Source organism: Pseudomonas sp. SDT291_1_S447 (genome assembly GCF_054070155.1).
This window is the reverse complement of sequence record NZ_JBSVXS010000026.1, coordinates 1-56,908: the sequence shown is the minus strand read 5'-3', so window position 1 is coordinate 56,908 and position 56,908 is coordinate 1. Positions and strand designations below refer to the sequence as shown.

Sequence of the window (56,908 nt, the reverse complement as noted above, 5' to 3'; positions counted from 1 at the left end):
AGTGCACATCGATGAAGGCCCGGACCGTCAAGTGACTCAATGGTTGGAAGAACGGCGGATCGACATCGGCTTCGTAGCACTGCCCGAAGAGCGTTTCGACACGTTTGCCTTGCTCGAAGATCAGATGGTTGCCCTGCTCCCTATCAGCCATCCGCTGGCAGCACGGTCGGCGTTGAGCCTCAAGGACTTGTGCGACACCCCGTTCGTGCTGACCGAGGCCGGTTCAGCGGAACTGGTGTCGCGGTTGTTCACGGCCGCGCGTTTGCAACCGAACATTCGCTATCGCTGCTCGCAACTGCTCAGCACCCTCGACACGGTCAGCCGTGGCGATGCCATCACGATTGTTGCCGAAGGTTCATTGCCGGAGGAAGCAACGCCGCGCTACGTGAAGAGGCCGCTGTTGCCCGCCGTGCAGCGCCAGGTTGGACTTGCCGTCCTCGATCAGCGTCAGGCGTCACCCGCTACGCTGGCCTTTATCGAGCTGGCAACGCGGATGCAGCACTGATGAGCGGCGCGAGCGCCTTCTGCCATCTATCATCCCCTCTGGCTGATGTGTTTTTCAGCGGCGCGCCGTTATCCGGCCTGCATTCGAGAGCCCCACTCCATCGCGACAGGATGCGCCCATGCCGTTGACCGTCAGACCCCGCCGCAAGCGCAGCACCCGCATCGTTTTTACACTGCTCAGCGGTTTGCTTCCGGTGCTGCTGGGTAGCGCGATTCTTTATATGCAAGCCGAACGCACGCTGGAGCAAGGTTCAAGACAGACTGCCGAAGAGGCGTTGCGCCAATTCGAGTTGATGCTCGACAACACCGCCCAGGCCGCCCATCAATTGCTGCCACTGGCCGGCCAGACGTGTGAGAACGTCAAACTCGCGTTACGCGAGCAAGTCACTCGCCGCCCGTTCGTGCGCTCGACCAATCTGGTGTGGGACGACAACCTCTATTGCAGCTCGTTGTTTGGCGACTATAAAGAAGCCGTCAACGCAGGCGACTACAACCAGGGCAAGTTGTGGCTGATGAATGGCAACCCGGTGACACCCAACACCGCTCTGCTGGTCTATCGGCTCAGCGAAGGTCGCGGCGGTGCCCTGACAACACTGGACGGTTACCATCTAAGCAACATGTTGCGCCTGATCGGTCGGCACATGCTGCTGGTGTTGCAAGTGGGCGAAAACTGGCTGTCGGCCGACGGCAAAGTGCACAGTGGCGCCCTGCCCGCGTTGCCGATAGCGCAAAACAGCTTGGACTCCTCCCGTTATGCGTTCAGCGTTTCTGCGGGTTTCCCCGAGGGCGAAACCTGGCGCTACATGGCCGATGAGTATCCGCCGCTGTTCAGTCTGTTGATCTTTTTTGGCGTGGTATCGGGGGCCATCGGCCATGTCTTGCAGAAGCGCTCTGCGTCTCCGAGCCACGAGATGCTTCGGGCGCTCGAGGCAGGCGAGTTCATTCCTTACTTTCAGCCCGTGGTGCACGGCGACAGCAAGGCATGGTCGGGGGCCGAAGTGTTGATGCGCTGGGCTCATCCCAAAGAAGGCCTGGTGCGCCCGGATCTGTTTATTCCGTTCGCCGAGCATTCGGGGTTGATCGTGCCGATGACTCGCGCACTGATGCAACAAACCGCAGCGCTGTTAGGCCCATTGTCACCGACGTTCACCCCGCCGTTTCATATCGACATCAATATCACCGCGAGCCACTGCAAAGACCTGGAGTTGGTGGACGACTGCCGAACGTTCCTCGCCGCGTTCGCGCCCGACAGCATCAGCCTGGTACTGGAGTTGACCGAACGCGAATTGATCGAGCCGACCGACATCACCCGGCAATTGTTCGAGCAACTGCACGCGCTGGGCGTGAAGATCGCGATTGACGACTTCGGCACCGGCCACTCGAGCCTCGGTTACTTGCGCAAATTCAATGTGGACTTCCTCAAGATCGATCAGAGTTTCGTCGCCATGATCGGCATCGATGCGCTGTCCCGACACATTCTCGACACCATTATCGAACTGTCGGCCAAGCTTGATTTGGGTATTGTGGCCGAAGGTGTCGAAACTCAGGCGCAGGCCGATTATCTGACCGCACATCACGTCAACTTTCTGCAAGGCTACCTGTTCGGCAAACCGATGCCGGCGGCGGACTTCATCAGCGCATTAACTCACCATTAACTAAGCCGGATTAAGACGAGCGTACCGACCAGACGCACCAAATTGATACAAAAGACCGCTGTTGTTACATGAAGACAACATCAGGATTTACTCTTGGCGCATTAACTACTACAATTTTTTCAACCTGAGCAAGATTGGCAGGTGAGCCATTTATCACCGAGTCGCTTCAAGGCTCTTGGCTTACAGCTTTGTTTGCGGTTGGTATCAGCCAAATACACTATTGGAGTAAAGATATTGTCCAGACTCGCTGAATTTCGTGCAGCTGAAAAGGCCCTTCAGGAACAGCTCAAGCAGCTGGAATCGCTGAAGAACGATGCCGGGCTCAAGAAAGAAATCGAATTCGAAGAAAAGCTCCAGGGGCTGATGAAACACTACGGCAAAGGCCTGAAAGACATCATCGCCATTCTCGATCCGAACCCGGCAAAATCCGGTCTGCAGACCTCTGCAGCACCTAAAACCCGCCGCGCTCGCGTGGTCAAGGTTTATCACAACCCGCACACCGGTGAACTGATCGAAACCAAGGGCGGCAACCATCGCGGCCTGAAAGCCTGGAAGGAACAATACGGTGCAGCTACCGTTGATTCCTGGTTGCGCGGTTAATCCGACGCCAACAAAAAAGCCCTGCATGATGCAGGGCTTTTTTATTGACAATATCTAACAAATGAAATGAATTTCATCTAACAATTTTGACTTTTCTGTAACGTGGCTGAGTCAGATAGCTAAACATTTTGCTGCGCAATGTTGCGATCGCAGCCCTGCGTTAAACTTTGTGCTTAATCCCTTCGGGTATCTAATCAAGCCATGAAGAGTACAGCGACTTAAAGTTTCAAGCTGTTTCTCACCGCCACTATCTCGTCTGCGCTCGCCTTATAAACCTCTGCCTGTCCGGCGTAGGAAAGAACATAAGCCTTGTCCGCCTCGACCGCCGCGACCAAGGTTTGCGACAACACATGCCGACCGTTTTCGGTGATCGTGCAAGTGGTTTCCAGTGCTGACAAAGTACCCAGCGTGGCCGGATGCACTTTGTTGCAGACACTTTGGTAGCCACCCTGGAAGAAGTCCTTCTGTATCGACTTGCGCATCTCCAGCAGCACGCCTTGCAGGTTGACCTGATGCCCCTTCTCAACCTGAGTCATGGTCAATTCCATCACCATCACCTGATTGCCATCGGCGTCGTTCTTGACCCCACGCTGGCGGAAAACCTGCGCAGTCGCCTCAGGCAGCGCCTCGACTTGCCAACCGGCAGGCCAGGTGATGCTCGGCTCGTCCGCTGACGCGCAGACAGCCACAAGCGACAATAAAGAAAAAACAAACACGGATTTGAACAGTCGGATCATTGCCGGACGCACTCGCAGATTGAGCGGTAAAGTCTGAGGCTCGCCCGCACGCAGGGCAAGTCTGCCCTTTCATTTGGCGATGCCGGCAGGCATGCGTATCATTGCGTCCATTCACTCGCCCATAGTTATTGGAGGGCCCATGAGCCTGCACGAACTCAACACTTTCCCCGGCGTCACCGCCACGCCAGACAGCGCAACCCGTAATTTTGTCTTCAACCACACCATGTTGCGTGTCAAAGACATCAGCAAATCCCTGGACTTCTACACCCGCGTGCTGGGTTTCTCGCTGGTTGAGAAGCGTGACTTCGCCGAGGCCGAGTTCAGCCTGTACTTCTTGGCATTGGTCGACAAGGCACAGATTCCTGCTGACGCCGCTGCGCGCACCGAGTGGATGAAGTCGATTCCAGGCATTCTGGAATTGACTCACAACCACGGCACCGAGAACGACGCCGATTTCGCCTATCACAACGGCAATACCGATCCGCGTGGTTTTGGCCACATCTGCATTTCGGTTCCGGATATCGTGGCAGCGTGCGCACGCTTTGAAGAGCTGGGTTGCGACTTTCAGAAGCGCCTGACCGATGGTCGTATGAAAAGCCTAGCCTTCATCAAGGACCCGGATGGTTACTGGGTCGAGATTATTCAGCCTGCGCCGCTGTAAAAGCAAAAGCCCCTCACCCTAGCCCTCTCCCAGAGGGAGAGGGGACTGATTGGGGGATATTCAAGAATTCCGCCGACGTGAAAGATCTTTACCGAATCCATAATCGACTCGGTCATTCAGGTCGATGGACAGCGCCAGACACCTCGGTCGGCTCCCTCTCCCTCGGGAGAGGGCTGGGGTGAGGGGCGGCATTGCACACGCAATAAAAAAACCCGTGATCGCTCACGGGTTTTTTCATTTCTGGCCTGACAGTTATGCCGGAGCCGAAGTGCGGATCAAGTGATCAAATGCACTCAACGAAGCCTTCGCGCCCTCGCCCACCGCGATCACGATCTGCTTGTAGGGCACAGTCGTCACATCACCGGCAGCGAAGATCCCCGGGATCGACGTCTCACCACGGTTATCGACAATGATCTCGCCACGCGGCGACAGTTCGATGGTGCCCTTCAGCCAGTCGGTGTTCGGCAGCAACCCGATCTGCACGAAAATCCCTTCCAGCTCGACAGTGCGCAACTCATCAGTATTGCGATCCTTGTAACGCAGGCCGTTGACCTTCTCGCCATTACCGGTGACTTCAGTGGTTTGCGCACTGGTGATCACGGTGACGTTCGGCAGGCTGTGCAGCTTGCGTTGCAATACGGCGTCGGCACGCAATTGTACGTCGAACTCCAGCAGCGTTACGTGCGACACGATCCCGGCCAGGTCGATGGCTGCTTCAACGCCGGAGTTACCGCCGCCAATCACCGCCACACGCTTGCCCTTGAACAGCGGACCGTCGCAGTGCGGGCAGTACGCCACGCCTTTGTTGCGGTATTCCTGCTCGCCCGGCACGTTCATTTCACGCCAGCGCGCACCGGTCGCCAGAATCACGCTTTTGGCTTTAAGGGTGGCGCCGCTGGCAAAGTGAACTTCGTGCAACTCGCCGTTCTTGCCCGGGATCAGCTTGTCGGCGCGTTGCAGGTTCATGATGTCGACGTCGTACTGCTTGACGTGTTCTTCCAGCGCCGTGGCCAGTTTCGGCCCTTCGGTTTCCTGCACGGAAATGAAGTTCTCGATCGCCATGGTGTCGAGCACCTGACCGCCGAACCGCTCTGCGGCGACGCCAGTGCGAATACCTTTACGTGCAGCGTAAATTGCGGCCGAAGCACCCGCCGGGCCACCGCCGACGACCAACACATCAAAGGCTTCTTTGGCGCTGATCTTCTCGGCCTGACGCTCGATCGCGCCGGTATCGAGTTTGGCGAGAATTTCTTCCAGGCCCATGCGGCCCTGACCGAAGTTTTCACCGTTCAAGTAGATGCTCGGCACGGCCATGATCTTGCGATCGTTGACTTCGTCCTGGAACAGCGCGCCGTCGATAGCGACGTGGCGGATGTTCGGGTTGAGTACGGCCATCAGGTTCAGCGCCTGGACCACGTCCGGGCAGTTCTGGCAGGACAGCGAGAAGTACGTCTCGAAGCTGAACTGGCCTTTGAGCGAACGGATCTGCTCGATCACTTCAACACTGGCTTTCGATGGGTGGCCGCCGACTTGCAGCAAGGCCAGCACCAGCGAGGTGAATTCGTGCCCCATCGGGATGCCGGCGAAACGCAGACTGATGTCAGCGCCCGGACGGTTGATCGAGAACGATGGCTTGCGCGCATCGTCACCGCTGTCGATCAAGGTAATTTGGCTCGAAAGACTGGCAACGTCTTTCAGCAGTTCCAGCATTTCACGGGATTTCGCACCGTCGTCGAGGGAAGCAACGATCTCGATCGGCTGGGTGACCCGTTCCAGGTACGATTTCAACTGGGCTTTAAGATTGGCGTCCAACATACGGGCGATTTCCTTTATTTGAGGCGAAAAAAAGCCCGAGCGAATCTCGCCCGGGCATTTTTATGGGGCGGTGCAGCTAACTTAAGTAGGTGCGGAAATCCGCCCCGAGTTGCGTGTCACAGACTTAGATCTTGCCGACCAGGTCCAGGGACGGCGCCAGAGTGGCCTCGCCTTCTTTCCACTTGGCTGGGCAAACTTCGCCAGGGTGAGCAGCAACGTACTGAGCAGCCTTGATCTTGCGCAGCAGCTCGGAAGCGTCACGGCCAACGCCGCCATCGTTCAGTTCAACGATTTTGATCTGGCCTTCAGGGTTGATCACGAAGGTGCCACGGTCAGCCAGGCCAACTTCTTCGATCAGCACGTCGAAGTTGCGGGAGATGGCGTGGGTCGGGTCGCCGATCATGGTGTATTCGATTTTGCCGATGGCTGGCGAAGTGTTGTGCCAGGCAGCGTGAGCAAAGTGGGTGTCGGTGGAAACGCTGTAGATCTCTACGCCGAGTTTCTGGAAGGCAGCGTAGTTGTCAGCCAGGTCTTCCAGCTCGGTTGGGCAAACGAAGGTGAAGTCGGCTGGGTAGAAGAACACGACCGACCACTTGCCTTTCAGGTCAGCGTCCGAGACTTGAACGAAGTCGCCGTTTTTGAACGCGGTAGCTTTGAACGGTTTTACTTGGCTGTTGATGATAGGCATTGATGACTCTCCGTCAGGGGTTATGAAGTTGATGGGTGAATCCTACCCACTCACTCGACGGATGGCTCATTGGCAAACCTGATGCTGCTGATTTGTTTTCGCTATTAGCTGACTGTATTAATAGAAGAAAACGATATCTACGACGAAGCCGGGTTATCCGTAATCCGAGCCATCCCTTGGAATGGGCTGGCTTCAACATAGCGCATGGCGGACTTCATATCCTTCCAGCCGACGTAACTCATCAGGGATTTCAGATCCCAGCCGCTTTGGTGTGCCCACGTAGCGAAGCCACGGCGCAGGGAGTGGCTGGTGTAGTTTTCGGCGGCAATGCCGGCACGCTGCAATGCCTGACGCAGCAGAGGAATGATGCTGTTGGCATGCAACCCCTCCTCGCTCAGGTTGCCCCAACGGTCGATGCTGCGAAAAACCGGGCCACGCACCAGCGCCGCTTCGGTGATCCAGTCGATGTAGGCCTGCACCGGGCACAGCTTGAGCAGCGCCGGGGCTTGATAGGTCTGCCCGAGGTTTTCCCGATCGCCCTTGCTGCGTGACAGATACAGGGTGATGCCCTTGCCGGCATGCGCCTGCACATGCTCGATCTGCAAGCGACACAGCTCATCGCTGCGGAAGCCGCGCCAGAATCCCAGCAGGATCAATGCGCGATCGCGGTAAGCCTTGAGCAATAACGGGCGATCCTGCTGCTCCTTTGCGGTTTGCACTTCCTGCTCGAGCCAGTCGATGACGCGCTGCAAATCCTGCAACTGCAATGGTTCGGCCTGTTTCTCTTGCGCTGGATGCAATGCGCGAATCCCTTTGAAGACCTTGCGCACCACTGGCGCCTTGGTCGGATCAGCAAACCCTTGGCTGTTGTGCCATTGCGCCAGCGCCGACAGACGCAGTTTCAACGTATTGATCGACAGTTCTTCGGCGTGCGCCACCAGATACCGCGCGACGCTGTCGGCCGTCGCCGGCAAGAACCCGCCCCACTTCACTTCGAAATGCTCGATGGCCGCGCGATAGCTGCGGCGAGTGTTGTCACGGGTGGCGGCTTGCAGATAGCGATCCAGATCGCTCATGGGCTGTTTTCTCGCTGGCGTACTGAGACAGGGATGCAGAAGCGCATTTTGCCGCCTGACACTGGGTAATACCAGTATATCCCGTGTCTTTATTATCAAAGGTTTACCTTTATTTTCTGAATGGTACACTGCGTACTTTAGTGGCATGTACCACAGTACGTAACCGTAGGAGTTCACATGGCCCGTGGCGGCATTACCAAAGCCCTGGTGCAGATCGCGCGCACAGCAATCCTCGCCCGTGGCGAACACCCGAGCATCGATGCAGTACGCATTGAAATGGGCAACACCGGCTCGAAAACCACGATCCATCGTTATCTGAAAGAGCTGGATGACGGCGCTCAGCCCATTGAAGCCTCGGCTGAGCCCATCGATGACGAGCTGACCGCCCTCGTCTCGCGCCTCGCCCAGCGCCTCAAAGAACAGGCGCAAGAGCCTATCGAGCAGGCCCGTGAGCAGTTCGAGGAACAGCGCGAAGCACTGGAGTCGGAGCTGAACCAGACTCGTCAGGCACTGGAAAAGCTCGAACACGAGCACGACATTCAAGGCGCCGCACTGGAGCGTGAGTCCGAAGCGCTTGGTAACACACGGTCGATGCTGCAAACCGAGCAAACCCGCAATGCCGGGCTCAATCAGGCATTGGCCGATTTTGAATTGCGCTTGCAGGACAAGGACGAGCAGATCCGCTCGCTGGAAGAAAAACACCTGCATGCCCGTGACGCGCTGGAGCACTACCGCAACGCCGCCAAGGAGCAGCGCGAGCAGGAACAGAGCCGTCACGAAGCACAGGTGCAGCAGATTCAGGCCGAGTTGCGTCAGGCGCAGCAAAGTGCACTGGTCCGCCAGGACGAGATCACGCAACTGCACCGCGACAACGAACGCCTGCTCACGGAAAACCGTGGCACTCAACGCGAACTGAGTTTGTTGCAGGATCAGCTCAAGCAGAGCAATCAGCGTCAGGATCAACTGCTCGAACAAGCGACCCGCGTCGACAGCGAGCGCACCCTCCTCCAGGAACGCCTGCGCGTTGCGACACTGGAAAGCCAGACGCTCAAACAGAACGTCGAGGAGCAGACGCTGCTCAACCAGTCACTGGAAAAGGAATTGAACAAGGCTCAAGCAAGCCTGGAAGAAAGCCAGCGTCTGGCAGCTACCATTGCGGCAGCGCCAGACTCAGCCAAACCGAAAGACGCTTAAGCGCCGACCGGCGTACGCATGGTGACAAACTCTTCGGCGGCCGTCGGGTGCACCCCGATCGTGTCGTCGAAGTCGCGCTTGGTCGCGCCAGCCTTCAACGCAATCGCCAACCCCTGAACGATCTCGCCTGCGTCCGGGCCGACCATGTGGCAGCCGAGGACTTTGTCGGTCTTGCCGTCAACCACCAGTTTCATCAGGGTTTTTTCCTGGCACTCGGTCAGGGTCAGCTTCATCGGCCGGAAACGGCTTTCGAAGATCACTACATCGTGGCCAGCTTCGCGCGCTTCTTCTTCGGTCAAACCGACCGTGCCAATGTTCGGCAGGCTGAACACCGCCGTCGGGATCATCTTGTAATCCACCGGACGGTATTGCTCTGGCTTGAACAGACGCCGCGCCACCGCCATGCCTTCAGCCAATGCCACCGGCGTCAGTTGCACGCGACCGATGACGTCGCCCAGCGCCAGAATTGACGGCTCGCTGGTCTGGTACTGCTCGTCAACTTTGATGAAACCTTTGTCGGTGAGCTGCACATCGGTGTTTTCCAGCCCCAGATTGTCCAGCATCGGACGCCGACCCGTGGCGTAGAAAATGCAATCCGCCTCCAGCTCACGACCATCTTTAAGCGTGGCTTTCAAGCTGCCGTCAGCCTGTTTGTCGATACGCGCAATGTCGGCGTTGAACTGCAGATCCAGACCGCGCTTGGTCAGCTCTTCCTGCAAGTGCTTACGCACCGAACCATCGAAACCACGCAGGAACAGATCACCGCGATACAGCAGCGTGGTGTTCGCGCCGAGACCGTGGAAAATCCCGGCAAACTCGACCGCGATGTAACCGCCGCCAACCACCAGCACACGCTTTGGCAGCTCCTTGAGGAAGAACGCTTCATTGGAACCGATCGCGTGCTCGCGCCCCGGAATCTCCGGAATCTGCGGCCAGCCACCGGTAGCAATCAGAATGTTCTTCGCGGTAAAGCGCTCGCCATTCACCTCAACCTCATGCGGGCCAACGATCTTCGCGTGCGCCTCGTGCAAGGTCACACCACTGTTGACCAGCAGATTGCGGTAAATGCCGTTGAGGCGATTGATCTCGCGATCCTTGTTGGCGATCAGCGTCGCCCAATCGAAATTCGCTTCGCCCAGGCTCCAGCCAAAACCAGAGGCCTGCTCGAAGTCTTCGGCGAAATGCGCGCCGTACACCAGCAACTTTTTCGGCACACAGCCAACGTTGACGCAGGTCCCACCCAGATAACGACTCTCCGCCACCGCCACTTTCGCGCCGAACCCGGCCGCAAAACGCGCAGCACGCACACCGCCGGAACCGGCACCAATCACATAAAGGTCAAAATCGTAGGCCATTTCTATCTCCTCGGCAGGGGATCAGCATACCTGCAGACGGTTATTGAGCAAGTCTCTACAGCATGTAGATCAGCAACACCGTGGAGTTTTACCTTCAGCTTTTGATCAATGACATTCTGCCGATTCAACTTATGGCAACCGCAACGTACACCAAGCAATCAGAATCGCCATAAGCGCCAGACTGAAGGCGACCCAAGAAACCAATTCGATTCCGCCTTCAAATGCACTTCCCGCCTGCTGCATTAATTGTTGCGCCTGATTACCCGCCAAACCGGCCGCCACATGATGAGCGCCCGACAGCGTTTCACTTGCCAGCGTCGCCTGAATATCACTCAAAAACGCTGGAAGCTGCAGGCCAGTACGATAGTAGGCCGTGACCAGGCCGCCGAGCAGAGTCGTCCCCAACACCACGCCCACTTCATAGGCCGTTTCACTGATGGCGGAAGCTGCACCTGCCTTTGCCGGAGGCGCGGCCGACAAAATCACGTCATTGGACACCGTCGCAATAGCGCCCACTCCGACATTCAACAATGCAAACGCCGCTACCAACACCGCGAGACTGCTGCCGATGCTCGCCACCAGCAAAAACGCCGCACCAGCGAAGGCCATCAGGACCGGTATCAGCACATGCACAGGCATACGCTGCGCGACCGGCACCACCGCCATTCCAACCACGATCGCCATAATTTGCCCCGGCACCAAAGCCAGACTCGCGCTCAGAGGCGACATCTGCAGGACAATCTGCAGATACTGTGTCGTAAAGAAAACGAAACCGATGAGGAATGCAAGGCTCATCAGATTGATCAAAACAGACCCGCTGAAGGTGCCACTGCGAAACAGGGTCATATCTATCAGGGGCACAGGAAGACGCAACTGTCGCCTTACGAACATCCAGCCCGCCATTGCACCGACCAAAAAGGTGGTCAGCACTGTCCCATCGACCCCGTCACTGGCGCCATGCTTGATGCTGTAAACGATGCCTCCCAGTGCGACCATCGACTGGAGGATGCTGATAGGGTCCAGCGGACCCGACACTTCACGCTCTGACTCAGGGAGTAACAGCGGCCCCAACACCAACAATGGAATCAGGACGGGCACCGCCAACAGAAAAATCGCGCCCCAATCAAAGAACTGCAGCAACACCCCACCCACCAAAGGCCCCAGTGCCGAGCCGACGGTCAATGTCGTTGCCCAGATCGCTACTGCCAGTCTGCGCTCTTCTCGATCCTCAAATACCGAACGTATCAATGCCAGCGTGGAAGGCATCAGCATCGCGCCGAAAATCCCCATACAAGCCCGCCCGATAATCAGTTGCATGGCCGTTTCGGAATACGCGGTCAACACCGAGACCAGCGCAAACCCGAGCGACCCGACAAGCAGTAACTTACGGTGCCCCACCCGATCACCCAGGCTACCCATCGACACCAGCAGTCCGGCGAGCACCAACGAGTAGGCGTCGATCATCCACAGCTGTTGACTGGCACTCGGGCGCAAAGCTTCGGCGATTTTGGGTAATGCGAAACCCAGTACGGTGTTATCAACGGTTACCAGTAGCACTGGCAACATCAACACGCCGAGGCCGAACCAGCGCGTAGATTTTGCCTTGGTATTTGTAACCTGATGAGTAAGCGGCACCGGCAAATTCCTTATGCTGCAATCTTGATTCCGCTGACGTGTTCAGACAGTCGCGAAAGTTTTACCTGCGCACATCCGTGGCGAGGATTGACGAGTTCAACAGCGATCAAACGCGCTGACAATTACTCATTTGTTTCATATTACAACTCGGAAATTTCCTTCGACTTTCGACCCTTTTCGCTTGGAAGCGAACTTTTTCCAGCGCAAAAAAAACGCCCCGAACCAGTCGGGGCGTTTTTTGACTTTTACACGAATGAGACAGTGCAAAAGTCACTACTGACGAATCAAGCGCTCTTAATAAGCCTTGCCAGTCTTGTAGAAGTTCTCGAAGCAGAAGTTGGTGGCTTCGATGTAGCCTTCAGCGCCACCGCAGTCGAAACGCTTGCCTTTGAACTTGTAGGCCATGACGCAGCCGTTCTGGGCTTGTTTCATCAGGGCGTCGGTGATCTGGATTTCGCCGCCCTTGCCTGGCTCGGTTTGTTCGATCAGGTCGAAGATGTCCGGGGTCAGGATGTAACGGCCGATGATGGCCAGGTTCGATGGCGCGTCTTCCGGTTTTGGTTTCTCGACCATGCTGTGAACGCGGTAGATGTCATCGCGGATCATCTCGCCAGCGATAACGCCGTACTTGCTCGTTTCCTGCGGATCGACTTCCTGGATGGCGATGATCGAGCAGCGGAACTGCTTGTACAGTTTGACCATCTGGGTCAGTACGCCGTCGCCGTCGAGGTTGACGCACAGGTCGTCCGCCAGGACCACGGCGAACGGTTCGTCACCGATCAGCGGGCGACCGGTCAGGATCGCGTGGCCCAGACCTTTCATTTCGGTCTGGCGAGTGTAGGAGAACGAGCACTCGTCGAGCAGTTTGCGGATGCCGACCAGGTATTTCTCTTTGTCGGTGCCTTTGATCTGGTTTTCCAGCTCGTAGCTGATGTCGAAGTGGTCTTCCAGAGCACGCTTGCCACGACCGGTCACGATGGAGATTTCCGTCAGGCCAGCGTCCAGAGCTTCTTCAACGCCGTACTGGATCAGTGGCTTGTTTACCACCGGCAGCATTTCTTTAGGCATGGCTTTAGTCGCTGGCAGGAAGCGAGTACCGTAACCGGCTGCTGGGAACAAGCATTTCTTGATCATATAAGTCCTTGAAAGGGCTGTGTGTACGAGTTTCGGCGCAGTCTAATCAGGCGGCGTGCACCTTACAATGCCCCGCACTGGCTAACCGATGCCAACATAGAGAAATATTCTCGCCGATAGTTCCATCGACATCCTGGCGCAGCCAGATCAGCGTAGCTCAAAGCTGTCGACAATCCGGATTACCATACGCTCATCGCCCCCCAATGCCAGCATTTGCCGGTATCATGGCGCCTTTGAACCAGCGAACGAGACAAATAGATGGCTGCGGTAAAAATCGTCAACGGGTATGTGATCGACAAGAAAGACGGCAAGTGGACGCTGACCACCACCAATGGCGAACACATCGCCGGGCCTTTCGACAGCGAACAAATGGCGACCGAGGTAGCGGCAGTGTTCACCGACACTCCGGCATCGGCCAAGCGCCGCGGCAAAGATCAGGACTGATCTGCTGCGATACGCCCCAAGCCCTGCCTTTGAGCAGGGCTTTTTTGTGCCCACCTACAAACAAGTGGCCAAACGCTATAACCTTTTCACAGCGGTGCTGTCAGAGCGTCTAGTCCCCCTTGCTGAAGACCACGAACATGACCTTGAAAAAATGGCTGCCCCTGATTGCGGTATTGGCTCTGGCCGGCTGCGCCACCTCCCAACCTACCTACCTGAATAACGGCGAACAGGGGCTGTCCATCGATTGCTCCGGCGAAGCCAACTCCTGGGCGACCTGCTATGAAAAGGCCGATGCCTCTTGCGCGGGCACTGGCTATCGCATCGTTGGCACTGACGGCACGCCTGCGCCCAAAGAAAGCGACAAAACCCTCGGCGTCGATGTCGGCAACTACAAAAACCGCAGCGTCGTCGTGGTCTGCAAATAGATCTTACATATGAATTTCGGCGAACTTGATTCCGAGTCCGCGCACCACCTCGATCAGATCGTCGAGTCGATTGAAAGACTCGACCTCGTCGTTATCGTCCACCAGGAAATAACTGCGGCCAGCGCTTTTCTTGAAAAACACAATCCATTCTCCCGGATTCGCCGGGTTCTGGATGACGTGGGTGGCAGAGATCAGCCCCTCTACGTGGCGTTCCCGTACTTGCTCTCGCTTCATCGCGGCTCCATAAATGAAAATGCCGTCACAGCATGACTGCGACGGCATCGGTGCTGATGACTGTCAGTCTATCAGCCGGAAATACATGCATTGGCAGCGTTTCGCACGTCACGCGGACGCACTGGCACATTCGACATGCGCTCATGCAGCTTGATGCTGCTGCCGCCGGAGCGATCTTCAATATCAAATACCGCTGCCGCGCCGGTGGAAAATTTCCCCGGGACGATGACCCGAACACCGTCCTTGTGTGGCTGCATTTGCAGCGCGCCGCGGCTGTCCGCCAGCTTCTCGGCCAGGCATTGAGCATATTCATGGGGTTTCTTGCCGGAGATTACGCTCACGGTCGGCAGCGTTTCATTGATTTCGGAAACACTCGCACAACCACCCACAGCCAGAACCAACGGCAGACACACCACACCCCACTTCATACAATTCCTCCGTTAAAGACCGTCCGACAGCACAAATGCTGTTTTTCTCCGGGGCCTTCTGCATTTAACTCGCATCCGATCGCGAATATCTGTTCAAAATTGTCAAACCAACGCCCGACGGCCAGATAATAACCCGTGCAGGCTGATAAACTGCGCGCAATTACAAGCTATCGTTTTGATTTTGTAGAAAAAGCCCTTCTGGAGGCGCCCATGAAATTCATTCACCAGCGCGAGCACCTCAACGAAGACGACATCGTCGTCATCCAATGCTCGCAAATGTGCAACATCCGTCTGATGAACGACGCCAACTTCCGCAGCTTCAAGAATGGTGGCCGTCACACCTATCACGGCGGCGCCTTCGACACGTTTCCGGCCCGTATCACCGCGCCGAGCACCGGTTTCTGGAACATCACCATCGACACCGTCAACCGCCGTGCGATCAGCGTGACCCGCAAGCCGACGCTGACCCATTCGATCAAGATCATCCGTCGCTCCAGCACCAAACTCAGCTGAGACGCGCCATCCAACCAGAAAGGAAAGCATGACCGTGGCCCAAACGACCAAATACGTCATCAAGTACAAACTCAACGGTGAACGCCGCTTTGAGTTCGCGCAGCTCGAAAACGGCACCGAAGAAGAAGCCAAAGTTGCTCTGGACGCGATTCACGGTCAGAGCGACGACGTGATCAGCGAAATCAGCGTCAGCAAAGCACTGTAAGGCGCAACCACGAATTCGACCGCAAGCGGCGGAGTGTTCTGCCGCAAGGCCCTGCCTAAACTGACCGCCTCGACCATGAGTCAAGGCGTCAGCATGTCAATGTCACCCTCCCGGCTGGAGTTGCTCGACTGGGCAAGTCTGGAGCAGCAAATGGATCACGATGGTTGCGCGATTATCCGCTCACTGCTGTCGTCAAAAAGCTGCGAGCGTTTAAGTGCGCTCTATCCGCAAGCCGAACCGTTTCGCTCGCAGGTCATCATGGCGCGTCACGGTTTCGGTCGTGGCGAGTACAAGTATTTCCGCTATCCGCTTCCCTCAACCGTAGAACGCCTGCGCACTGCGCTTTACCCTCATCTGGTGCCGCTGGCAAACCGCTGGTTCGAACGCATGAACCTGGCAAAGCGCTTTCCCGAGACCCACTGCGAGTTCCTACAACTCTGCCATGCCGCCGGCCAGACGCGCCCTACTCCGCTTCTATTGCAGTACGGCCCGCAGGATTACAACTGTCTGCACCAGGACTTGTACGGCGACTTGGTATTTCCCTTGCAAGTGGCGATTCTTCTGTCAGAACCGGGCAAGGATTTTACCGGCGGCGAATTCGTGCTCACCGAACAACGCCCGCGCATGCAATCGCGCCCATTGGTGCAAGACCTGAAACAAGGCGACGCACTGATTTTCGCCGTGAATCAACGCCCGGTCAAAGGCGGGCGCGGCGACTATCGAGTGACCATGCGTCATGGCGTCAGTCGCCTGCACAGTGGAAAAAGGCATACCCTAGGCATCATCTTTCACGACGCAACCTGATGGCTATGTTTTCAACAACATTCGACCTGTTCGCTGACCACGAACCCGAACAACAAGCCCGAGCCGAACAGATTGGCGAGCAATCCTGGTTATTGCGCGGCTTCGCACTGCCGATTGTCGATCAGTTGCTGCCGGCACTGGACGTCGTTCTCGCCGCGTCGCCCTTGCGTCACATGGTGACACCTGGCGGCTTCAACATGTCAGTCGGCACCAGCAGTTGCGGTGACTGGGGCTGGATCACCGATCGCAGCGGCTATCGTTATTCGGCTGTCGATCCGCTCAGCGGGCAGCCTTGGCCGCAGATGCCAACATCGTTCGCTGCTCTGGCGCATTCGGCTGCCGAGCGAGCTGGTTTTTCTGATTTCACTGCAGATTCCTGTCTGATCAATCGCTATGTCCCTGGCGCAAAAATGTCATTGCATCAGGATAAAGACGAAAAGGACTACGCCGCGCCGATCGTTTCCCTGTCACTCGGATTGCCGGCCATGTTTCTGTTCGGTGGTTTTGCGCGCAGCGACAAGACCCGGCGAATCCCCCTGCTGCACGGTGACTTGGTGGTCTGGGGCGGCGTTGACCGATTGCGCTACCACGGCGTATTGCCGATCAAACAAGGTCAGCATCCACGCTTGGGTGAACAACGGATCAACCTGACTTTTCGGGTTGCTCGCTGAGCTCGAAAAGTTTGACCGCAAGGCCCGGAGTGTTGTGCCAGGCGAGGCTGGTTAACCTGAATCAAAAAGGTCAACGGATCACTCATCATGAAAACGCTTTCGACTCCGCTCAACACCGAACATGATCCTCGCTGGGCCGCCGTGCTTGCGCGCGATCCGCAGGCGGACGGGCAGTTTGTCTACGCTGTGAAAACCACGGGCATCTACTGCCGCCCGAGCAGCCTGGCACGCCTGCCGAAACCGCAGAATGTCGAGTTTTTCGACACCGCCCAACAGGCCGAAGCAGCGGGGTATCGGCCTAGCAAACGTGCAAGCAAGGATCAAAGTGATGTCGCCGTGCAGCATGCCGCGACCGTCGCCACAGCTTGCCGGCAAATCGAAACGGCCGAGAATCCGCCCGCCCTGAGCGAGCTGGCAGAGACGGCTGGTTTGAGCCCGTTTCACTTTCATCGGGTGTTCAAAGCCGCCACCGGCCTCACACCCAGAGCCTACGCGGCGGCCCATCGTTCGCGCAGAGTGCGTGAGCATCTCGCGGACGGCAGTTCAGTGACGGACGCCCTGTATGAAGCAGGTTTCAACTCCAACAGTCGTTTCTATGAATCAGCCAATCACTTGCTGGGGATGAAACCCGGTGACTATCGCGCTGCCGGAAAGAACAACGACATTCATTTTGCCGTTGGCCAGTGCTCGCTCGGCGCGATTCTGGTGGCGCAAAGCGAGCGTGGGGTATGCGCGATTCTGTTGGGTGACGACCCGCATCAATTGGTGTGCGACCTGCAGGATCAGTTTCGTAAAGCCAACCTGATTGGCGCAGACAGCGGGTTTGAACAGTTGATCGCCAAAGTCGTGGGTTTTATCGAAGCGCCGGCCATTGGCCTGGACCTGCCACTGGACGTGCGTGGGACAGCGTTTCAGGAACGTGTCTGGCAAGCGCTGCGGGAGATTCCGTTGGGCAGCACCGCCAGCTACGCCGAAATTGCCCAGCGCATCGGCGCACCGACGTCCATGCGCGCGGTGGCCCAGGCTTGCGGAGCCAACCGCCTGGCGGTGGCGATCCCTTGCCACCGCGTGGTGCGCAGCGATGGCAATCTTTCCGGTTATCGCTGGGGTGTCGAGCGCAAGCGTCAGTTGCTGGAGCGTGAGACGACGTCCTGAGAGGCTGCCCCGCGCCGTCGGCGACTGTCAGCGATTGACGTCCACCACAACCCGTCCGCGAAGTTGCCCGGCGAGCAATTTTGGCGCCGCATCGATGGCTTCACTCAAGCCGATTTCATGGCTGATCAATGCCAGCAAGGAGAAATCCAGATCCTTGGCCAGACGATCCCACGCTTGCAGACGGCGGGCCTTGGCCTGGGTCACGCTGTTGATGCCAGCCAGGGTCACGCCGCGCAAAATGAACGGCGCCACCGAAGCCGGGAAATCCATGCCTTGCGCCAGACCACAGGCGGCGACGGTGCCTTCGGAGTGGGTGCTCGCGCAAGCATTGGCCAGTGTATGACTGCCGACCGAATCGATCACCGCTGCCCAACGCTCTTTAGCCAGTGGTTTGCCGGGCGCTGACAACGTGGCGCGGTCGATGATTTCACTGGCGCCCAATTGCTGCAGATATTCATGCTCGGAAACGCGGCCGGTGGACGCGACCACGCGATAACCAAGCTTGCTCAGCAGGGCGATGGCAAAACTGCCGACGCCGCCATTGGCTCCCGTGACCAGCACTTCACCCTGCTCTGGCGTCACACCATTGCGCTCGAGCGCCAGAATGCACAGCATCGCCGTGTAACCGGCCGTACCGATGGCCATGGCTTGCGCCGCGGTAAAGGCCTTGGGTAAGGGAATCAACCAGTCGCCATTGAGCCGCGCCTTCTGCGCCAGACCTCCCCAGTGATTTTCGCCAACGCCCCAGCCATTCAGCAGCACCTGATCACCCACCTTATAGTCGGGGTGGGAACTGGCTTCCACGGTGCCCGCCAGGTCGATCCCCGGCACCATCGGAAATTTGCGCACCACCGGGCTGCTGCCGGTAATCGCCAGACCGTCCTTGAAGTTCAGGGTGCTGTACGCGACGGCCACGGTGACATCGCCTTCGGGCAATTGCTCTTCGTTGACCTGTTGCAGGTTGGCGCGATAACCGCTGTCGTCTTTGTCGATCACAATGGCGTTGAACATGACTGCCTCGCATGACTGTTTTCAAAATGTCGTGCCTTGAAATACCACATCGCAACACCCTGCCACATTCGACTTTGCGCCAATCGCCGAATCCGTCGGGTATTTCCATGGCGGGCGGCTATGCTTTTTCGACGGTCGTGTTTTTGCCGTTATTCCTTCCAAAACCGCGCTGTCGATGGAGCTGACAATGTCTTACCCGCGCTCGTGCTTCGTGCTGTTGATGCTCTTTCTGCTGGCGTTCGGCAGCGCCTCGGCGGCACCGGCCACCGAGACCCCGATCGAGCCGACCTGGCCACAAGTCATCAGCAGCGGCAAAGCGAAATTGACCGTATATCAGCCGCAACTCGACAGTTGGGACGGCTACACCCTCAATGCCCGCGCAGCCGTTGAAGCCACCGGCGCGGATGGCAAATCCACCTTTGGCATTGTGCAATTCAGTGCGCATACGCTGGTCGACAAGGCCACGCGCTGGGTCGCGCTGGATCAGTACAAAATCATCAAGGCCGATTTCCCGGCTGATGCCAGTCAAGCCACCACGTGGCTCGCGGCTTTGCAGAAAGACGCCGAAAACCGCAAGAAAACCATCTCGCTGGATCAACTCGAAGCGGCCGTCGGCGTACTGTCAGCCGAGCAGAAAGCTGACAGCGCGCCGCTGGAAAACACACCACCGACGATCATCAGCTCCGACGTCCCCGCCCTGCTCGTCTATATCGATGGCGACGCGGCCTACCGGCCGGTAGACGGCACGGCGCTGCAACGGGTGATCAACACTCGCCCGCTGTTGTTGAAAGACGCTCAGGGCAAACATTACCTGCACGTCTTCGATGGCTGGATGGTCGCCGACCAGCTCAATGGCGCCTATACGCGTCTGGCCACACCGCCGGCGGATCTGGCGAAAGCCAAACAGGCCGCCATTCAGAGCCGGCAAGTGGATCTGCTGACCGGGCAAAGCGACCCGAAAGACAAGGTCCCCAGCCTGGCCAAACCGCCACAACCGAAAATTTTCATCGCCACCACTCCCACCGAATTGCTGGTCACCGATGGCGCAGCGCAGTGGTCACCGATTCAAGGCACAGGCTTGCTGTATGTCACCAATACCACCGGGCACATCTTCAAGGAGATCGGTGACCAGAACAGCTATGTGCTGATCTCCGGCCGCTGGTTCCGCGCCACTGACATGAATGGCCCGTGGACGTTTACCCCGGCAGACAAACTGCCGGCAGATTTCGCCAACATCCCCGACGACAGCCCGAAAGAAAACATCAAGGCGTCGGTCGCCGGCACCCCGCAAGCCAAAGAAGCGGCTATCGCCGCGGCCATTCCACAGACCTCGGCGATCAAGAAAAGCGCGGTAAAAATGACCGCGCCACAGTTCGATGGCGAGCCGCAACTCAAAGCCATCAACAGCACGACGTTGCAATACGTGGTCAACAGCGCAACGCCCATCATCCGCGTCGACAACAACAATTGGTACGCGGTGGAAAATGGTATCTGGTTCACCGCCACCAGCGTGAGCGGCCCTTGGCTTGTCGCCAGTTCCGTGCCGGCGGTGATCTATTCGATCCCGCCGAGCTCGCCCATGCACTACCTCACCTACGTCAAAGTCTACGAGTCCAGCGGCGATACCGTGGTCGTCGGCTACACGCCCGGTTATCAGGGTTCGAATCTTGATCCAGCCACGGGCGTCGTGGTCTATGGCACCGGTTATCCCTACACACCCTGGGTGGGCAGCGTCTGGTATGGCCCGCCGGTGACTTATGGGTTTGGCGTCGCCATTCGCTATACACCGTGGACGGGCTGGACCTTCGGCTTCGGTTTTGGCTGGAGCTGGGGCGGCAGCACTGTCGCCATGGGTTGGGGCTGGGGCGCCTACCCGTGGTGGGGCAATTACGGCTGGGGATACGCCTGGGGCCCGCACCTGTACCCAGCGCCGTTGGCCTGGGGCGGCGCCGCTTACGGGTATCGCGGTGGCGCGGTGGCCTGGGGTCCCGGTGGCTGGGCGGGCACTACCGGCAACATCTATCACCAATGGGGTGACCGGGCCACGGTCAGCCGCTATGGCGCTGGCTACAACGCCTGGACCGGTAATCGCTGGGCCGGTCAGGTTGGTTCTTCCTATAACTCACGCACTGGCGTCGCGGCTGCCGGTCAACGCGGGGCCGTGCATAACGTCTACACCGGAAATTACGCGGCTGGGCGCAGCGGCGTGGCCGTCGGACCGAACGGTGGCGCCATTGCCGGTGAGCGCGTCACCGCCGGCAATGCGCGCAGCGGTACGCAGGTCACCGCCAATCGTGGCGCCGTGTACAACCCCAACACTGGCAACACCACCCAGTATGGCGGCGTTCGCGGGCGCAATGGCGGCGCTGCACGCGTGGGTGACAACGTTTACGCGGGTCACGATGGCAACGTGTACAAAAAAACCGATAACGGCTGGCAACCAATGGTCAAGGGTGGCGCGACCCGGAATGCACCGGTCAATAACAATGCCCAGTTGCAGAATCTCAACCGTGAATCCGCCGCACGCAACTTCGGCAACCAGCGCACCAACAACTTTCACAACTCCTCACAATTGATGAATCGCTCGTTTGGCGGTGGTGGTGGCGGACTTCATCGACGCTGAAAAACTGCACGGGTTGTTCTGAATTTCGAACTGGCTGCGGATCCGCTTTTGCTGTTAAAAACCGGTTCTGCCGTCCCTGCCCGCTACCTCGTTCGGAGAACATCTTTCATGAGCCAATGGCCAGACACCCGCATACTTGATCTGCTCGGCATTGAACTGCCAATCATCCAGGGCCCGATGGCCGGTGCGACGAATTCGTCCATGGTCATCGCCGTGTGCAATGCCGGTGGTCTGGGGTCGATGCCGGCGGCGATGCTGAGCATCGAGCAATTACGCGAAGAGCTGAAAACCATTCGCCAGCACACCAACAAGCCCTTCAACGTGAACTTCTTCTGCCATCAGCCGCCGGCAGCCGATGAGCAACGTGCACGTGACTGGAAGCATCTGCTGGAGCCTTATTACCGCGAACTGGGTGCCGATTTCGCTGCGCCGACGCCGGTGTCGAACCGCGCGCCGTTCGATGCGGCAGCCTGTGAGGTGCTGGAAGAATTTCGGCCGCAGGTGGTGAGTTTCCATTTCGGTCTGCCAGAGAAATCCCTGCTCGATCGGGTCAAGGCAACCGGAGCAAAAATTCTCTCCTCGGCCACCACTGTCGATGAAGCGATCTGGCTGGAACAGCACGGCTGCGACGCGATCATCGCCATGGGTTACGAGGCCGGCGGCCATCGCGGCATGTTTCTCAGTGATGACCTGAGCAGTCAGGTCGGCACGTTTGCCTTGGTGCCTCAGATAGTCGATGCGGTGACAGTGCCGGTGATTGCCGCCGGGGCTATTGCCGATGCACGCGGCGTGGCGGCGGCGCTTGTATTGGGCGCATCGGCGGTTCAGGTCGGCACGGCCTATTTGTTCACGCCGGAAGCCAAAGTCAGCGCCGCTCACCACAAAGCGTTGCGCACCGCCAAGGAAAGCGAAACGGCGGTCACCAATATTTTCACCGGGCGGCCGGCGCGGGGCATTCTCAACCGCGCCATGCGTGAGCTGGGGCCGATGTCTTCGAAAGCACCGGCGTTTCCCTTGGCGGGTGGGGCGCTGATGCCGTTGCGAGCAATCAACGAGGCAGAGTTTGCCAACCTCTGGGCGGGTCAGGCATTTACCCTGGGCAAAGACATGGGCAGCGCTGAACTGACCCGACAACTGGCTGAAGGTGCGATGGCAAAACTCACTGGTCATTGAGCTGCGCAGTGTGAGGATTCAGGCATCCTCACACGGGTTTCAACCAACACTTCCTGTTTGGCGGCATTTCGCTATATATTCCGCTATATAGCGAATTCACCCCCCTGCATGGCGCAGTCCACTTCCAACAATAGCTGCGCTCTGCACTCGCCAATAACGGAGCTGTTACATGACCATTCGTGCCCCACGTTTTGCCCCTGCCTGCGTGGCCTCCTTGCTCGCGGTCTTCGCCGTCGGCGCTGTTCAGGCTGATGAAGTTCAGGTAGCGGTTGCGGCCAACTTCACCGCGCCGATCCAGGCCATCGCCGCCGATTTCGAAAAAGACACCGGGCACAAACTGGTTGCAGCCTACGGCGCCACCGGCCAGTTCTACACCCAGATCAAAAACGGCGCACCGTTCGAAGTGTTCCTCTCCGCTGACGACACCACCCCGGAAAAGCTCGAGAAAGAAGGCGACACCGTCAAGGGCTCGCGCTTCACGTACGCCGTCGGCACACTTGCGTTGTGGTCGGCGAAAGAGGGTTATGTGGATGACAAAGGCGAGGTGCTGAAAAAGAACGAGTACCAGCACCTGTCCATCGCCAATCCGAAAGCCGCACCCTATGGCCTGGCCGCCACGCAAGTGCTGGAAAAACTCAAACTGACCGAGGCGACAAAAGCCAAGATCGTTGAAGGTCAGAACATCACCCAGGCTTACCAATTCGTCTCGACCGGTAACGCCGAACTGGGCTTCGTGGCCCTGTCGCAGATCTACAAGGACGGCAAAGTCAGCAGCGGTTCGGCATGGATCGTCCCTGCTGATATGCACGACCCGATCAAGCAAGACGCTGTCATTCTCAACAAAGGCAAAGACAACCCCGCCGCCAAGGCGCTGGTTGAATACCTCAAAGGCCCGAAAGCCGCTGCGGTGATCAAGTCCTACGGATACCAGCTGTAAATGTCGCTGACGAGTGCCGATTTCGCGGCGATCTGGCTGACCCTGCAACTGGCGTCCCTGACCACCGCGATTCTGCTGGTTGTCGGCACGCCGATTGCCCTGTGGTTGTCGCGCACCCGCTCGTGGTTGCGCGGCCCGATCGGGGCAATTGTCGCCCTGCCCCTCGTGCTGCCACCGACCGTGATCGGTTTCTATCTATTGTTGATGATGGGCCCGCACGGTTTTCTCGGCCAATTCACCCAATGGCTGGGTCTGGGCACCCTGACCTTCAGTTTCACGGGCCTGGTGATCGGTTCGGTGATCTATTCCATGCCGTTCGTGGTGCAACCGTTGCAAAACGCGTTCTCGGCGATCGGCACCCGCCCATTGGAAGTCGCCGCGACCTTGCGCGCCAATCCGTGGGACACTTTTTTCAGCGTGATTGTGCCGCTGGCGCGCCCCGGCTTTATCACTGCGGCGATCCTCGGCTTCGCGCATACCGTTGGTGAATTCGGCGTGGTGCTGATGATCGGCGGCAACATTCCCGACAAGACCCGCGTGGTTTCCGTGCAAATCTACGATCACGTCGAAGCAATGGAATACGCACAGGCTCATTGGCTGGCCGGGGCGATGCTGGTGTTCTCGTTTCTGGTGTTGCTGGCGCTGTACTCCAGCCGCAAGACCCGCGCAGGTTGGAGCTGACCAATGATTGTTGTACGTCTGAAACGGGTCTATGCGGACTTCGGCCTCGATGTCGACCTGAACTTGCCCGGCCGTGGCGTGACCGCGCTTTACGGGCATTCCGGCTCGGGCAAAACCACCTGCCTGCGCTGTATCGCCGGGCTTGAACGCGCTGAACATGGCTTCGTGCAGATCAACGACGAAGTCTGGCAGGACAGCGACAACGGCATTTTCGTCCCGCCACACAAACGTGCGCTCGGCTATGTGTTTCAAGAAGCCAGCCTGTTCCCCCACCTGTCAGTGCTGGCCAATCTGCAATTCGGCCTCAAGCGTATCGCCCGATCCCAACGTCGGGTAGACATGGCGCAGGCCACTGAACTCTTGGGTATCGGTCATTTGCTCGAACGTCATCCGCAGCATTTGTCGGGAGGCGAACGCCAGAGGGTCGGTATCGCCCGTGCGTTGCTGACCAGCCCGAAACTGCTGTTGATGGACGAGCCACTGGCCGCTCTCGACAGCCAGCGCAAAAGTGAAATCCTGCCGTACCTGCAACGGTTGCATGACGAGCTGGACATTCCAGTCTTGTACGTCAGCCATGCGCAGGACGAAGTCGCGCGGCTGGCCGACCATCTGGTGTTGCTCAGCGAAGGTAAGGCGCTGGCCAGCGGCCCGATCGGTGAAACTCTCGCGCGTCTCGACCTGCCGATGGCGATGGGCGATGACGCTGGCGTGATCATTGAGGGCCAGGTCAGCGCTTACGACGCGGACTACCAATTACTGAGCCTGCAATTGCCGGCCACCGAGATGAGCATTCGCGTCACTCACGCGCCAATTGCATTGGGTCAGCCCCTACGCTGCAAAGTGCACGCCCGGGACATCAGCCTGAGCCTGCAGAGCAGCGAGTTCAGCAGCATTCTCAATCGACTGCCGGTCACGGTGGTCAGCGAGCAATCAGCAGACAATGCCGCCCACGTGCTGATTCGTCTCGACGCCGGCGGTACTCCATTGGTCGCACGCATCACGCGCTACTCCAGAGACCAATTGGGCGTGCATCCGGGCCAGCATTTATGGGCGCAGATCAAAGCGGTCGCGGTCCTCGCCTAAATCATTCGGCACCACGGCAACGGCGTGCGGTCAATCGCTTTACAGACCGCCGCGCCATTAAAGGAAACTGCCATGCCCGACACCGTGCTGACTGCCGACCTGCCATCCGACCTGCATTACGTCGACGACACCCAGCCCGGTATCACCCGCAAGAAACTGCGCGGCAAGTTCTGCTACTTCGAGCCGTCAGGCCAGCGCATCACCGACACCGACGAAATCAAACGCATCAATGCTCTCGCGGTACCGCCGGCCTACATCGATGTGTGGATCTGCCCCGATCCGCAAGGTCATTTGCAAGCCACCGGCCGTGATGCCCGTGGCCGCAAGCAATATCGTTATCACGCTCGCTGGCGCGAAGTGCGCGATGCCGATAAATATTCGCGGCTGCGCGAGTTCGGTCTGGCCTTGCCAAAACTGCGCAAGCAACTGGAAGCGTTGTTGGCCGCGCCCGGCTTCAGTCGCGACAAGGTCATGGCCACCGTAATCACTCTGCTTGATGCGACGCTGATTCGGGTCGGCAACACGCAATACGCCCGCGACAACCGCTCCTACGGCCTGACCACCCTGCGCAGCCGGCATGTCGAAGTCAACGGCAGTGCGATCCTGTTCCAGTTTCGCGGCAAGAGCGGCATCGAACACCAGATTACCGTCAAGGATCGACGGCTGGCGCGCATCATCAAGCGTTGTCTGGAGATTCCCGGGCAGAACCTGTTTCAGTATCTGGACGAAAACGGTGAGCGGCACACCGTCAGTTCTTCCGACGTCAATGCGTACCTGCAAACCCTGACCGGCGCCGACTTCACCGCCAAGGACTATCGCACATGGGCTGGCAGCGCCCTGGCGTTGGCGGTATTGCGCGAACTCAAGCATGAATCCGAGACCGAGGCCAAACGGCATGTGGTGGAGATGGTGAAAAATGTCTCCAGGCAGTTGGGTAACACCCCGGCGGTGTGTCGCAAGTGTTATATCCACCCGGCGGTGGTGGAGAATTTCATGCTCGGCACCCTCGCCGAATTACCGCGCCCCCGCGTGCGCAAAGGCCTGCGCGCCGAAGAAGTGGCTTTGGCAATGTTTCTTGAACGCATGAGCGACATCACCAACGCGCCTTGATCGACAACTTATCGCCCAGCTACAGGCCATGACCGGCCGTTCACCAGCGTCAAAGATTGGTGCCCGTTGAGCAACGCCTGGATTGATCGGAACGCTGAGAAAGGCGCCGGCAACCGACGAGTTGACCTGTCTATTTTTTGCACGATTGCCGGGGGCTTCTATAGTTGATCTGACACGAATCAGCTGCGGTGACGCCATGGAAGACATTTTCGTTGTGAAGCGTTGCAACAAGATCATCATTCATGGTCGACGCGCCGGAGACAGCCAGCATGATCCCGCCGAAGCCCTGAATTGGTTTCGCATCTGCGACACCCGCACCAACGGCTTCATCGGCGATGGCTACGACGTTGAAGAGGACGCACGACGTGAATGCAAACGCCTCAACGCAGCCAGTTCCCCAAAAGCGGTCCGCGAATCGTCCGGCTGATGCCGATCATAAGCGGGTCTATACTGAAACCAGCTGAAGGAGCAGCGCCCCACGGTAGAAGGCTCGCAACACGCGGGCTTTTTGCTGCAGCTCAGGTTTCATAGAACGGAGGTGTTTCATGTCCGAAAAAGAGTCCATCACCACCCTCCTCACCCTGCTCGACGCCCGTCAGGCACGCCTCGCGGCCGCTTGCAAAGAGATCGCCGACTGGGTCGACCACCAAGGCGGGCATCCGACCGCCCTGCGCATCCGTGACCGGCTGAACGATATAGAGAAGGATGCTCCGCTGATTCGCAATACGCTGTCGGCGCTCAAGCCTGTCGATCGGCCACTGCCTCGGTTCAGATGACAGCGACTTCGCCAAGGTCTCAGGAATTTGCCTCACAAGCGGTGACACACAGGTCACCGCGTATTTGCCTGTCCGAAATGTTTATTCTCCCCCGCGAATGCGTTTTCACATAACGATCACATCTGCGCGTCTACAGTAAAAACCACTCCTTTGCAAAACACCCTCTCACCCGCCCGCATGCGGGTGTTTTTTTGCCTGCGCCCCATTGCCGAACGGCACAGGAGGTGAGTTGTCAAAAGCAATACACGTCGCAAAGGAGACAGTTCATGGTTATCCATTTCAACGTTGACGGGCATCTGGCCTGTGGTCATAAAGGCAAACAACTGTCGGCAAGCAGAGAGCTTAATCGTGTGAAATGCCGCAGTTGCCGCAATACCGATGCCTTCAAACAGGCACGAAAAGACCAGCGCAACGCAGCCCGCAGAATGGCCCGCCAGGCCAAAGCCACGAATGGCGAAGCAAGCTGGCGCACAGAATGGGTCGAGCGGCTGACAGCAATGGCCGGACTTCAGCGCTTGCCTCGGGGTTTTAGCGGGCAGACTTTCGTTTAGCCCTGCATAAAAAAAGGCAAAAAAAAGGCCTGCATGAGAAAACTCATGCAGGCCTTTGATATTCATGGTGCCCGAAGCCGGAATCGAACCGGCACGCCCTTACGAGCGGGGGATTTTAAGTCCCATGCGTCTACCAGTTTCGCCATTCGGGCGGTAGCGCGGTGTTGCTGCTTCCTGCTGCACAGTCGCGACCCTGACAGGATCCAACCTTGGATAGCAGAGCGGGAAATATATACATCACTTCCCGGCGAAGCAAGTTTGCAATGGCCGTATTTCAAGACTAAATCTTGCAGCGCAGTGCAAATAAAAAAGCTCCGTAAATCATGGATCTACGGAGCTTGTTTATAGTGGAGGCCGAGGTCGGAATCGAACCGGCGTAGGTGGATTTGCAATCCACTGCATAACCATTTTGCTACTCGGCCTCAAAGCATTTGCTGTCAGTAGCACAACAACAAACACGTACAAACTGGAGCGGGAAACGAGACTCGAACTCGCGACCCCGACCTTGGCAAGGTCGTGCTCTACCAACTGAGCTATTCCCGCTTGGTGTGGCGCATTCTATAGATTTCAGAAGCCCCGTCAACCCTTTGATTCAAAAAAGTTTTATTTCTTTTCAACATCGGTTTTCAGATGTGGCCAGGCCGCACGAAGGTATTGAACCATCGACCATAAAGTCAGGCCTGCGGACACCATCAACAACGCGTAACCCAATATCACCCAGAAGCTGAAGTCCTTTGGATTGGCCAACAGGATTACCAGTGCCAGCATTTGCGCAGCGGTTTTCCATTTGCCCAGGTTCGAGACTGCGACGTGAGCACGGGCGCCGAGTTCGGCCATCCATTCACGCAGTGCCGAAACGACGATCTCGCGACCAATGATGACGGCCGCAGGCAAAGTCAGCCACAGATTGCCGTGCTCCTGCACCAGCAGCACCAGTGCCACGGCAACCATGAGTTTGTCGGCCACCGGATCTAGAAACGCACCGAACGGAGTGCTTTGTTCGAGGCGGCGCGCCAGGTAGCCGTCCAGCCAATCAGTCGCTGCCGCAAAGGCAAACACCGAGGCGGAGGCCATGTAACTCCACTGATAAGGCAGATAGAACAGCAAAATGAAGATCGGAATGAGCAGAACGCGTAGAACGGTAATCAGATTAGGGATATTCATCGGCACAACTGGCTACGAGGTGAAGGGGCATTCTACTCGCTATGCAGGTTTGCATAAATCGACTCTGCGAGCTTTTTACTGATCCCCGGGGCTTTGGCGATCTCTTCGATGCTTGCACGAGTCAGCTCCTGCAATCCACCAAAATGTTTCAACAAGTCGCGACGCCGGGTCGGGCCAACGCCCGCAACGCCTTCCAGCGTTGACGTACGGCGGGTTTTGCCGCGGCGGGCGCGGTGTCCGGTAATTGCAAAACGGTGGGCCTCATCGCGGATTTGTTGAATCAGGTGCAGCGCCGGCGAATCGCCACGCAAGGTGAACTCATGCGCCGCATCATTTAGATACAACGTTTCAAAGCCAGCCTTGCGCGTGGCACCCTTGGCGACACCCAGCAAGATCAGATCCGGCACGGCGAGTTCATTGAGAACATCACGAGCCATCGACAGCTGACCCTTGCCACCGTCGACCAGCAAGATATCCGGCAGCTTGCCCTCGCCCTCCTTGAGTTTGCTGAAGCGTCGTGTAAGGGCCTGATGCATGGCGGCATAGTCGTCACCCGCCGTGACTCCTTCGATGTTGTAGCGCCGGTAGTCCGACTTGATTGCGCCTTCCGGGCCAAACACCACACAGGAAGCAACCGTTGCCTCACCACTGGAATGACTGATGTCGTAGCACTCCAGACGCTGCGGCGGCTCATCCAGGTTCAACACTTCGGCCAAGGCCTCAAACCGCGCTGCCGTGTGTTGACGGTTGGCCAGGCGTGCGCCCAATGCCTGCTCTGCGTTGGTCACGGCCAGTTGCTGCCAGCGCGCACGTGTACCACGCACCCGATGACTGATGGCCAGCTCTCGGCCACGCAACTCGTGGATCGCCTCGATCAACGTCGGAAAATCTTCGTGAACCACATTGACGATCAGTTCGCTCGGCAAATCCCGCTCGGGGCTGCTGATGAAGTACTGGCCGAGAAACGCGGCCATGACCTCCGACACATCCTCTTCGATACCGACTTGCGGAAAGAAATTCTTGCTGCCCAGCACGCGCCCGCCGCGGACGCTGATCAAATGCACGCAGGCACCACCCGGGTTGACGAAAGCCGCGATGACGTCGATATCTCCCGTGCCGCCTTCCATGCTTTGTTGATCCTGGACCCTGCGCAACAGCGCGATCTGATCGCGCAACTCGGCAGCTCGCTCGAACTCAAGGTTGATCGCCGCCTCTTCCATCGCCGTCGACAATTCATTGGTCAGCGCGTGACTGCGCCCCTCAAGAAACATGACCGAGTGACGCACGTCTTCGGCATAGACCTCAGGCTCGACCAGCCCGACGCAAGGCGCTTTGCAGCGTTTGATCTGATACTGCAGACATGGCCGGGTACGGTTCTTGTAGTAGCTGTCTTCACACTGGCGAACGAAGAAGGTCTTTTGCAGCAGACTCAGGCTTTCGCGTATGGCGCCGGCGCTCGGATAAGGACCGAAATACTTGCCCTTGGCTTTTTTGGCCCCGCGATGAATGCTCAGGCGCGGAAACTGCCCGTCGGACAGAAACACGTAGGGATAGGATTTGTCGTCGCGCAACAGGATGTTGTACGGCGGCCGCCACTCTTTGATCAGCGTTTGTTCAAGCAGCAGCGCTTCGGTTTCGTTGGCGGTGATGGTCGTTTCGACCTGCGCAATGCGACCCACCAACGCTGCGGTTTTAGGCGCCAGACCGGTTTTGCGAAAGTAGCTGGCCAGGCGTTTTTTCAGATTTTTGGCCTTGCCCACGTACAACAGGCGTGCATCGCTGTCGAACATGCGATAGACGCCCGGGCGGCCGCTGACTGTCGACAGAAACGCGCCGGAATCGAATGTTTCAGTCATGGTCAGAGGCTGGCATCAACCATGCCGTGACGAACCGCCAACAGTGTCAACTCGACGTCGCTGCTGATCGAAAGCTTCTCGAAAATACGGTAGCGATAGGTGTTCACGGTTTTCGGCGACAGGCACAACTTGTCGGAAATGATTTGCACCTTCTGACAGCCGACGATCATCAACGCGATTTGAATTTCGCGCTCGGACAAGGCATCGAAAGGAGAATCGTTGGACGGTTGAAAGGATTTGATCGCCAATTGCTGGGCGATTTGCGGACTGATATAGCGTTGTCCGGCAAACACCAGGCGAATCGCCTGAACCATTTCCGGCAAACCCGCACCCTTGGTCAGATACCCCGCAGCGCCAGCCTGCAGCAAGCGTGTCGGAAAAGGATCCTCCTCACACACCGTAACCGCGACCACTTTGATATCCGGATGACTGCGCAACAGTTTGCGCGTGGCTTCGAGGCCGCCGATGCCAGGCATCTTGACGTCCATCAGCACCACATCGGGCTTCAACTCTCGGGCCTTGATCAGGGACTCTTCCCCGGATTCGGCCTGGCCAACCACTTGCAAGCCATCGATATCGGCCAGCATACGTGTAATGCCTGTACGAACGAGATCATGGTCATCGACCACTAGCACCCTAATCAAGCAGACACCTCGCGATATGGTCATATTGGGATGCCGGACACCTTAGCAAAAAGTGCCACACAGACCTAGCGGAAAGCTTCATTTAAAAAGTTTCAATTCATCATTGAAGGCTTGCCGGCTGCGGGTTTCAGAGCACAGGTGTACTTATATCAAGCTCCATTCGCAGAAAACACTCGTCCGCACCCTGAACCTGTAGTCCTTTTCTTTCGTACAAGTTTCTTGCCGGATTATTTTCGAACACGGTAAGGCGCAGAGCCCGGCGCCTTTCTTTAATGGCCATGTCGATAACCTGATCAATCGCCCAGGAACCAGCGCCCTGCCCCTGAAACGCTTCAGCAATCTGCAATTCCCGAATGTAGAGTGCACGCAGATCCCGGCTGAGACTGAGAAACCCCAGCGCCAGCTCACCCCGCACTATCAGCCAGTTCTGCCGCCCCGACCACGCTACGTCAAACGCTTCATCCTGCCATAACAGGTCATGGTGAATGTAGTAACGCAGCATGTTCTGACAGGTGAGATCGCGGGCAAATCCCAGGTCTTCTGGAGCGGCAAGACGCAAGTGGAATGTCATCGGGCTTGCGTAACAGGAACAACCCGTCCCTGCCATACGCCTTCATTACGCTGAGCGACGACCAGAAGATCGCCCGTCCCCGGAGCGGCAACAATCAGCGAACCGTCTTCAGACCAGATGCAACTGCGCCCGGCGGATTGCCAACCGCCGGTCAGCCCACCGTGATTGGCCATTAGCACAGCCATCGAGTGTTGCCGGGCGTAGCCCTGAAGTATTGCCGCATCAACTGCGTAACCTTTCTCGCTGATCAATACACCGGCTGCGTACAGGTTAGCGCCCTGATCGGCGGCCGCCGCGGCATGGCTGGCATGCGTGAAATCGGCGCACACCGCCAACGCGACGACGTCCCCGTCGATATTCAGCGTCGGGCCACCGAAACCGGGTGCAAAAACAAGTTCCTCGCCCGTGTGCAAATGCTGCTTGCTGTACACGCCGAGAGAACCATCCGCGCCCAGAACCAGAGCGCCGATCAGCGCCGAAACACTGCCCTCCAACCGGATGGGCATACCGACAACGGCAGTTACCCCAAGCTTTCGGGCCAAATCCCTAAGGGGTTGCAACACGGCATCTTGCGGTTCGATCGCCAACGCTGCGGCCGCTTCTCCTTCATAGCCAGTCAGCGACAACTCGGGAAAAACCAGTAACTCAACACACTGCTCCGCTGCTGTCTCGATGAAGCGGCAATGTCGGGCAATGTTCCCGGGGAGGTCCTCGGCAAGGGAGAGGCTTTGGGCAGCGGCAATGGTCAGTGTCGACACGGTTCATCCTTGGCAATCAAGCAAAACGCTGAGTGTCACCACTCTTGCCCAAATCAGGCAATAGGCATTTTGTTGATAACGCGATAGCAATTTCTGATTGCTGAGCCACATCGGCCTCTAGTAAGCTCGGCCCACTCATCGGAGACAAACCATGTTCAACACCCTCTCACAGCTTTGTACCGCCAGCGCCCTGCGCTCGGTTGCGGCTGCCCGGGTGAATGACGTTTGCGCTCCGGTCAGCTTTTATTTTGGGTATTGGTTTAGCCACTGGCGCGCCTGATACCCAAACGGCGCCCATGATAACGGGTCGCCTACCAGAGATTTCTCAACCCCCGGTCGGCCTCCCGACCGGGGGTTTTGTTTTTTCAGCCCCGAACTTTTTCAGCAACACACCAGATACTTTGAGGATTCACGAAATGAACTACGCCACTTATTACCGTTACGACAGCTTTAGCGCCTGGCGATTTACCAGCCTCCGCTCGGGACAGCCTGCCGCCTCCGATCGGTCACCTACAGGTGGCAAACACGCCCACATTGCCAATACGGCCAATTGTCGAACACCCCAGTAGGGCCGAGCGCGCGGGAAGAACCCGCCGCCAGCCCAGGAAGACCGAATATGAACTCGTCCGTTTCTGCTCTGCCACTGTCCACCCTCGATTGCGCCAACGAAGCGCTGACCGTGCGTCTGCCCAGTTCGTTGCAACTCAAACAGCAATTGCCCTTGAGCAATGCCTTGAGCCAACAAGTCGCCGCCCATCGCGAGGCGGTTCGAGCGATCCTCAACGGTGATGATCAGCGTCTGCTGATAATCGTCGGCCCCTGCTCTATCCACGATCCCCAGTCTGCACTCGAATATGCCGGCAAGCTGTCACGACTGGCCGAACAGGTCAGCGATAGAATGCTCCTGGTGATGCGAGCCTACGTCGAGAAGCCGCGCACTACCGTTGGCTGGAAAGGCCTGGCTTACGATCCGCACCTGGATGGCAGTGATGACATGGCCGCTGGCCTGGCACTGTCCCGTGAGCTGATGCTGGAAATGATCCGCCTCGGTCTGCCCGTGGCGACCGAGCTGCTGCAACCCCTGGCGGCCGGCTACCTTGACGATCTGCTCAGTTGGGTTGCCATTGGCGCACGCACCACCGAATCTCAAATTCATCGCGAAATGGCCAGTGGTTTGAGCATGCCCGTAGGCTTCAAAAACGGCACCGACGGCGGCGCAGCCGTAGCTGTCGATGCCATGCGCTCGGCAGCCCATCCTCATCGGCATTTCGGAGTAGACAGCCAGGGTCACCCGGCGATCATTCAGACACCAGGCAACCCTGATACTCATTTGGTCCTGCGCGGCGGTCATCACGGCCCCAATCATGATCGCGAGAGCATTGCCAGAATCCACGCTGACCTGAACCGACTGAAGGTCCCGAACCGGATCATGGTTGATTGCAGTCACGCCAACAGCGGCAAGGATCCATTACGCCAGCCAGGCATTTTCAATGAAGTGCTTGAACAACGCTTGCAGGGCGATAGCTCTTTGATCGGCATGATGCTGGAGTCTCACCTGTTCGAAGGTTGTCAGCCGCTGAGTGCCTCGCTACGGTACGGTGTATCGATCACCGATGGCTGTCTCGGCTTTGACGCAACGCAACAATTGCTGCTTGATGCAGCTCAGCGCATTGGCGCGCACCACTGAAGTTGACGGCGCTACCCTCCGGTCAAAGAACCGGAGGGTGGTCCGCTCCAGCTACGCCTCCAGCCGGACCTGCGTCACCGCAGACTCCTGACTGACGTCATCCAAACGCTCAACCGTGTAGGCAACGCGCACGATCGACCCGTGATGCTCGCGCCAGAAGCGTTGTGGCACGATAAAGATAAGCGGCTTGCCGGCGGTTTCCCGGGTAATTTCGCGGTCATCGCGGTGATTGAAAAAATCGCCATCACACTTGAGATAGACCAGCTCGCCTTCTTGCGTCCGGGCATTGCCGATCACAACGGTGACGCCATCAATGCAATCCTGCACCAATAACACGCCATCCTCAGCTTCAAGCACATCGGGCGCGTCCAGTTGACCATGCAGCAAGGCGCTGATGAGAACTCTCGCGGGATCGGATTCGAGCACCGCACCACCCTCTCGCTCGACTCGATAGCGTACCGTCACCTCGCCTCCAAGATGTGCAGCTATGTACTCATGCGGGATCCAGAAAGACAGGGTGTCGGCAACAGCGAAGACTTCGACTTTCAATCGATCACTGAATGATAGTGGCGAGGTGTCTCCAGACCACATCAACGCAACGTGGTCACCTGCCGCCATTCGGGCATAAGGCTGGAGAGTGACGAGTGCACCTTCCGTGACCCGTGCCGGATCCAGTGTCCCGGCGACTGCGTCCACAATATGTGGAGCCAGCAGTTGAGGCCGTGTATCGCCTACCGACAATTGCACGCGCGCAGACGATGCGGGCTCGGTCAGGCCGGCGCTGAAAAGTGTCCAGTAGACCTCCAGTGAACCGCCATCCAGTGCGGCGATATGCAGCCCCTTGATCACGAAAATGATGTCTTTGCCAACCTGGGCCTCACTGACATGCCGCGTCATTTCGTGGTGATAGGCGAAGCCCTCTATATCAAGCCCTTCCCAGCGCAAAAGCAATTGATCGCCAGACGCCATGTTCGGATAAGGGGCAATACGGACGACGACTTTGCCCAGCGAAGGATCAAGTACGCGCCCTTCCAGCGATTCGAGCGTCGCTGCCGGCAGCAACTCTTTGGCGGCGAGAGGGCTGGCGGGGTGGCGCATCCGGTAGCAAAACTCGATTTCATGCGTGTTCATTGTTGGCTCCATGCCTTGGACTAACGCTGTCTTCATTGACGACGTCGACAGTCAACATTCAACGCGATTGTTCGCGCTCTGGATATCAGCCCAATACGCCGCAGACACGAAGTAAAAGCTACTAGCCCAGTAGGCAACCGACGCTAAATCGACTTCGGCCAGGCGCGAGACCGCCAGATCTTCCGATTTGGACTTCCCAAGTATCCGAAAAGTCATACAGCCCATAGTCCAGATTCAACGGGCAAGTGAAGCCTCTTCTTACTTCTTAAACGAGTTGTGTGTTTTAGAGTGGCCCACAGATTTCCCGATGAACTTCTGAGAAAAAGGTAAGAACATGCAACGGAATGCTACAACTCGTTATCCCATCCTTCTGGTACACGGCCTGTTCGGATTCGAACGCATCGGCCATTTCGAGCTGTTCCATGACGTCAAGAGCGCCCTGAAAGCGGCTGGCAACCGAGTGTTCGTTCCCCACCTCAGCGCAACCCACGACAATGAAGTCAGGGGTGAGCAACTGTTGAAGCAGATCGATAGTGTCCTGCGCGGCACGCGTGCCAGGAAGGTCAATCTCATCGGGCACAGCCAGGGTGCTTTGGCTGCACGATACGCTGCGGCGCTTGCGCCAGACGCCATCGCCTCGGTGACTTCGGTCAGCGGCCCGAACCACGGTTCGGAACTGGCGGACTTCCTGCGCAAGGCGCTGGTGCCAGGCCGGCTGCCGGAAATCGTCGCGCAAAACGTGGCGACACTGTTTGCCGATTTTCTGTCACTGCTCAGCGGTAGCGTCACGCTGCCGCAAAATGCACTGGCAGCGCTCAATGGACTGACAACCGAGGGCGTGGGCACTTTCAACGACAAGTTCCCCCAAGGGCTGCCCGGCATCTGGGGCGGGCATGGCGCAGCAAAGGTCAATGGCGTGCACTATTACTCGTGGAGCGGGGTGTTGCCGACAAACGAGACAAACGAGCTGCCGATTGGCGACCCGGTACGAAGCGTTTGCCTGGCGCTGTCACAATATTTCATGACTGAAGGAGAACAGAATGACGGTTTCGTCGGGCGTTTCAGCTCTCATCTGGGGCAAGTGATCCGTTCCGACTATCCGCTGGATCACCTGAGCAGTCTGCGCCGCACTGCTGGCGCGGCCATCCGCGAACTCGATCCGATTGATCTTTACGTTGAACACGCCGCGCGCCTGCGAGCTGCGAATCTCTGATCAACCCGCAACCCTGCGAACGGAACTTTGCCGAGAATTCGCCCACTGAATCCGGTAGGCTCCACACTTTACTGAAATAGACTGGAGAGTTTCCCCATGGCTAAAGCCACTGCCCGCCACATCCTTGTTGCCAGCGAAGACAAGTGCAACGAACTGAAGGCCCAGATCGAAGGCGGCGCCGATTTCGCCGAAGTCGCCAAGGCCAACTCCACCTGCCCGTCCAGCCGTCAGGGCGGTGATCTGGGTTCGTTCGGTCCTGGCCAGATGGTCAAGGAATTCGACACCGTGGTCTTCAGCGCGCCAATCAACGTCGTGCAAGGTCCAGTAAAAACCCAGTTCGGTTATCACCTGCTGGAAGTCACCAGCCGTCAGGACTGATCCGTCACCTGATTGCTAGCCAACGGCCCGCCTTCTGGTGGGCCGTTGTGTTTCAGTTACACATACGGCTGGCGACTGGCGTGCCTCTCGCGTAAAACTTGCGCTTATCGATTTCCCGGTTCCAAGGCTGACAATGCGACTGGTTTTCCCCACATTGATGCTCACCGCCCTAGCCCTCCTGTCGGGCGCCGCCGGTGTGAACGCGGCCCCGCAACATGCGTTGACCGTTTACGGCGAACCCGCCAAATACCCTGCCGGTTTCAGTCATTTCGACTACACCAACCTGCAGGCTCCCAAGGGTGGGACGATGCGCCGCTCGGCGATTGAAATCGGTCACTTCGACCACGTCCTTCCTTATATAGACAAAGGCATCGGCGTCACCCAGATTGACGGCATGCTGTACTCGCCCCTGGCCCAGCGCTCGCTGGACGAGCCTTACACCGTTTACGGCCTGGTCGCGCAAAAGATGGAGCGCTCGGACGACGGTCTGTCGTTGCGTTTCTTCATCAATCCAAAGGCCCGTTTCGCCGACGGCAAAGCGATCACCGCCGAAGACGTGCGCTACACCTACGATTTGTTAATGACCCAAGGCAGCCTGCGTTATCGCACGCAGTTTGCCGATGTCAAAGGCGTCGAAGTGGAAGCACCGTTGACCGTGCGCTTCGACTTCAAGAGCAATGAAAACCGCACCCTGCCACTTGACATCGCGACCCTGCCGGTATTCCCCGAGCATTGGTGGAAGAGCCGCGATTTCGCCAATGGCGGTGGCTATGAAGCGCCACTGGGTAGCGGCCCCTATCGAGTCGGCAAAGTCGATTCGGGGCGCAGCATCACCTTTGAACGCAACGCTGACTGGTGGGGCAAGGATCTGCCCGTCAGTCGCGGCCTCTACAATTTCGATCATTTCAGCATCGAGTACTTCGGTGATACCGACGTCGCCCGGCAAGTGCTGCGCGGCGGTGCCTATGACTACAACCGCGAGTTCTCGGCCACTGGCTACTCGATCGGCTATGACAGCCCCGCGCTGAGCGACGGGCGTCTGCAAAAAGCACACTTGGCCACGGAGGCGCCACAGTCCGCTCAGGGTTTTGTATTCAACCTGCAGAAACCGATGTTCGCCGATCGCCGTGTGCGCCAGGCCCTGGCAATGCTCTGGGACTTCGAGTGGAGCAACCGGCAAATGATGCGCGGTATGTATATCCGCCAGCAGAGCTACTTTTCCAACACGCAACTGGCGGCAAGCGAACTGCCCGATGCGCAAGAACTGAAAATCCTCGAACCGCTGCGTGGCCAGGTTCCGGACGAGGTTTTCAGCAAAGTCTTCGAAGCGCCGAAAACCGACGGCAGCGGCGTTATCCGTGACAAACAGTTGCAAGCCCTTGAACTGCTCGAGCAGGCCGGCTGGAAACCCGATGGCGATCAGTTGGTGAATGCCCAGGGTGAGCCGCTGAGCTTTACCTTCCTGGTCAGCCAGAACGGTATGGATCGCCTGCTGCTACCGTACAAGCGCACGCTGAAACAGATCGGCATCGACCTGAACATTCGCCGCATCGACTCCTCGCAATACGTCAATCGCCTGATGAGCCGTGACTACGACATGATCGTCACCGGCTACCCGGTCAGTACTTCACCGGGAGGCGAGTTGCTCAATTACTTTGCTTCCGCGTCGGCCAACGACCCGGGCGCGAACAACTACATGGTGTTGAAAAGCCCTGCGGTGGATACGCTGATCAACGGCCTGATTCGCGCCTCAACCCAGTCCGACATGCTGCATTACGCCCATGCTCTGGACCGGGTTCTGCAATGGAATTACTACTGGATTCCCAACTACTATCCACCGGGCACCTCGACCGTGTGGTGGAACCGCTTCGGCATACCGTCGGTGCAAGCCAGCAATGACGAAGCCATCGAGAGCTGGTGGGAAATCAGCAGCACACCGCTGACCAATCAGCAGATGACCGCGGAAAAAATTGCCCGTGGCAGACCCGGAGGGCCGCACTGATGTGGGGTTACATACTGCGGCGCCTGCTGCTGATCATTCCGACGCTGGTGATCATTCTGCTGGTCAATTTCGTGATCATTCAAGCCGCGCCCGGTGGCCCGGTGGAACAGGCCATCGCCCACCTGCAGGGCATCGGCGGCGCCGGTGTCGGTGGCGGCGCCAGCGAAACCATGAGCGGCACTTCCCGCGCCAGTCGCGGCCTTGATCCGCAACTGATCAAGGACATCGAAAAACAGTACGGTTTCGACAAGCCGGCCCATGAGCGCTTGTGGCTGATGCTGAAGAACTACGCGCAACTGGATTTCGGCAAAAGCTTTTTCCGTGGCGCGACGGTCACCGATCTGATCCTGGAAAAAATGCCGGTGACCATTTCCCTCGGGTTGTGGGCGACGCTGATCACCTATCTGGTGTCGATCCCGCTAGGGATACGCAAGGCCGTGCATCATGGCAGTCATTTCGATATCTGGAGCAGCACGGCGATCATCATTGGCTACGCGATGCCGGCGTTTCTGTTTGCGATGTTCCTGATCGTGGTGTTTGCCGGCGGTACGTCGCTGAACTGGTTTCCGGTGCGCGGGCTGGTCTCGGACAACTTCGAATCCCTGTCGACCCTCGGCAAAATCGCTGACTACTTCTGGCACCTGGTGCTGCCGGTAACGGCACTGGTGATCGGTGGTTTCGCCACGCTGACGATCCTGACGAAAAACTCGTTTCTCAATGAAATCACTCGCCAGTACGTGGTAACCGCCCGCGCCAAAGGCCTGAGCGAACGCCGTGTGCTGTACGGCCATGTGTTCCGCAATGCGATGCTGCTGGTGGTGTCCGGCATCCCGCAGGCGTTTATCAGTGTGTTCTTCGCCGGTTCGTTGCTGATCGAAGTGATCTTCTCTCTCGACGGTCTCGGGCGCATGAGCTACGAAGCCGCAGTTTCGCGGGACTACCCGGTGGTGTTCGGTTCGCTGTTCATCTTTACCCTCTTCGGCCTGCTGATAAAACTGGTGGGGGATCTGTGTTACACGCTGGTCGATCCGCGTATCGACTTCGCCGCGAGGAACGCCTGATGTTCAAGCTCTCGCCTCTTGGGCGTCGGCGCTTCGAGCGCTTCAAGAAAAACCGCCGTGGCTGGTGGTCGTTATGGCTGTTTATCGGCCTGTTTGTGCTGACACTGGGCGGTGAGTTGATCGCCAACGACAAGCCTCTGGTCGTCAGCTATCAGGACCAATGGTACTTCCCTGTATTCAAGCGCCACACCGAGCAGGAGTTCGGCGGACAACTACCGTTTCAGGCCGATTATCGCAGCGATTACGTGCAGAACCTGATTCGCAAGGACGGTGGCTGGCTGCTGTTCCCGCCGATTCCTTTCAGTGACGACACACCGAACTACGACCTCACCAAACCGGCGCCGAGCCCGCCGACGTCGGTCAACTGGTTAGGCACGGACGATCAATCGCGGGATGTGCTGGCACGGGTGATTTTCGGCGCACGAGTATCGATCCTGTTCGCACTTATGCTGACCTTCGTCAGCGCGCTGATCGGCATCGCCGCCGGGGCATTGCAGGGCTACTACGGTGGCTGGGTCGATTTGCTCGGGCAACGCGTGCTGGAAGTCTGGTCGGGGCTGCCGGTGTTGTACCTGTTGATCATCCTCTCCGGTTTTGTCGAACCGAATTTCTGGTGGCTGCTGGGGATCATGGCGCTGTTTTCATGGCTGGCACTGGTGGACGTGGTGCGCGCCGAATTCCTGCGCGGGCGCAATCTGGAGTACGTCAAAGCCGCCCGTGCGCTGGGCCTGAGCGACCGCAAGGTGATTTTCCGGCACATTCTGCCCAATGCGATGAACGCGACACTGAGCTACTTGCCGTTCATTCTGACCGGGGCCATTTCCACTCTTACCGCGCTGGATTTTCTCGGCTTCGGCATGCCCGCCGGCAGCGCCTCGCTGGGTGAGTTGATCGGTCAGGGTAAACAGAACCTGCAAGCTCCGTGGCTTGGGTTGACGGCGTTTTTCACCCTGGCGCTGATCCTTTCCTTATTGGTGTTCATCGGCGAAGCGTTGCGAGACGCGTTCGACCCTCGATCCTGAAGCGTGGCCATGACTGACAACCTGATTGAAATCCGTAACCTCAACGTTGCCTTCCATAGTCAGACCGTGGTGCGCGACCTGTGCCTGGACATTCGCCCCGGTGAGTGTCTGGCGCTGGTCGGCGAGTCGGGCTCGGGCAAATCGGTGACTGCCCATTCGATTCTGCAATTGCTGCCGGAAAGCGAAGCGCAAACCACTGGCAGCATTCGCTATCGCGGACAGGAACTGATCGGCGCCGATCCCAAGGTTTTGCGCGAATTGCGCGGCAACCGCATCGCCATGATCTTTCAGGAGCCCATGACCTCGCTCAATCCGCTGCACACCATCGAAAAACAGATTGGCGAAACCCTGCTGTTGCATCGTGGCCTCGGCGGCAAAGCGGCGCAGGCACGGATCCTCGAACTGCTCGGTCTGGTGGGCATCCAGAAACCCAAGGAACGCCTCAAGGCTTACCCGCATCAACTCTCTGGCGGGCAACGGCAACGGGTGATGATCGCCATGGCCCTGGCCTGCGAACCGGAGCTGTTGATCGCCGACGAACCGACCACGGCGCTCGACGTGACGGTGCAGCGCAAGATCCTGCTGCTGCTCAAATCCCTGCAACAACGCCTGGGCATGTCGCTGCTGCTGATCAGCCACGACCTCAATCTGGTGCGCAGTATTGCCCAGCGCGTGTGCGTGATGAAAGCCGGGGAAATCGTTGAGCAGGCGCCCTGCGAAACCCTGTTTACCGAGCCGAAGCATCCTTACAGCTGCGTGTTGCTCAACGCCGAACCCGAAGGCGAAGCACTGCCTCGAGATGAGCGCGAGAACGTACTGGAAGTCGACGACCTTAAGGTTGAGTTTGTCGTCGGCGGCGGTCTGTTCCAGCGCAAGCAATACCTGCGGGCGGTGGACGGCATCAGTCTTAGCATCCAGCGTGGCAAGACCCTCGGCATCGTTGGCGAATCCGGTTCCGGCAAGTCGACATTGGGCCAGGCGATCCTGCGCTTGCTCGACTCCGAAGGCGGTATCCGCTTTCAGGGCCAGGCGCTCGACGGTCTCAATCAGAAACAGATGCGCCCGTGGCGCCGACAGATGCAGGTAGTGTTTCAGGATCCCTTCGGCAGCCTCAGCCCGCGCATGTCAGTGGCGCAAATCATCAGCGAAGGCCTCGAAGTGCACTGCGAGTCGACGGCTGATGAATGCGATGAACAAGTGATCCGCGTGCTTAAAGAGGTTGGCCTCGACCCGGAAAGTCGCCATCGCTACCCCCACGAGTTCTCCGGTGGTCAGCGCCAGCGCATTGCCATCGCGCGGGCGCTGGTGCTGAAACCGGCGCTGATCCTGCTTGATGAGCCGACGTCAGCGCTGGATCGCACGGTGCAGAAACAAGTGGTCGCCCTGCTCCGTCAGCTTCAGGAAAAACACGGTTTGACCTATCTGTTCATCAGCCATGACCTGGCGGTGGTGCGCGCGCTGGCCCACGACATGATCGTGATCAAGGACGGCAAAGTGGTCGAGCGTGGCGCCAGCCATGATGTATTCGATGCGCCGCAGCATCCGTATACCAAAGAGCTGTTGGCGGCGGCGCATCCGGGGTAGGCATAATTGCCGATCGACTTGAAATCGAGTTGCGGCCATCGCTGGCAAGCCAGCTCCCACAGGGGGCTGCGGTGTACACAACAGGCGTGAACGACCCAGAACACTGTGGGAGCTGGCTTGCCAGCGAAGAGGCCCGCATCAACAACCCAAATTCCGGATCAGCCGTCAGATGAACACCACCGAAAGCCTCAAGGACTACCAACGGGTGCGCACCCTGGCGATCCGTTCGCTGTTCGAGATCATCGAGCAATCCAGCGAAGGCACGGTGATTGTCGACCGCGATGCCAACATCGTCTGGATGAACGAACGTTACGCCCGGCGTTTCGGTCTCGAATCGGCTGCCGGCGCAATCGGCAAACCCTGCGAGAGTGTGATTCCCGGCAGTTTGCTGCGCGAAGTCGTGCGCACCGGCCGCCCCATTCTTCTGGACATGCAAGACACACCCAAAGAGCCACTGGTGGTGATGCGCCTGCCGATCCACGATGACGCCGGCACGGTCATCGGCGCGATCGGTTTTGCCCTGTTCGACGAGTTGCGCACGCTGTCGCCGATGCTCAAACGCTACTTGAGCATGCAGGAAGAACTGGCCTCAACCCGCTCCCTGCTGCGGGCCCGGCAGACCAAATACAACTTCGCCCACTTCATCGGCACCAGTGCCGCCAGCCTCGAGGTCAAACGCCGCGCCCGGCGCAGCGCCAGCGCCGAATCACCCGTTTTGCTGCTCGGTGAAACCGGCACCGGCAAGGAGCTGCTGGCCCAGGCCATCCACAGTGCGTCGCCACGGGCACACAAAGCTTTCGTCAGTATCAATAGCGCAGCGATTCCCGAGGCATTGCTGGAAGCCGAGTTTTTCGGCACCGCGCCGGGCGCCTTCACCGGTGCCGATCGCAAGGGTCGTACCGGCAAGCTGCAAATCGCTCAGGGCGGTACATTGTTTCTCGACGAGATTGGCGACATGCCGCTGCCACTGCAAAGCAAACTGCTGCGTGTGTTGCAGGAAAAGGAGTTCGAACCCGTGGGCTCCAATGACGTCATTCAGAGCGACGTTCGCGTGATTGCCGCCACGTCGACCGATCTGCAAGCAGCCATCAAGCGCGGTGAGTTTCGCGCCGATCTGTACTATCGCCTCAATGTGTTACCGATCCAGGTACCGCCGTTGCGTGAACGACTTGATGACCTGCCGGCGCTGAGCGAAGCGATCCTTGAAGAGCTGCGCAGTCAGCATGAGTTGCACCGTGATGCGCTGGCGTTGCTGGGTCAGCATGCGTGGCCGGGGAACATTCGCGAACTGCGCAATGTGCTGGAGCGAGCGGCGTTGCTCAGTGATGACTTGATGTTGACTGAACCGGATATTCGTGCGGCGATTGGCACGTTGACGCCGGTCGAGCGTGGTTCTGGCCCACTGGCTGAGGTGGTGCCAGAGGAAACATTCGCCCAGGCACGCGAGCGGTTTGATCGGCAGTTGATTCAGTCTGCCCTCGCGCAATGCAACGGAAATGTACCGGAAGCAGCTGCTCGGCTGGGGCTTGGTCGGTCGACGCTGTACAAGAAGATGGTGGCGCTGGGGATTGCTTGAGTCTCTATAAAGAGACGCGGATCTCATTAATTAGAAACTTCGTCAAGATCAAAAGATCGCAGCCTTCGGCAGCTTCTACAGGGGAATATCGGGTCCGCACTGTAGGAGCTGCCGAAGGCTGCGATCTTTTCTGCTTAATGCCGTCTCCATAGTGAGACAAAAACTCTGAAACCTGCCCTACTTGCACGACATTATCTTTATATTTCAACGTGTTAGATAACTGGCACAGATCTCGCTAACGCCTCTCCCACACCCGTTCCACCCACAAAAATAACAATTCTGGAGAGACACACCATGAGTGTGATCATTGCCTTGGCAGCCCTTACGCTGCTGATGCTGGCTGCCTACCGTGGCTACAGCGTTATCCTCTTCGCACCGATTGCCGCCCTCGGCGCAGTCCTGCTCACCGACCCTTCCGCCGTCGCCCCTGCGTTCACCGGGGTGTTCATGGAGAAAATGGTCGGTTTCATCAAACTGTATTTCCCTGTATTCCTGCTCGGTGCGGTATTCGGCAAGTTGATCGAACTGTCGGGTTTCTCCCGCTCGATCGTTGCCGCCGCCATCCGCTTGCTCGGCACCAAACAGGCAATGCTGGTGATCGTGCTGGTCTGTGCCCTGCTCACCTACGGCGGCGTATCGCTGTTCGTCGTTGTGTTTGCGGTCTATCCGTTTGCTGCCGAGATGTTCCGTCAGAGCAATATTCCCAAGCGTCTGATCCCGGCCACCATCGCCCTTGGCGCGTTTTCGTTCACCATGGACGCCCTGCCCGGCACGCCGCAGATCCAGAACATCATCCCCAGCACGTTCTTCAATACCACCGCGTGGGCGGCGCCGTGGCTCGGTGTGATCGGTACGATCTTCGTGTTCTGCGCCGGCATGCTGTTTTTGCAGCGTCAGCGCAACAAGGCGATGCGCGCGGGTGAGGGTTATGGCACCGAGTTGCGCAACGAGCCGGAAACCGCTGAGGACCTGAAGCTGCCAAACCCGTGGATTGCCCTGTCACCGCTGCTGGCGGTGGGCATCATGAACCTGCTGTTCACCCAATGGATTCCACAGTGGTACGGCAAGACCCACAGCCTCGCTTTGCCGGGCATGAGCACGCCAGTCACCACCGAAATAGCCAAACTGACGGCGATCTGGGCGGTGCAAGCGGCTTTGCTGGTGGGCATTCTGATGGTGCTGGCGTTCGGCTTTCAGGCGATTCGCAGCAAGCTCGCCGAAGGCAGCAAAAGCGCGGTCAGCGGAGCATTGCTGGCGGCGATGAACACTGCATCGGAATACGGCTTCGGCGCAGTGATCGCCTCACTGCCAGGCTTTCTGGTGCTGGCGGACTGGCTCAAGCAAATCCCCAATCCGCTGGTCAACGAAGCCATCACCGTGACCCTGCTCGCTGGCATCACCGGGTCCGCATCGGGCGGCATGAGCATTGCGCTGGCGGCGATGTCCGAGCAGTTCATCAGTGCGGCCCACGCGGCGAACATTCCGCTGGAAGTGCTGCACCGCGTAGCCGCGATGGCCAGCGGCGGCATGGACACCCTGCCGCACAACGGCGCAGTCATCACCCTGCTGGCCGTCACCGGCCTGACCCACCGTGAAGCCTATAAAGACATTTTCTGTATTACGCTGATCAAGACCCTGGCGGTTTTCGTAGTGATCGGCACTTTCTACGCCACTGGCATTGTGTGAGGTATTCATGACGACTCTTTCCGGCAAGACCGCACTGGTTACCGGTTCCACCAGCGGCATCGGTCTGGGCATCGCGCTGAGCCTGGCCAAGGCTGGGGCGAATCTGATTCTCAACGGCTTTGGTGATGCGTCCAAAGTCATCGCTGAGGTCGGGCAATTCGGCGGTAAAGTCGGCCATCATCCGGCCGATGTCAGTGACCCGGCGCAAATTGCCGACATGATCAATTACGCCGAGCGCGAGTTCGGCGGTGTCGACATTCTGGTCAACAACGCCGGCATCCAGCATGTCGCCGCCGTGGAAGAGTTCCCTGTCGAGCGCTGGGATTCGATCATCGCCATCAATCTGTCCTCGGTGTTTCACAGCACGCGCCTGAGCGTGCCGGGTATGCGCGCCAAAGGCTGGGGGAGGATCATCAATATCGCCTCGGTGCATGGTCAGGTTGGCTCGACGGGTAAGGCAGCTTATGTGGCCGCCAAGCACGGCGTAATCGGTCTGACCAAAGTGGTCGGTCTGGAAACCGCGACCAGCAACGTCACCTGCAACGCGATCTGCCCGGGCTGGGTGCTGACGCCACTGGTACAGAAACAAATCGATGATCGCGCCGCCAAGGGTGTCGATCCACAGCAGGCGCAGCATGATCTGCTGGCCGAGAAACAACCTTCGCTGGAGTTCGTCACACCGCAGCATCTGGGCGAGTTGGTATTATTTTTGTGCAGCGAGGCTGGCAGTCAGGTTCGTGGGGCAGCGTGGAATATCGATGGTGGCTGGCTGGCGCAATAATTCGCCCTCGGCACAGATGGGTCTTTGGCACACAGACTGTGTGCATGAATCAGATAACTAGAGGCACGCAATGTCCGACATCCTCTGGCAACCCGACGCCAATCGTATCGCCCGATCACGCATGGATGCGTTCCGACGCTTCGTCAATCAGCGCCATTCGCTGGACCTTGATGACTACCCTGCCCTGCACCAATGGAGTATCGATCAGCGCGCAGCGTTCTGGCAGGCCATCGTCGATTTCTTCGATATTCGTTTCCATAACCCGCCAGATGCCGTGCTGCGCGAAGGCCCTTCAATGCCCGGCGCCGAATGGTTTCCCGGCGCAACCGTGAATTTCGCCGAGCATCTGTTGCGCCGTCGCGATGACGCCGTAGCGGTGGTGGCCCTGGCTGAAAATGGCCAGCGTGAGCAACTGACCTGGGCCGAACTCGCAGAGCACGTCGGCGGTTTTCAAGCCAGCCTGCAAGCCGCCGGCGTTGGCCTCGGCGACCGGGTGGCTGCGTGCATGCCCAACACCTGGCAAACGCTGGTGGCGATGCTCGCAACCACCAGCCTCGGCGCAATCTGGTCGTGTTCTTCACCGGACTTCGGCACCCACGGCGTCATCGACCGCTTCGGCCAGATCGAACCGAAGGTGTTGATCACATGCGCCGGTTACCGCTATGCCGGCAAAGAAATCGATCAAACCACCAAGCTCAACGAAATCCTTGCGCAACTGCCGTCGCTGCAACAGCTGATCATCGTGCCGTATGCCCGTGCACAAGCCCGCTGCGAGGATTACCGGACGCAGGCCAACGTCACGCTCTGGGATGATTTCTACCAACCCGGCGAAGCACCGCGTTTCGTACCGGTGCCATTCAATCATCCGCTGTACGTGCTGTATTCCAGCGGCACCACCGGTGTGCCGAAATGCATCGTCCACAGCAGCGGCGGCGTGCTACTGCAGCACGTCAAGGAACACGGGCTGCACGTTGACCTCGGCGCCGCTGATCGCCTGTTTTACTACACCACCTGCGGCTGGATGATGTGGAACTGGCTGGTCTCGGCGCTCGCGGTCGGCAGCGCCGTGGTGCTGTACGACGGTTCGCCGTTTCATCCCGCCAATGATCGCTTGCTGGATTTGATCGACGACGAGCGCATCAGCGTGTTTGGCACCAGTCCCAAGTTCCTTGCCACCCTGGAAAGCAGTGGCAGCAAACCCCGCGAAACTCATGATCTGGGCAGTTTGAAAACCCTGCTGTGCACCGGCTCTGCCTTGTCGCCGCAGAGTTACGATTTCGTCTACCGCGACATCAAGTCCGATGTCTGCCTGGCCTCGATGTCCGGTGGCACCGATATCGTCTCGTGCTTCGTCAACAGCAATCCGCTGTCGACGGTACGTCGCGGTGAAATCATGGGCAAGAGTCTGGGCATGGCCGTTGAAGTGTGGAATGACGCCGGCCAGGCGGTGGTCGGCGAGAAAGGCGAACTGGTCTGCACCCGGCATTTTCCGGCGATGCCGATCGGGCTATGGAACGATGCTGATGGCGAAAAGCTGCGAAAATCCTATTTCAGCCTGTTCCCCGGTGTCTGGGCGCAGGGCGATTACGCTGAACAGTTGCCCCATGGCGCAATGCTGATCCACGGTCGCTCCGATGCAGTGCTCAACCCGGGAGGCGTGCGCATCGGCACGGCGGAGATTTATCGACAGGTAGAGAAAGTCCCGCAGGTGCTCGACAGCGTGGCCATCGGGCAGCAATGGCAGGATGACGTGCGAGTGGTGTTGTTTGTGCGCTTGCAGGATGGCGTTGAACTGGATGCCCCCCTGCAGGAGCAGATTCGCCAGGTGATCCGCGCCAACACCACGCCACGTCATGTGCCGGCGAAGATCGTCGCGGTTACGGATATCCCGCGCACCATCAGCGGCAAGGTCGTGGAACTTGCCGTGAGAAACGTGGTGCACGGGGAACCGGTGAAGAACACCGATGCACTGGCCAACCCGCAAGCGTTAGAACAATTTCGCAACAGAAACGAATTGAGCTGTTGATCCTCTAGTCCATCAATCCCCACTCACCCGAGGAGGATGGCGGCAACCCGGGGCCGGCATCGTCATGCAATTTCAAACGCAACCGCAGGTTGTTTACCGAGTCCGCATGTTTGAGCGCCTCTTCCTCACTGATCACTTTCTCCACCACCAACACAAACAGTGCGGCATCAAACGTCTGCATACCGAGCTCGGCAGACTTCTCCATGATGCCCTTCAACTCGGAGAATTCGTTTCGACAAATCAGATCCGTCACTGTCGGTGTACCCAGCATGACCTCGACCGCGGCCCTGCGCTGTCCGTCCAGCGTGCGCACCAACCGTTGTGAGACAAAGGCTCTCAGGTTATTGCCCAGCGCGTGCAACAACTGCGGGCGACGCTCTTCGGTGAACATGTTGGTGATCCGGTCCAGCGCTTGGTTGGCATTGTTTGCATGCAGCGTTGAAAGCACCAGATGCCCGGTCTCGGCAAACGCCAGCGCATGTTCCATGGTTTCGCGGTCACGAATTTCGCCGATCAGCACCACGTCCGGCGCCTGGCGCAGGGTGTTCTTCAATGCGGCGTGAAAACTGCGGGTGTCGACGCCGACTTCTCGCTGGTTGATGATTGAGCGTTGATGCCGATGGATGTACTCGATCGGGTCTTCAATGGTGACGATGTGCCCGCTACTATGGCGGTTGCGGTGGTCGATCAATGCCGCCAGCGAGGTCGATTTGCCCGAATCGGTGGCACCGACAAACAGGATCAGGCCCTGTTTGAGCATCACGGTTTCAAGCAACACCGGCGGCAGTTTCAGGTCTTCGAAGCGCGGGATGTCGAGTTTGACGTTACGGATCACGATCGACACATCGTTGCGCTGTTTGAAAATGTTGACCCGGAAGCGGCCAATCCCGGTACGCGAGATCGCCAGGTTCATTTCCAGATCCCGGTCGAACTCCCGGCGCTGCTCGGCGTCCATCAGTGAGGCGGCGACAGTCGCCACCTCGCCGGGTTTGAAGGGTTGCTCGCTTAGCGGCGCAAGCACGCCGTCGAACCTTGCACTGGGTGGCGCGCCCGTGGACAGAAACAGATCCGAACCGTGCCGGCTTGCCAGTTGTTTAAGCAGTGCGTCGATTTCCATGACAAAAAGCACCCGTGAAGCTTGCAATGAACAGAGAGGGGCCGCGCCGTGACGCACGAGGCCAAACCGCGTCTACCGAACTAGGATAGTAGACGCCGTCTCACCGACTGACGCTCAGGACTGATGTAATGAATGCTGTACCGACCACTGACGATGCCCAAGTAATGATCGCCCGAACGGATTGGAGTCGTACTCCGTTGGGCGCGTCTGGCACCTGGCCGCAGAGTTTGCGAACCGCGGTGGACATCGTGATTCACTCGCCGATGCCGATGCTGCTGCTGTGGGGCGCGGAGCTGACGCAGATCTACAACAACGGCTTTGCCCTGCTCGCCGGGAGCAAGCATCCGCACGCTTTCGGACAACCTGCGCACCAGATATGGCCAGAACTTCGAGACTTCACTGACCCAATTTACAGCGCCGTCCTACAAGGCCAGGTGCGCACCTACAGTGAGCGGCGTTTCACCTTGCAGCGTGAGGGCAAGGAATCGGATTTCTGGCTTGATCTGACTTACAGTCCGATCCGCGATGAGAGCGCGCAAGTGGCCGGGATTCTGGTGACCGCCATCGAAACCAACGAGCGCCGGCGCATCGCGCTGGAACTGCAACAACGCTCCGATGACAGCCTCAAGGCCCAGCGCGAAACCGAAGAGCGCCTGCAACTGGCGCTTGCCGCAACTGATGCAGTCGGCACTTGGGACTGGGACATCGGCGAAGATCGCTTCATTGCCGACGCCCATTTCGCCCAGTTGCACGGCATTGATCCGACGCGCGCCGCGCAATTGCCCATCAGTGATTACCTGCAAGGCGTGCATCCCGAAGACCGCGCGCTGGTCGCCCGCAGCATCAAGCATTGCATCACTCACGGCACTGAATATGCGGAGGAATACCGCTTGTTGCTGCCCGGTGGCGAACAGCGCTGGGTGTTTGCCCGCGGGCGCTGCTACAAGGATCACCATGGCCGCCCGGTGCGTTTCCTCGGTGCTGCACTGGATCTGACCGAACGCAAACACACCGAACAGGCATTGCGCCAGAGCCAGACCGAGCTGCAGTTGATCATCAACGCCATGCCGATCCTGATCAGTTACGTCGACCACGAGGAACGTTTTCGCCTGAACAACGCGGCGTATCTCGACTGGTACGGGCTGACTCCGCAGGAGTTGTACGGCCGCACAATTCGCGAAGTGATCGGCGAAGAGGCCTATTTTCTGCGCGCAGCGTATATCGCCGAAGCGCTGGCCGGCCGCCCCTGTTCGTTCAGCCTCTATACCCATCACCGTGACGGCAGCGCCCGGCATGCACTGATGAACTACTTGCCGCGTCACGGCCCCGATGGGGCGGTCAACGGTTTCTACATTTTCGTGATCGACGAAACCGAACGCAAAAAGACCGAAGAAGCACTGCGCAATCTCAATGAAACCCTTGAGGAGCGGGTCAGCGCCCGCACGGATCAACTGGCGCAGGCCAATCAACGTTTGCAGAACGAGATGTTCGAGCGTGAGCGCGCCGAAGATGCGTTGCGCCATGCGCAGAAGATGGAAGCAGTCGGCCAGCTCACTGGCGGCATCGCCCATGACTTCAACAACATGCTCACTGGGATCATCGGAAGCCTCGACCTGATGCAGCGCTATATCGCAAATGGTCGGGCCGACGAGATCGGCCGTTTCACCGAAGCAGCGGTGTCCTCGGCCAACCGTGCAGCAGCCCTCACCCACCGTTTACTGGCGTTTTCGCGGCGCCAGTCGCTGGATCGCAAGACCCTGAACGTCAACGAGCTGATCCATTCGTTGGAGGACCTGATCCGTCGCACCAAGGGCGATCCGATCGAACTCACCTTGCGTCTGGCCGAAGACGTGTGGCCGGTCAGCACCGATGTCAGCCAACTGGAAAATGCCCTGCTCAATCTGGTGATCAACGCCCGCGACGCCATGCCCGAGGGCGGTGAGCTGCTGATCGAAACGGCCAATGTCTACCTCGATGGCAGTGACCTTACGACGCTTGAACCGGTCAAGGCTGGCGACTACTTGATGTTGGCGGTCAGCGACAACGGCACTGGCATGACGCCTTCGGTGCGCTCCAAGGCCTTCGATCCGTTTTTCACCACCAAACCCATCGGCCAGGGCACGGGCCTCGGGTTGTCGATGATTTATGGTTTTGCCCAGCAATCCGGCGGCCATGTCAGCCTCGACAGTTTGCCGGGCCAGGGCACTTGCGTGCGCCTGTACTTGCCGCGTTTACATGGCATCGAGCCTGAATGCCCGTATGTCGAGCCGATCGAGCAGACGTCGCCCACTGCAACAGGTGAAACCGTGGTGGTGGTCGAGGATGACCCGGCGGTGCGCATGCTGGTCACCGATCTGTTGAAGAGCCTGGGTTACCTGGCTCATGAAGCGGAAGACGCCAAGACCGCCCTACCGCTGCTGGAGTCGGATTTGCGCGTGGATCTGCTGGTCACCGACGTTGGCCTGCCGGGCATGAATGGTCGGCAACTGGCAGAGATCGCCCGCCAGCATCGGCCGACCCTCAAAGTGCTGTTCATGACCGGGTATGCGCAGAACGCCGCCGAGCGTCAGGGCTTCCTGGAGGATGGCATGGACATGGTGGCCAAACCGTTTTCGATTGAGCTTCTGGCCAGCAAGATCCGCACGATGATCAGCCAAACCCCGTGACTTGAGGCATAATCCGCGCCCCGCCGTCACCCCGTTATCAGGTACCGCACGATGAAAGCCCAAGCCCGCCACATTCTGGTGAAAACCGCCGAAGAGGCCGAACAGCTCAAACAACGCATCGCCAAGGGTGAAGCGTTTGACGTGTTGGCCAAGAAATTTTCGACCTGCCCGTCCGGCAAGCGCGGCGGCGATCTGGGTGAAGTGCGGCCGGGGCAGATGGTTGGTGCGATCGACGCGGTGATTTTCAAAAAGCCGCTGCGCACGGTGCATGGGCCGATCAAGAGCAAGTTCGGGTATCACCTGGTGCAGGTGTTTTACCGCGATTGAATACAGGCTCCAGGTGATATCGAGGCGGTAATTGCGTTTCTGTTACTAGCCCTACCGGATCTTCCGCCTCCCCTCGGAACCAAGGGCGCGTCATTACGCTTACTTGACCTCAGTCAAGCGGCTCTGGCACCTGTATCTTAAAAAGCAATGACCCGAAAACCGTCCAGTGATAGCATGTAGCCACCACACCAAGGAGTTTTGGTATGCAATGGACGATCACCCTGCCCAAGCAGTTAGCAAACTTTAGAAGAACTTTAATAGTCACATTACGCAACCCTACCTGGAACGATTTTTGGTTTAACTATCACGCCGTAGCAAACATTCAGTATAAGTCCGAGTCAATCGATTTTGATTTGTATCTGGTTCCGTGGAACGAGCAAGGAACCATTTTTAATGAACTGTCAAAAGCCCCGCAAGGGGAACTCACCAATTACTTAAGTCTACTCCGCAAGCCTGCTACATATAAGGAATTGGCTTCACGTCTTGATGAGCCTGATTACACCGAACTTTTGAAAGCATTGAACGAGTTGTCAGCCGCTAAACACCTCAAGCTGATCACTCAGACTCAACTACATGATATTGCTGCCCTTGAACCAATTCGCCAAGGCATCCTTAGAGCCACAAGCGCCTACCTATCTCTCGCCCGAGGGTATGAAAACTCTTATGTTGCAGAAAACTGCGGAGATGCCCGTACCGATTTTTCCTTTTCCATGCTGTTACCGGGAACGAATGAGTTCCTGCGTTTAGCTTTCGAGTATAAAAATCATATATTTTTTCAAGATAGAATCCACTGCCTGATTGGCGTTAACGGAGTCGGAAAAACTCAAGTACTCTCTGGCATGATCGGGTCGATTGCACAACGCTGCGGCGAGTTGAACAAAAACTCGCCAAAACCTAAATTGCGTTACCCTTCGAACAGCCCGATAGAGCGTGCAGATCGACGCATTGATCTTCCCGATGGATTTTACTTCAATCGGGTCATTGCTTATTGTTCGGACATGTCAACGACATTGCCATTACCAGGCGAGCCTTCATCTTTCGAATACCATATTTTCAACTCGGCCGATCAAAACTCGTCAAGCTTATACGGTGAAAGCTTGGCACATTTGCTCTTGAATATTTTGAGAGATGCAAGCACCGAGTTTTCTCAGCGGGCGTGGGAGATTCTCCGCACGAGTTTGGAAAATCTGATTCCGATGGACCGCCTGGCTATTCCAGTTACAAAAGAATGCCCCCAAGAGCATTATTTTATTGATGAACTAGGAGACCGGTGGTGTTACATCAGCAAGATCAGTGGAGAGCAAAACAGTCTGGACATCTACGGCACCGTAGACTCAAACCGCCCTCCCGCAATTTTTTCATCAGCACGCACTCTGCCGATAGCCCTCAGTAGTGGCCAGAGAGCAATGTTTCGATTCGCCCTGCACTTTTTGACTCATGCCAGCTATGGCTCCTTATTGATCATAGATGAGCCTGAAACTTATCTTCATCCGAATCTCGTCAGCGATTATATGATGTTGCTGTACAACATCTTGACAGCAACAGGTTCAGTGGCAGTAATAGCCACTCACTCTGCCTATGTGGTGAGAGAATTACCCAAACATTGCGTCCATGTACTCCAGCGGGAACATGACGTCGTTGTCAGCCGATCACCGTATCTGAACACCCTGGGTGCCAGCGTTTCTGAAATATCCACAACTGTGTTCGGTGACAGCACAGCAAACGCTTACCACAGAAAAATAACGCAGCAATTGGCAGATTCGGATCTATCGTTTGAACAAGTTCTCGAAAGCTATAGCGACATCTTCAACTTAAATATGCTGATTGAAATAAATGATCGTATGGAGAACGCCGACAGGCACGATTAGATATGAACAGCTATAAACAATATACAGCCAAGGATGACTGGAGCCTGTCTCAGGTAAGTGAAAGCTATGGGGCCTTGACAAGTGCCTACCATAAAATCTCCAATGCCTACGACGAGTACAAGCGCACCAAAGGCAGCCCGTACATGAGCCCGTTGGGTTTGAGCAAGAGTGAGATTTCCTGTCTACACTCACTGTACGAGAATGCTGCAAAAATGTATGGATTGCACTGGATAGCAAAAATAAAGGTCCACGTTGCAAGTTCATGCCCGATGTGTGGTAACACCGCACTGGGAACGGTAGAGCATTATTTGCCAAAGACACCATTCCCTGAGTTTTCGATCTTCAGTCACAACCTTGTCCCCTCCTGCGTGGACTGTAATAGCAAGCGAGGGAATCGTCATGTATACGGTGTTGCCGAGAAATTCATCCATCCAATTTTTGATGGGTCTATTCTCTCTCGTCTTGAGCTTGTCACGCGATTCCAGATAATTCGCCGAACCATAAAATTTCACTTGGGATATAACGAGAGTGCATTTTCGGCAGCAGAGAACAACAGAATCAAACTCCATATAAAAATGAATGTTCTGGATAAAGCCTATCGATTTGTCACCTTAAATTATCGAAGTGAATTAGCGATCAGAGCCGAGGAAAAAAATACCGACGTGGCCCTTCAAAAACTGATCAGTACAGAGTTGCGAATCTTGAAGAAGTCGGGGGGAGCGCGTTGCTGGCGAGGTGCGTTTCTTAGGGGCTTGCTGGAAATCAACCATCCTGAAAGGCTGACCGTGCTCACAAGCCCCAGGATCTCTGTGTTGAGGACCAAATAAATATCATCCCCTCTGCGGTATTAAATACGCTGTGCATTCGCTGTATGGAATGCACACCTAGCGGACACTTAACGTTTACTTCGGAATCAATGCACCCGGTACTTGAATCACCTTGCTGGCCAGTAGATGCCCGGCCTCTGCCGCCTCCGCCGGACTGCCGCCCATCAATCGACTGGCCAGATACGCCGCACTGAACGAATCCCCCGCCGCTGTGGTGTCCACTACCGTTTCAACCTTCTGCGCCGGCACTTCGAATGACTCACCATCACAGCGAATCAGACACGCCTCGGCCCCGCGCTTGAGCACCACTTCCGGCGTGCCGAATTGCGCATAAGCGGCAAACACCGCCTCGCAATCGGCGAAACCGAACAGCGCCTGTTCGTCATCCACCGTCAGCAACGCCAGATCAACGTACGGCAGAACGCTGCGATAAGCGGCCCGCGCGGCTTCCACCGAGGTCCACAGGCGTGGCCGATAGTTGTTGTCGAAAACGATCCGCGCATCACGCTGGCGCGCTTCGACCAGGGTCTGGATCAAGCGTTCACGCCCCAGCGCACCGAGCACCGCCAGAGTAATGCCACTGAAATACAGCACATCGTAATCCGGCAACGCGGCCAGAATCGGCGCGGCGGCCGGGGTGGTGAAACAGTCGCGAACCGCCGCTTCGTTGCGCCAATAAAGGAAACGCCGCTCACCGTTGGCGTCGGTCTGGATGCAATACAGGCCCGGCAAACGCCCGGGCAGACGCTGGACGAGATCGAGGCCGATGCCTTCGCTGGTCCAGATCTGGCACATGGCGTCGCTGAAGCTGTCATCGCCCAGCGCGGTGACGTAATCAACCTGCGCCTTGTCGCCCATGGCGCGGGACAGGTACACCGCGGTGTTCAGGGTGTCGCCGCCGAAGCTTTGCTGCAGGCTGCCGTCGGCGCGGTGCTGCAGTTCGATCATGCATTCGCCGATCAGGGCGATGCGCGGGGTATTCGGGCCGAGGGCGCTGAGGGTGTTCATCTTGTGCTGTCTCTGTTGATGCGCGGGTGTCTGGACTGGCGCCTTCGCGAGCAAGCTCGCTCCCACAGGGGAATGCA

54 protein-coding genes and 3 tRNA genes (1 of these 57 cut by a window edge) are annotated in these 56,908 nt (G+C 57.8%); 36 read left to right on the top strand and 21 right to left on the bottom strand.

Annotated elements, in window-relative coordinates:
- From ACW9IR_RS11755 to ACW9IR_RS11745, 3 genes are all read left to right on the top strand, one after another.
- Positions 1-505, top strand: partial view of a LysR family transcriptional regulator gene (locus tag ACW9IR_RS11755; RefSeq protein WP_457463294.1) — the 3' portion only. Its footprint begins 365 nt before the window's first position; 505 of the gene's 870 nt are visible here — the last part of the coding sequence; its start codon lies off the left edge, out of view; it ends in the stop codon at positions 503-505.
- 118 nt (positions 506-623) lie between these two features.
- On the top strand, positions 624-2,159 hold the full coding sequence (locus ACW9IR_RS11750) for an EAL domain-containing protein (protein WP_457463292.1): 1,536 nt from the start codon (positions 624-626) through the stop codon (positions 2,157-2,159).
- A gap of 234 nt (positions 2,160-2,393) precedes the next feature.
- Positions 2,394-2,759, top strand: coding sequence for a histone-like nucleoid-structuring protein, MvaT/MvaU family (locus ACW9IR_RS11745; protein WP_077573093.1), 366 nt, complete (start codon positions 2,394-2,396; stop codon positions 2,757-2,759).
- Between the two features lie 218 nt (positions 2,760-2,977).
- Here the strand turns inward: ACW9IR_RS11745 and ACW9IR_RS11740 are convergent, their stop codons facing one another.
- Complete coding sequence (locus ACW9IR_RS11740) at positions 2,978-3,496, bottom strand: DUF4946 domain-containing protein (RefSeq protein ID WP_150793425.1); 519 nt, start codon at positions 3,494-3,496, stop codon at positions 2,978-2,980.
- A gap of 139 nt (positions 3,497-3,635) precedes the next feature.
- Here ACW9IR_RS11740 and gloA point away from each other — a divergent pair, with 139 nt between their 5' ends.
- A complete protein-coding gene (gene gloA / locus ACW9IR_RS11735; RefSeq protein ID WP_102901879.1) occupies positions 3,636-4,157 on the top strand; it encodes a lactoylglutathione lyase in 522 nt (173 codons plus the stop codon).
- A 252-nt stretch (positions 4,158-4,409) separates the two neighbouring features.
- On the opposite strand, the gene ahpF is transcribed toward gloA, so the two are convergent.
- The 3 genes from ahpF to ACW9IR_RS11720 form a co-directional block, all read right to left on the bottom strand.
- Positions 4,410-5,972, bottom strand: coding sequence for an alkyl hydroperoxide reductase subunit F (ahpF, locus tag ACW9IR_RS11730; protein ID WP_095120931.1), 1,563 nt, complete (start codon positions 5,970-5,972; stop codon positions 4,410-4,412).
- A gap of 124 nt (positions 5,973-6,096) precedes the next feature.
- On the bottom strand, positions 6,097-6,660 hold the full coding sequence (gene ahpC, locus ACW9IR_RS11725) for an alkyl hydroperoxide reductase subunit C (RefSeq protein ID WP_007912224.1): 564 nt from the start codon (positions 6,658-6,660) through the stop codon (positions 6,097-6,099).
- Between the two features lie 137 nt (positions 6,661-6,797).
- The gene (locus tag ACW9IR_RS11720; RefSeq protein WP_457463288.1) at positions 6,798-7,736 is read right to left on the bottom strand and encodes a site-specific integrase; all 939 of its coding nucleotides are present in this window, start codon (positions 7,734-7,736) and stop codon (positions 6,798-6,800) included.
- A 177-nt stretch (positions 7,737-7,913) separates the two neighbouring features.
- Between ACW9IR_RS11720 and ACW9IR_RS11715 the strand changes: the two genes are divergently transcribed.
- Positions 7,914-8,930, top strand: coding sequence for a DNA-binding protein (locus tag ACW9IR_RS11715; protein ID WP_457463286.1), 1,017 nt, complete (start codon positions 7,914-7,916; stop codon positions 8,928-8,930).
- On the opposite strand, the gene gorA is transcribed toward ACW9IR_RS11715, so the two are convergent.
- From gorA to galU, 3 genes are all read right to left on the bottom strand, one after another.
- Positions 8,927-10,285, bottom strand: coding sequence for a glutathione-disulfide reductase (gene gorA, locus ACW9IR_RS11710; RefSeq protein ID WP_008082669.1), 1,359 nt, complete (start codon positions 10,283-10,285; stop codon positions 8,927-8,929). The genes ACW9IR_RS11715 and gorA overlap by 4 nt on opposite strands.
- A 129-nt stretch (positions 10,286-10,414) precedes the next feature.
- A complete protein-coding gene (locus ACW9IR_RS11705; protein WP_457463284.1) occupies positions 10,415-11,920 on the bottom strand; it encodes an MFS transporter in 1,506 nt (501 codons plus the stop codon).
- Positions 11,921-12,214: 294 nt separating this feature from the next.
- Entirely contained in the window at positions 12,215-13,054 is an 840-nt protein-coding gene (gene galU / locus ACW9IR_RS11700; protein WP_053120371.1) for a UTP--glucose-1-phosphate uridylyltransferase GalU, read from the bottom strand.
- 258 nt (positions 13,055-13,312) lie between these two features.
- On the opposite strand from galU, the gene ACW9IR_RS11695 reads away from it, so the two are divergent.
- Both ACW9IR_RS11695 and ACW9IR_RS11690 read left to right on the top strand, forming a co-directional pair.
- Positions 13,313-13,498, top strand: coding sequence for a hypothetical protein (locus ACW9IR_RS11695; protein WP_457463281.1), 186 nt, complete (start codon positions 13,313-13,315; stop codon positions 13,496-13,498).
- Positions 13,499-13,635: 137 nt separating this feature from the next.
- On the top strand, positions 13,636-13,923 hold the full coding sequence (locus ACW9IR_RS11690) for a hypothetical protein (protein WP_102901883.1): 288 nt from the start codon (positions 13,636-13,638) through the stop codon (positions 13,921-13,923).
- 3 nt (positions 13,924-13,926) lie between these two features.
- Here ACW9IR_RS11690 and ACW9IR_RS11685 read toward each other — a convergent pair whose 3' ends face one another.
- Both ACW9IR_RS11685 and ACW9IR_RS11680 read right to left on the bottom strand, forming a co-directional pair.
- Positions 13,927-14,157: a hypothetical protein gene (locus ACW9IR_RS11685; protein ID WP_008082673.1), complete on the bottom strand. Its 231-nt coding sequence runs from the start codon at positions 14,155-14,157 to the stop codon at positions 13,927-13,929.
- Positions 14,158-14,228: 71 nt separating this feature from the next.
- Positions 14,229-14,585: a hypothetical protein gene (locus ACW9IR_RS11680; protein WP_095120936.1), complete on the bottom strand. Its 357-nt coding sequence runs from the start codon at positions 14,583-14,585 to the stop codon at positions 14,229-14,231.
- Positions 14,586-14,795: 210 nt separating this feature from the next.
- On the opposite strand from ACW9IR_RS11680, the gene ACW9IR_RS11675 reads away from it, so the two are divergent.
- The 5 genes from ACW9IR_RS11675 to ada all read left to right on the top strand — a co-directional run bounded on the left by ACW9IR_RS11675 (position 14,796) and on the right by ada (position 17,933).
- Positions 14,796-15,098, top strand: coding sequence for a DUF1883 domain-containing protein (locus ACW9IR_RS11675; RefSeq protein WP_007912251.1), 303 nt, complete (start codon positions 14,796-14,798; stop codon positions 15,096-15,098).
- Positions 15,099-15,126: 28 nt separating this feature from the next.
- Positions 15,127-15,303 carry a hypothetical protein gene (locus ACW9IR_RS11670; protein ID WP_095120937.1) on the top strand — a complete coding sequence of 59 codons (177 nt, stop codon included), beginning with the start codon at positions 15,127-15,129 and terminating at the stop codon, positions 15,301-15,303.
- A 93-nt stretch (positions 15,304-15,396) separates the two neighbouring features.
- Positions 15,397-16,107: a 2OG-Fe(II) oxygenase gene (locus ACW9IR_RS11665; protein ID WP_150730119.1), complete on the top strand. Its 711-nt coding sequence runs from the start codon at positions 15,397-15,399 to the stop codon at positions 16,105-16,107.
- A 5-nt stretch (positions 16,108-16,112) separates the two neighbouring features.
- Positions 16,113-16,778: a DNA oxidative demethylase AlkB gene (gene alkB / locus ACW9IR_RS11660; RefSeq protein ID WP_457463304.1), complete on the top strand. Its 666-nt coding sequence runs from the start codon at positions 16,113-16,115 to the stop codon at positions 16,776-16,778.
- Positions 16,779-16,865: 87 nt separating this feature from the next.
- Positions 16,866-17,933 carry a bifunctional DNA-binding transcriptional regulator/O6-methylguanine-DNA methyltransferase Ada gene (gene ada / locus ACW9IR_RS11655; RefSeq protein WP_457463277.1) on the top strand — a complete coding sequence of 356 codons (1,068 nt, stop codon included), beginning with the start codon at positions 16,866-16,868 and terminating at the stop codon, positions 17,931-17,933.
- A gap of 27 nt (positions 17,934-17,960) precedes the next feature.
- On the opposite strand, the gene acuI is transcribed toward ada, so the two are convergent.
- Positions 17,961-18,944 carry an acrylyl-CoA reductase (NADPH) gene (gene acuI / locus ACW9IR_RS11650; RefSeq protein WP_457463275.1) on the bottom strand — a complete coding sequence of 328 codons (984 nt, stop codon included), beginning with the start codon at positions 18,942-18,944 and terminating at the stop codon, positions 17,961-17,963.
- A gap of 187 nt (positions 18,945-19,131) precedes the next feature.
- Here acuI and ACW9IR_RS11645 point away from each other — a divergent pair, with 187 nt between their 5' ends.
- The 9 genes from ACW9IR_RS11645 to ACW9IR_RS11605 all read left to right on the top strand — a co-directional run bounded on the left by ACW9IR_RS11645 (position 19,132) and on the right by ACW9IR_RS11605 (position 27,878).
- On the top strand, positions 19,132-21,567 hold the full coding sequence (locus ACW9IR_RS11645) for an autotransporter (RefSeq protein ID WP_457463273.1): 2,436 nt from the start codon (positions 19,132-19,134) through the stop codon (positions 21,565-21,567).
- 108 nt (positions 21,568-21,675) lie between these two features.
- Positions 21,676-22,740: an NAD(P)H-dependent flavin oxidoreductase gene (locus tag ACW9IR_RS11640; protein WP_457463272.1), complete on the top strand. Its 1,065-nt coding sequence runs from the start codon at positions 21,676-21,678 to the stop codon at positions 22,738-22,740.
- 169 nt (positions 22,741-22,909) lie between these two features.
- The gene (modA, locus tag ACW9IR_RS11635) at positions 22,910-23,677 is read left to right on the top strand and encodes a molybdate ABC transporter substrate-binding protein (protein ID WP_102901888.1); all 768 of its coding nucleotides are present in this window, start codon (positions 22,910-22,912) and stop codon (positions 23,675-23,677) included.
- On the top strand, positions 23,678-24,358 hold the full coding sequence (modB, locus tag ACW9IR_RS11630) for a molybdate ABC transporter permease subunit (protein WP_095120943.1): 681 nt from the start codon (positions 23,678-23,680) through the stop codon (positions 24,356-24,358). It abuts the gene before it with no gap.
- A 3-nt stretch (positions 24,359-24,361) separates the two neighbouring features.
- Positions 24,362-25,441, top strand: a complete 1,080-nt coding sequence (gene modC / locus ACW9IR_RS11625; protein ID WP_102901889.1) for a molybdenum ABC transporter ATP-binding protein — start codon at positions 24,362-24,364, stop codon at positions 25,439-25,441.
- Positions 25,442-25,513: 72 nt separating this feature from the next.
- Complete coding sequence (locus tag ACW9IR_RS11620) at positions 25,514-26,551, top strand: DNA topoisomerase IB (protein WP_102901890.1); 1,038 nt, start codon at positions 25,514-25,516, stop codon at positions 26,549-26,551.
- Positions 26,552-26,747: 196 nt separating this feature from the next.
- Complete coding sequence (locus ACW9IR_RS11615) at positions 26,748-26,978, top strand: hypothetical protein (protein WP_102901891.1); 231 nt, start codon at positions 26,748-26,750, stop codon at positions 26,976-26,978.
- A 118-nt stretch (positions 26,979-27,096) separates the two neighbouring features.
- The gene (locus tag ACW9IR_RS11610; RefSeq protein ID WP_008082703.1) at positions 27,097-27,327 is read left to right on the top strand and encodes a hypothetical protein; all 231 of its coding nucleotides are present in this window, start codon (positions 27,097-27,099) and stop codon (positions 27,325-27,327) included.
- A gap of 266 nt (positions 27,328-27,593) precedes the next feature.
- A complete protein-coding gene (locus ACW9IR_RS11605; RefSeq protein ID WP_457463270.1) occupies positions 27,594-27,878 on the top strand; it encodes a hypothetical protein in 285 nt (94 codons plus the stop codon).
- 65 nt (positions 27,879-27,943) lie between these two features.
- On the opposite strand, the gene ACW9IR_RS11600 is transcribed toward ACW9IR_RS11605, so the two are convergent.
- The 8 genes from ACW9IR_RS11600 to ACW9IR_RS11565 form a co-directional block, all read right to left on the bottom strand.
- Positions 27,944-28,030: transfer RNA gene (locus ACW9IR_RS11600), tRNA-Leu, on the bottom strand.
- Positions 28,031-28,226: 196 nt separating this feature from the next.
- Positions 28,227-28,300: transfer RNA gene (locus ACW9IR_RS11595), tRNA-Cys, on the bottom strand.
- 45 nt (positions 28,301-28,345) lie between these two features.
- Positions 28,346-28,421: transfer RNA gene (locus ACW9IR_RS11590), tRNA-Gly, on the bottom strand.
- 60 nt (positions 28,422-28,481) lie between these two features.
- Positions 28,482-29,042, bottom strand: a complete 561-nt coding sequence (gene pgsA, locus ACW9IR_RS11585) for a CDP-diacylglycerol--glycerol-3-phosphate 3-phosphatidyltransferase (RefSeq protein ID WP_007950102.1) — start codon at positions 29,040-29,042, stop codon at positions 28,482-28,484.
- 32 nt (positions 29,043-29,074) lie between these two features.
- The gene (gene uvrC, locus ACW9IR_RS11580) at positions 29,075-30,898 is read right to left on the bottom strand and encodes an excinuclease ABC subunit UvrC (protein ID WP_110719179.1); all 1,824 of its coding nucleotides are present in this window, start codon (positions 30,896-30,898) and stop codon (positions 29,075-29,077) included.
- 2 nt (positions 30,899-30,900) lie between these two features.
- The gene (gacA, locus tag ACW9IR_RS11575; protein ID WP_016984198.1) at positions 30,901-31,542 is read right to left on the bottom strand and encodes a response regulator transcription factor GacA; all 642 of its coding nucleotides are present in this window, start codon (positions 31,540-31,542) and stop codon (positions 30,901-30,903) included.
- A gap of 127 nt (positions 31,543-31,669) precedes the next feature.
- On the bottom strand, positions 31,670-32,113 hold the full coding sequence (locus tag ACW9IR_RS11570; RefSeq protein WP_457463266.1) for a GNAT family N-acetyltransferase: 444 nt from the start codon (positions 32,111-32,113) through the stop codon (positions 31,670-31,672).
- Positions 32,110-32,871: a carbon-nitrogen hydrolase family protein gene (locus tag ACW9IR_RS11565; protein ID WP_457463264.1), complete on the bottom strand. Its 762-nt coding sequence runs from the start codon at positions 32,869-32,871 to the stop codon at positions 32,110-32,112. Before ACW9IR_RS11565 ends, ACW9IR_RS11570 begins: the two co-directional genes overlap by 4 nt.
- Positions 32,872-33,487: 616 nt before the next feature.
- Here ACW9IR_RS11565 and ACW9IR_RS11560 point away from each other — a divergent pair.
- Entirely contained in the window at positions 33,488-34,558 is a 1,071-nt protein-coding gene (locus tag ACW9IR_RS11560) for a 3-deoxy-7-phosphoheptulonate synthase (RefSeq protein ID WP_110719176.1), read from the top strand.
- A gap of 51 nt (positions 34,559-34,609) precedes the next feature.
- Here the strand turns inward: ACW9IR_RS11560 and ACW9IR_RS11555 are convergent, their stop codons facing one another.
- A complete protein-coding gene (locus ACW9IR_RS11555) occupies positions 34,610-35,689 on the bottom strand; it encodes a hypothetical protein (protein WP_150707086.1) in 1,080 nt (359 codons plus the stop codon).
- A 334-nt stretch (positions 35,690-36,023) separates the two neighbouring features.
- Here ACW9IR_RS11555 and ACW9IR_RS11550 point away from each other — a divergent pair, with 334 nt between their 5' ends.
- The 10 genes from ACW9IR_RS11550 to ACW9IR_RS11505 all read left to right on the top strand — a co-directional run bounded on the left by ACW9IR_RS11550 (position 36,024) and on the right by ACW9IR_RS11505 (position 49,018).
- Positions 36,024-36,902 carry a lipase family alpha/beta hydrolase gene (locus ACW9IR_RS11550; protein ID WP_457463261.1) on the top strand — a complete coding sequence of 293 codons (879 nt, stop codon included), beginning with the start codon at positions 36,024-36,026 and terminating at the stop codon, positions 36,900-36,902.
- A gap of 96 nt (positions 36,903-36,998) precedes the next feature.
- Positions 36,999-37,280 (top strand): peptidylprolyl isomerase, encoded by a 282-nt coding sequence (locus tag ACW9IR_RS11545; protein WP_003445034.1) that lies wholly within the window; start codon positions 36,999-37,001, stop codon positions 37,278-37,280.
- A 133-nt stretch (positions 37,281-37,413) separates the two neighbouring features.
- Positions 37,414-39,282: an extracellular solute-binding protein gene (locus ACW9IR_RS11540; protein WP_457463259.1), complete on the top strand. Its 1,869-nt coding sequence runs from the start codon at positions 37,414-37,416 to the stop codon at positions 39,280-39,282.
- Positions 39,282-40,343: a microcin C ABC transporter permease YejB gene (locus ACW9IR_RS11535; protein ID WP_077573122.1), complete on the top strand. Its 1,062-nt coding sequence runs from the start codon at positions 39,282-39,284 to the stop codon at positions 40,341-40,343. The genes ACW9IR_RS11540 and ACW9IR_RS11535 overlap by 1 nt, the downstream gene beginning before the upstream one ends.
- A complete protein-coding gene (locus ACW9IR_RS11530; RefSeq protein WP_095047801.1) occupies positions 40,343-41,365 on the top strand; it encodes an ABC transporter permease in 1,023 nt (340 codons plus the stop codon). The genes ACW9IR_RS11535 and ACW9IR_RS11530 overlap by 1 nt, the downstream gene beginning before the upstream one ends.
- A 9-nt stretch (positions 41,366-41,374) precedes the next feature.
- Complete coding sequence (locus ACW9IR_RS11525; protein WP_102901899.1) at positions 41,375-42,949, top strand: ABC transporter ATP-binding protein; 1,575 nt, start codon at positions 41,375-41,377, stop codon at positions 42,947-42,949.
- Positions 42,950-43,118: 169 nt separating this feature from the next.
- The gene (locus tag ACW9IR_RS11520; RefSeq protein ID WP_457463256.1) at positions 43,119-44,525 is read left to right on the top strand and encodes a sigma-54 interaction domain-containing protein; all 1,407 of its coding nucleotides are present in this window, start codon (positions 43,119-43,121) and stop codon (positions 44,523-44,525) included.
- Between the two features lie 294 nt (positions 44,526-44,819).
- Positions 44,820-46,211 carry a GntP family permease gene (locus ACW9IR_RS11515; protein WP_102901901.1) on the top strand — a complete coding sequence of 464 codons (1,392 nt, stop codon included), beginning with the start codon at positions 44,820-44,822 and terminating at the stop codon, positions 46,209-46,211.
- 7 nt (positions 46,212-46,218) lie between these two features.
- Entirely contained in the window at positions 46,219-46,992 is a 774-nt protein-coding gene (gene hbdH / locus ACW9IR_RS11510; RefSeq protein WP_095120960.1) for a 3-hydroxybutyrate dehydrogenase, read from the top strand.
- Positions 46,993-47,062: 70 nt separating this feature from the next.
- Positions 47,063-49,018 carry an acetoacetate--CoA ligase gene (locus ACW9IR_RS11505; protein WP_457463253.1) on the top strand — a complete coding sequence of 652 codons (1,956 nt, stop codon included), beginning with the start codon at positions 47,063-47,065 and terminating at the stop codon, positions 49,016-49,018.
- Positions 49,019-49,022: 4 nt separating this feature from the next.
- Here the strand turns inward: ACW9IR_RS11505 and ACW9IR_RS11500 are convergent, their stop codons facing one another.
- Entirely contained in the window at positions 49,023-50,135 is a 1,113-nt protein-coding gene (locus tag ACW9IR_RS11500) for a PilT/PilU family type 4a pilus ATPase (protein ID WP_102901903.1), read from the bottom strand.
- Between the two features lie 128 nt (positions 50,136-50,263).
- Between ACW9IR_RS11500 and ACW9IR_RS11495 the strand changes: the two genes are divergently transcribed.
- From ACW9IR_RS11495 to ACW9IR_RS11480, 4 genes are all read left to right on the top strand, one after another.
- Complete coding sequence (locus ACW9IR_RS11495; protein WP_150707017.1) at positions 50,264-52,801, top strand: PAS domain-containing hybrid sensor histidine kinase/response regulator; 2,538 nt, start codon at positions 50,264-50,266, stop codon at positions 52,799-52,801.
- Between the two features lie 51 nt (positions 52,802-52,852).
- A complete protein-coding gene (locus tag ACW9IR_RS11490) occupies positions 52,853-53,128 on the top strand; it encodes a peptidylprolyl isomerase (RefSeq protein WP_007912322.1) in 276 nt (91 codons plus the stop codon).
- Positions 53,129-53,331: 203 nt separating this feature from the next.
- Entirely contained in the window at positions 53,332-54,996 is a 1,665-nt protein-coding gene (locus ACW9IR_RS11485; RefSeq protein ID WP_457463250.1) for an AAA family ATPase, read from the top strand.
- 2 nt (positions 54,997-54,998) lie between these two features.
- Complete coding sequence (locus ACW9IR_RS11480) at positions 54,999-55,823, top strand: hypothetical protein (protein WP_457463248.1); 825 nt, start codon at positions 54,999-55,001, stop codon at positions 55,821-55,823.
- A 75-nt stretch (positions 55,824-55,898) separates the two neighbouring features.
- Here the strand turns inward: ACW9IR_RS11480 and ACW9IR_RS11475 are convergent, their stop codons facing one another.
- Positions 55,899-56,831 carry a sugar kinase gene (locus tag ACW9IR_RS11475; protein WP_457463246.1) on the bottom strand — a complete coding sequence of 311 codons (933 nt, stop codon included), beginning with the start codon at positions 56,829-56,831 and terminating at the stop codon, positions 55,899-55,901.
- Between the last annotated feature and the right edge of the window lie 77 nt (positions 56,832-56,908).

Excerpts from the sequence above, each read along its gene's own strand:
- ACW9IR_RS11750 (WP_457463292.1), top strand. The coding sequence starts at position 624 with ATGCCGTTGACCGTCAGACCCCGCCGCAAGCGCAGCACCCGCATCGTT.
- ACW9IR_RS11740 (WP_150793425.1), bottom strand. The coding sequence starts at position 3,496 with ATGATCCGACTGTTCAAATCCGTGTTTGTTTTTTCTTTATTGTCGCTT.
- gloA (WP_102901879.1), top strand. The coding sequence starts at position 3,636 with ATGAGCCTGCACGAACTCAACACTTTCCCCGGCGTCACCGCCACGCCA.
- ahpF (WP_095120931.1), bottom strand. The coding sequence starts at position 5,972 with ATGTTGGACGCCAATCTTAAAGCCCAGTTGAAATCGTACCTGGAACGG.
- ahpC (WP_007912224.1), bottom strand. The coding sequence starts at position 6,660 with ATGCCTATCATCAACAGCCAAGTAAAACCGTTCAAAGCTACCGCGTTC.
- ACW9IR_RS11720 (WP_457463288.1), bottom strand. The coding sequence starts at position 7,736 with ATGAGCGATCTGGATCGCTATCTGCAAGCCGCCACCCGTGACAACACT.
- ACW9IR_RS11715 (WP_457463286.1), top strand. The coding sequence starts at position 7,914 with ATGGCCCGTGGCGGCATTACCAAAGCCCTGGTGCAGATCGCGCGCACA.
- gorA (WP_008082669.1), bottom strand. The coding sequence starts at position 10,285 with ATGGCCTACGATTTTGACCTTTATGTGATTGGTGCCGGTTCCGGCGGT.
- galU (WP_053120371.1), bottom strand. The coding sequence starts at position 13,054 with ATGATCAAGAAATGCTTGTTCCCAGCAGCCGGTTACGGTACTCGCTTC.
- ACW9IR_RS11695 (WP_457463281.1), top strand. The coding sequence starts at position 13,313 with ATGGCTGCGGTAAAAATCGTCAACGGGTATGTGATCGACAAGAAAGAC.
- ACW9IR_RS11690 (WP_102901883.1), top strand. The coding sequence starts at position 13,636 with ATGACCTTGAAAAAATGGCTGCCCCTGATTGCGGTATTGGCTCTGGCC.
- ACW9IR_RS11685 (WP_008082673.1), bottom strand. The coding sequence starts at position 14,157 with ATGAAGCGAGAGCAAGTACGGGAACGCCACGTAGAGGGGCTGATCTCT.
- ACW9IR_RS11680 (WP_095120936.1), bottom strand. The coding sequence starts at position 14,585 with ATGAAGTGGGGTGTGGTGTGTCTGCCGTTGGTTCTGGCTGTGGGTGGT.
- ACW9IR_RS11675 (WP_007912251.1), top strand. The coding sequence starts at position 14,796 with ATGAAATTCATTCACCAGCGCGAGCACCTCAACGAAGACGACATCGTC.
- ACW9IR_RS11670 (WP_095120937.1), top strand. The coding sequence starts at position 15,127 with ATGACCGTGGCCCAAACGACCAAATACGTCATCAAGTACAAACTCAAC.
- ACW9IR_RS11665 (WP_150730119.1), top strand. The coding sequence starts at position 15,397 with ATGTCAATGTCACCCTCCCGGCTGGAGTTGCTCGACTGGGCAAGTCTG.
- alkB (WP_457463304.1), top strand. The coding sequence starts at position 16,113 with ATGTTTTCAACAACATTCGACCTGTTCGCTGACCACGAACCCGAACAA.
- ada (WP_457463277.1), top strand. The coding sequence starts at position 16,866 with ATGAAAACGCTTTCGACTCCGCTCAACACCGAACATGATCCTCGCTGG.
- acuI (WP_457463275.1), bottom strand. The coding sequence starts at position 18,944 with ATGTTCAACGCCATTGTGATCGACAAAGACGACAGCGGTTATCGCGCC.
- ACW9IR_RS11645 (WP_457463273.1), top strand. The coding sequence starts at position 19,132 with ATGTCTTACCCGCGCTCGTGCTTCGTGCTGTTGATGCTCTTTCTGCTG.
- ACW9IR_RS11640 (WP_457463272.1), top strand. The coding sequence starts at position 21,676 with ATGAGCCAATGGCCAGACACCCGCATACTTGATCTGCTCGGCATTGAA.
- modA (WP_102901888.1), top strand. The coding sequence starts at position 22,910 with ATGACCATTCGTGCCCCACGTTTTGCCCCTGCCTGCGTGGCCTCCTTG.
- modB (WP_095120943.1), top strand. The coding sequence starts at position 23,678 with ATGTCGCTGACGAGTGCCGATTTCGCGGCGATCTGGCTGACCCTGCAA.
- modC (WP_102901889.1), top strand. The coding sequence starts at position 24,362 with ATGATTGTTGTACGTCTGAAACGGGTCTATGCGGACTTCGGCCTCGAT.
- ACW9IR_RS11620 (WP_102901890.1), top strand. The coding sequence starts at position 25,514 with ATGCCCGACACCGTGCTGACTGCCGACCTGCCATCCGACCTGCATTAC.
- ACW9IR_RS11615 (WP_102901891.1), top strand. The coding sequence starts at position 26,748 with ATGGAAGACATTTTCGTTGTGAAGCGTTGCAACAAGATCATCATTCAT.
- ACW9IR_RS11610 (WP_008082703.1), top strand. The coding sequence starts at position 27,097 with ATGTCCGAAAAAGAGTCCATCACCACCCTCCTCACCCTGCTCGACGCC.
- ACW9IR_RS11605 (WP_457463270.1), top strand. The coding sequence starts at position 27,594 with ATGGTTATCCATTTCAACGTTGACGGGCATCTGGCCTGTGGTCATAAA.
- pgsA (WP_007950102.1), bottom strand. The coding sequence starts at position 29,042 with ATGAATATCCCTAATCTGATTACCGTTCTACGCGTTCTGCTCATTCCG.
- uvrC (WP_110719179.1), bottom strand. The coding sequence starts at position 30,898 with ATGACTGAAACATTCGATTCCGGCGCGTTTCTGTCGACAGTCAGCGGC.
- ACW9IR_RS11570 (WP_457463266.1), bottom strand. The coding sequence starts at position 32,113 with ATGACATTCCACTTGCGTCTTGCCGCTCCAGAAGACCTGGGATTTGCC.
- ACW9IR_RS11560 (WP_110719176.1), top strand. The coding sequence starts at position 33,488 with ATGAACTCGTCCGTTTCTGCTCTGCCACTGTCCACCCTCGATTGCGCC.
- ACW9IR_RS11555 (WP_150707086.1), bottom strand. The coding sequence starts at position 35,689 with ATGAACACGCATGAAATCGAGTTTTGCTACCGGATGCGCCACCCCGCC.
- ACW9IR_RS11550 (WP_457463261.1), top strand. The coding sequence starts at position 36,024 with ATGCAACGGAATGCTACAACTCGTTATCCCATCCTTCTGGTACACGGC.
- ACW9IR_RS11545 (WP_003445034.1), top strand. The coding sequence starts at position 36,999 with ATGGCTAAAGCCACTGCCCGCCACATCCTTGTTGCCAGCGAAGACAAG.
- ACW9IR_RS11540 (WP_457463259.1), top strand. The coding sequence starts at position 37,414 with ATGCGACTGGTTTTCCCCACATTGATGCTCACCGCCCTAGCCCTCCTG.
- ACW9IR_RS11535 (WP_077573122.1), top strand. The coding sequence starts at position 39,282 with ATGTGGGGTTACATACTGCGGCGCCTGCTGCTGATCATTCCGACGCTG.
- ACW9IR_RS11530 (WP_095047801.1), top strand. The coding sequence starts at position 40,343 with ATGTTCAAGCTCTCGCCTCTTGGGCGTCGGCGCTTCGAGCGCTTCAAG.
- ACW9IR_RS11525 (WP_102901899.1), top strand. The coding sequence starts at position 41,375 with ATGACTGACAACCTGATTGAAATCCGTAACCTCAACGTTGCCTTCCAT.
- ACW9IR_RS11520 (WP_457463256.1), top strand. The coding sequence starts at position 43,119 with ATGAACACCACCGAAAGCCTCAAGGACTACCAACGGGTGCGCACCCTG.
- ACW9IR_RS11515 (WP_102901901.1), top strand. The coding sequence starts at position 44,820 with ATGAGTGTGATCATTGCCTTGGCAGCCCTTACGCTGCTGATGCTGGCT.
- hbdH (WP_095120960.1), top strand. The coding sequence starts at position 46,219 with ATGACGACTCTTTCCGGCAAGACCGCACTGGTTACCGGTTCCACCAGC.
- ACW9IR_RS11505 (WP_457463253.1), top strand. The coding sequence starts at position 47,063 with ATGTCCGACATCCTCTGGCAACCCGACGCCAATCGTATCGCCCGATCA.
- ACW9IR_RS11500 (WP_102901903.1), bottom strand. The coding sequence starts at position 50,135 with ATGGAAATCGACGCACTGCTTAAACAACTGGCAAGCCGGCACGGTTCG.
- ACW9IR_RS11495 (WP_150707017.1), top strand. The coding sequence starts at position 50,264 with ATGAATGCTGTACCGACCACTGACGATGCCCAAGTAATGATCGCCCGA.
- ACW9IR_RS11490 (WP_007912322.1), top strand. The coding sequence starts at position 52,853 with ATGAAAGCCCAAGCCCGCCACATTCTGGTGAAAACCGCCGAAGAGGCC.
- ACW9IR_RS11485 (WP_457463250.1), top strand. The coding sequence starts at position 53,332 with ATGCAATGGACGATCACCCTGCCCAAGCAGTTAGCAAACTTTAGAAGA.
- ACW9IR_RS11480 (WP_457463248.1), top strand. The coding sequence starts at position 54,999 with ATGAACAGCTATAAACAATATACAGCCAAGGATGACTGGAGCCTGTCT.
- ACW9IR_RS11475 (WP_457463246.1), bottom strand. The coding sequence starts at position 56,831 with ATGAACACCCTCAGCGCCCTCGGCCCGAATACCCCGCGCATCGCCCTG.